The 57,671-nt window shown below is 69.1% G+C and carries 34 protein-coding genes (2 of these 34 cut by a window edge); 27 read left to right on the top strand and 7 right to left on the bottom strand.

The features are described 5' to 3' along the window. The 9 genes from HUA75_RS08875 to HUA75_RS08835 form a co-directional block, all read left to right on the top strand. Window positions 1–17, top strand: partial view of a non-ribosomal peptide synthetase gene (locus HUA75_RS08875; protein WP_174486120.1) — the 3' portion only. 5,287 nt of this gene lie to the left of the window's left edge; 17 of the gene's 5,304 nt are visible here — the last part of the coding sequence; its start codon lies off the left edge, out of view; the stop codon is at window positions 15–17. 22 nt (window positions 18–39) lie between these two features. Further along, the gene (locus tag HUA75_RS08870; RefSeq protein WP_174486119.1) at window positions 40–3,339 is read left to right on the top strand and encodes a non-ribosomal peptide synthetase; all 3,300 of its coding nucleotides are present in this window, start codon (window positions 40–42) and stop codon (window positions 3,337–3,339) included. Continuing rightward, complete coding sequence (locus HUA75_RS08865) at window positions 3,339–7,811, top strand: non-ribosomal peptide synthetase (protein ID WP_174486118.1); 4,473 nt, start codon at window positions 3,339–3,341, stop codon at window positions 7,809–7,811. Before HUA75_RS08870 ends, HUA75_RS08865 begins: the two co-directional genes overlap by 1 nt. Window positions 7,812–7,855: 44 nt before the next feature. Next, window positions 7,856–8,515 (top strand): class I SAM-dependent methyltransferase, encoded by a 660-nt coding sequence (locus HUA75_RS08860; protein WP_141645739.1) that lies wholly within the window; start codon window positions 7,856–7,858, stop codon window positions 8,513–8,515. 16 nt (window positions 8,516–8,531) lie between these two features. Continuing rightward, window positions 8,532–10,967, top strand: a complete 2,436-nt coding sequence (locus tag HUA75_RS08855) for a M20/M25/M40 family metallo-hydrolase (RefSeq protein WP_174486117.1) — start codon at window positions 8,532–8,534, stop codon at window positions 10,965–10,967. 74 nt (window positions 10,968–11,041) lie between these two features. Beyond that, a complete protein-coding gene (locus HUA75_RS08850; RefSeq protein WP_174486116.1) occupies window positions 11,042–12,499 on the top strand; it encodes a DUF1585 domain-containing protein in 1,458 nt (485 codons plus the stop codon). After that, window positions 12,496–13,296 (top strand): hypothetical protein, encoded by an 801-nt coding sequence (locus HUA75_RS08845; protein WP_174486115.1) that lies wholly within the window; start codon window positions 12,496–12,498, stop codon window positions 13,294–13,296. The genes HUA75_RS08850 and HUA75_RS08845 overlap by 4 nt, the downstream gene beginning before the upstream one ends. Before the next feature lie 5 nt (window positions 13,297–13,301). After that, window positions 13,302–14,642, top strand: coding sequence for a DUF1501 domain-containing protein (locus tag HUA75_RS08840; protein ID WP_174486114.1), 1,341 nt, complete (start codon window positions 13,302–13,304; stop codon window positions 14,640–14,642). A gap of 116 nt (window positions 14,643–14,758) precedes the next feature. Next, window positions 14,759–15,676, top strand: coding sequence for an SDR family NAD(P)-dependent oxidoreductase (locus tag HUA75_RS08835; RefSeq protein ID WP_174486113.1), 918 nt, complete (start codon window positions 14,759–14,761; stop codon window positions 15,674–15,676). A gap of 54 nt (window positions 15,677–15,730) precedes the next feature. Here the strand turns inward: HUA75_RS08835 and HUA75_RS08830 are convergent, their stop codons facing one another. After that, on the bottom strand, window positions 15,731–16,900 hold the full coding sequence (locus HUA75_RS08830) for an acyl-CoA dehydrogenase family protein (protein ID WP_174486112.1): 1,170 nt from the start codon (window positions 16,898–16,900) through the stop codon (window positions 15,731–15,733). Between the two features lie 648 nt (window positions 16,901–17,548). Further along, on the bottom strand, window positions 17,549–21,016 hold the full coding sequence (locus HUA75_RS08825) for a MopE-related protein (RefSeq protein ID WP_174486111.1): 3,468 nt from the start codon (window positions 21,014–21,016) through the stop codon (window positions 17,549–17,551). Between the two features lie 342 nt (window positions 21,017–21,358). Here HUA75_RS08825 and HUA75_RS08820 point away from each other — a divergent pair, with 342 nt between their 5' ends. Further along, window positions 21,359–24,502 (top strand): S8 family serine peptidase, encoded by a 3,144-nt coding sequence (locus HUA75_RS08820; protein ID WP_217445998.1) that lies wholly within the window; start codon window positions 21,359–21,361, stop codon window positions 24,500–24,502. A 225-nt stretch (window positions 24,503–24,727) separates the two neighbouring features. Further along, complete coding sequence (locus HUA75_RS08815; protein ID WP_174486109.1) at window positions 24,728–25,882, top strand: alkaline phosphatase PhoX; 1,155 nt, start codon at window positions 24,728–24,730, stop codon at window positions 25,880–25,882. Between the two features lie 59 nt (window positions 25,883–25,941). Here HUA75_RS08815 and HUA75_RS08810 read toward each other — a convergent pair whose 3' ends face one another. Further along, a complete protein-coding gene (locus tag HUA75_RS08810; RefSeq protein ID WP_174455646.1) occupies window positions 25,942–26,643 on the bottom strand; it encodes a hypothetical protein in 702 nt (233 codons plus the stop codon). Window positions 26,644–27,080: 437 nt separating this feature from the next. Between HUA75_RS08810 and HUA75_RS08805 the strand changes: the two genes are divergently transcribed. From HUA75_RS08805 to HUA75_RS08745, 13 genes are all read left to right on the top strand, one after another. Continuing rightward, window positions 27,081–28,799 carry a radical SAM protein gene (locus tag HUA75_RS08805; RefSeq protein WP_141644973.1) on the top strand — a complete coding sequence of 573 codons (1,719 nt, stop codon included), beginning with the start codon at window positions 27,081–27,083 and terminating at the stop codon, window positions 28,797–28,799. An 80-nt stretch (window positions 28,800–28,879) separates the two neighbouring features. Further along, complete coding sequence (gene folD / locus HUA75_RS08800; RefSeq protein ID WP_174486108.1) at window positions 28,880–29,770, top strand: bifunctional methylenetetrahydrofolate dehydrogenase/methenyltetrahydrofolate cyclohydrolase FolD; 891 nt, start codon at window positions 28,880–28,882, stop codon at window positions 29,768–29,770. Window positions 29,771–29,947: 177 nt separating this feature from the next. Continuing rightward, window positions 29,948–30,463: a hypothetical protein gene (locus tag HUA75_RS08795; RefSeq protein WP_141644971.1), complete on the top strand. Its 516-nt coding sequence runs from the start codon at window positions 29,948–29,950 to the stop codon at window positions 30,461–30,463. 202 nt (window positions 30,464–30,665) lie between these two features. Further along, a complete protein-coding gene (locus HUA75_RS08790) occupies window positions 30,666–31,082 on the top strand; it encodes a peptidase inhibitor family I36 protein (RefSeq protein ID WP_174486107.1) in 417 nt (138 codons plus the stop codon). Between the two features lie 419 nt (window positions 31,083–31,501). After that, the gene (locus HUA75_RS08785; protein WP_141644969.1) at window positions 31,502–32,344 is read left to right on the top strand and encodes an enoyl-CoA hydratase-related protein; all 843 of its coding nucleotides are present in this window, start codon (window positions 31,502–31,504) and stop codon (window positions 32,342–32,344) included. Further along, window positions 32,341–33,027: a TetR/AcrR family transcriptional regulator gene (locus HUA75_RS08780; RefSeq protein WP_174463601.1), complete on the top strand. Its 687-nt coding sequence runs from the start codon at window positions 32,341–32,343 to the stop codon at window positions 33,025–33,027. Before HUA75_RS08785 ends, HUA75_RS08780 begins: the two co-directional genes overlap by 4 nt. Further along, window positions 33,024–33,851, top strand: a complete 828-nt coding sequence (locus HUA75_RS08775; RefSeq protein ID WP_141644967.1) for an NAD(P)-dependent oxidoreductase — start codon at window positions 33,024–33,026, stop codon at window positions 33,849–33,851. Before HUA75_RS08780 ends, HUA75_RS08775 begins: the two co-directional genes overlap by 4 nt. A gap of 49 nt (window positions 33,852–33,900) precedes the next feature. Further along, a complete protein-coding gene (locus tag HUA75_RS08770) occupies window positions 33,901–35,739 on the top strand; it encodes a long-chain fatty acid--CoA ligase (protein WP_174486106.1) in 1,839 nt (612 codons plus the stop codon). Between the two features lie 32 nt (window positions 35,740–35,771). Beyond that, window positions 35,772–36,911 carry an acyl-CoA dehydrogenase family protein gene (locus HUA75_RS08765; RefSeq protein ID WP_174455652.1) on the top strand — a complete coding sequence of 380 codons (1,140 nt, stop codon included), beginning with the start codon at window positions 35,772–35,774 and terminating at the stop codon, window positions 36,909–36,911. A 29-nt stretch (window positions 36,912–36,940) separates the two neighbouring features. After that, window positions 36,941–38,089 carry an acyl-CoA dehydrogenase family protein gene (locus HUA75_RS08760; RefSeq protein ID WP_174455653.1) on the top strand — a complete coding sequence of 383 codons (1,149 nt, stop codon included), beginning with the start codon at window positions 36,941–36,943 and terminating at the stop codon, window positions 38,087–38,089. A gap of 34 nt (window positions 38,090–38,123) precedes the next feature. After that, entirely contained in the window at window positions 38,124–39,335 is a 1,212-nt protein-coding gene (locus tag HUA75_RS08755; protein WP_141644963.1) for an acetyl-CoA C-acetyltransferase, read from the top strand. 41 nt (window positions 39,336–39,376) lie between these two features. Next, window positions 39,377–41,554 (top strand): 3-hydroxyacyl-CoA dehydrogenase NAD-binding domain-containing protein, encoded by a 2,178-nt coding sequence (locus HUA75_RS08750; RefSeq protein ID WP_141644962.1) that lies wholly within the window; start codon window positions 39,377–39,379, stop codon window positions 41,552–41,554. Window positions 41,555–41,584: 30 nt separating this feature from the next. Then, a complete protein-coding gene (locus HUA75_RS08745) occupies window positions 41,585–42,991 on the top strand; it encodes an aldehyde dehydrogenase family protein (RefSeq protein WP_174486105.1) in 1,407 nt (468 codons plus the stop codon). 92 nt (window positions 42,992–43,083) lie between these two features. Here HUA75_RS08745 and HUA75_RS08740 read toward each other — a convergent pair whose 3' ends face one another. Then, window positions 43,084–45,105, bottom strand: coding sequence for a hypothetical protein (locus tag HUA75_RS08740; RefSeq protein ID WP_141644960.1), 2,022 nt, complete (start codon window positions 45,103–45,105; stop codon window positions 43,084–43,086). Window positions 45,106–45,365: 260 nt separating this feature from the next. On the opposite strand from HUA75_RS08740, the gene HUA75_RS08735 reads away from it, so the two are divergent. Together HUA75_RS08735 and HUA75_RS08730 are read left to right on the top strand one after the other, a co-directional pair. Continuing rightward, entirely contained in the window at window positions 45,366–46,490 is a 1,125-nt protein-coding gene (locus HUA75_RS08735; protein WP_371746081.1) for a hypothetical protein, read from the top strand. 135 nt (window positions 46,491–46,625) lie between these two features. Next, on the top strand, window positions 46,626–47,594 hold the full coding sequence (locus HUA75_RS08730; protein WP_141644959.1) for a cyclopropane-fatty-acyl-phospholipid synthase family protein: 969 nt from the start codon (window positions 46,626–46,628) through the stop codon (window positions 47,592–47,594). A gap of 75 nt (window positions 47,595–47,669) precedes the next feature. Here HUA75_RS08730 and HUA75_RS08725 read toward each other — a convergent pair whose 3' ends face one another. Further along, a complete protein-coding gene (locus tag HUA75_RS08725) occupies window positions 47,670–48,533 on the bottom strand; it encodes a family 3 encapsulin nanocompartment shell protein (protein ID WP_141644958.1) in 864 nt (287 codons plus the stop codon). A gap of 13 nt (window positions 48,534–48,546) precedes the next feature. Next, entirely contained in the window at window positions 48,547–48,744 is a 198-nt protein-coding gene (gene lysW / locus HUA75_RS08720; RefSeq protein WP_141644957.1) for a lysine biosynthesis protein LysW, read from the bottom strand. 212 nt (window positions 48,745–48,956) lie between these two features. Here lysW and HUA75_RS08715 point away from each other — a divergent pair, with 212 nt between their 5' ends. Next, the gene (locus HUA75_RS08715; RefSeq protein WP_174486104.1) at window positions 48,957–50,213 is read left to right on the top strand and encodes an MFS transporter; all 1,257 of its coding nucleotides are present in this window, start codon (window positions 48,957–48,959) and stop codon (window positions 50,211–50,213) included. Between the two features lie 7 nt (window positions 50,214–50,220). Here the strand turns inward: HUA75_RS08715 and HUA75_RS08710 are convergent, their stop codons facing one another. After that, window positions 50,221–57,671, bottom strand: the 3' portion of a protein-coding gene (locus tag HUA75_RS08710) for a non-ribosomal peptide synthetase (RefSeq protein WP_174486103.1). Its footprint extends 2,896 nt past the window's final position; 7,451 of the gene's 10,347 nt are visible here — the last part of the coding sequence; the start codon falls outside the window, past its right edge; the stop codon is at window positions 50,221–50,223.

The raw sequence follows: 57,671 nt of genomic DNA, 5'->3' as shown, positions 1-57,671 counted from the left end.
CGTATCGCGGCGGCTAGTGCCCGCGAGGAGAGAACCCCCATGTCCACCGTGGATACGAACGCCCGTCCCCCACCGACCGACGCCGCCCTCCAGGGCTGCTTCGTCTTCCCCGCGTCCGCGAGCCAGCAGCGGCTCTGGTTCCTCCACGAGCTGGACGCTCAATGGAGCGTGGCCTACCACCTGCCCGTGGCCTTCCGCGTCGCCGGCGCTGTCGACCGCGTCGCGCTGCAACGCGCCCTCAACCTCGTGGTGGCCCGCCACGAGGCGCTGAGGACCCGCCTCGCGTACCTGGACGGCGAGCTGGTGCAGGTCATCCATCCCGACGCGAGGGTCACCCTCTCCTTCACCGACCTGGGGCACATCCCCGCGGCCGAGCGAGATGAAGAGGCGCGGCGACTGCTCGCGGGAGAGGCCCGGCGCCCCTTCCGGTTCACCGAGGACAGCCTCCTGCGGGTGAACCTGTTGCGCCTGGGCGCCGCGGAGCACGCCCTGCTCGTCACGGTGCACCACCTCGTCGCGGATGGGAGCTCCGTGGAGCTGCTCGTGCGCGAGCTGGCGGACAGCTACGACGCCTGCCTCAAGGGCACGGAGCCGGCCCTTCCGGCCCTCCCCATCCAATACGCCGACTACGTGGCCTGGCAGCGGCAGTGGCTCGGCACCGAGGCGCACGCGGCCCAGAGCACCTACTGGAAGCGGAAGCTGGCCGGCGCGCCCCAGGTCATGGAGCTGCCGGTGGACCACCCGCGCCCCTCGGTCCAGACGTTCCGCGGCGCCACCACGGAGTTCACCCTCTCCCCGGAGCTGGGCGCGGCCGTCCGCCGCCACACCCGCGTAAGCGGCGTCACGCCGTACATGCTCCTGCTCCAGGCGTTCGCCATCGTGCTGCGGCGGTACACGGGGCAGGACGACCTCCTCATCGGAACACCCGTGGCGAACCGGGAGCGGCCCGAGTTGGAGCCCCTCATCGGGTTCCTCGCCAACACGCTCGTGGTGCGCGTGGACCTCTCCGGGGACCCGCGCGTGGACGCCCTCGGCGCGCGCATCCGGGAGACCGTCCTGGAGGCGCTCACGCACCAGCAGCTCCCCTTCGAGCTGCTCGTCGAGGCGCTCCAGCCCCAGCGCACGCTGAGCCACAACCCCCTCTTCCAGGTGATGTTCGCGATGCAGGAGGCGCCCCTCTCCCGCCTCTCGATGGGAGGGCACGCGCTGGAGCGGCTGCCCGTGGACCCGGGCACCTCCCGCTTCGACCTGTCCTTCTTCCTCATCGACGACGGAGACCGCATCCAAGGCATCGTCGAGTACGGCTCGGACCTGTTCGAGGCCGACACCATCGCCCACCTCGTCCAGCACTTCACGCGGGCAGTCGAGGGGCTCCTGGATGAAACCCGTCCGCGCCTCTCGCGGCTCGCCTTGGACAGCGAGGCCGACCGGCGGGAGCAGCTCGCGCGGGCCTTCCACGCGGAGCCCCACGCCTTCGTCCCCATCCACGAGGCAGTCGCCGCGCAGGCCGCGCGGACGCCGGAGCGCGTGGCCGTGGAGTGCGGCGCCCTCCGCCTCACCTACCGCGAGCTGATGACCCGCGTGGGCCAGCTCGCGGGTGCCTTGCGCGCGCGCGGCGTGGGCACCGAGGACCGGGTCGCCGTCCATCTGGAGCGCTCGCCGGACCTCATCGTGGCCCTGCTCGCGGTGCTCCAGGTCGGCGGGGCCTACGTCCCCGTGGACCCGCAGTACCCGCGTGAGCGGATCCGCGCCATGCTCCAGGATGCGCGTCCCCAGGCCCTCGTGACGACGCCCCAGCTCGCGTCCCTGGGCGTGGACATTCCCCACGTCCTGACCCCGGACGCGGTCGCGGAGGCCGGCGGGGACGCCCCTCCAGGCCCGAGGGCGGGTGAGCACACCCTCGCCTATGTGCTCTACACGTCGGGCTCCACCGGTCACCCCAAGGGGGTGATGGTGACACACGGAGCGCTCGCCAACTTCCTGCACACCATGGCGCGCGAGCCCGGGCTGCGAGGCGAGGACGTCCTCGCCGCGGTGACCACGTTCTCGTTCGACATCGCCGCGCTGGAGCTCTACCTGCCGCTGCTCGTGGGTGCGCGCGTGGTGCTCGTCACCCGGGAACAGGCGGCGGATGCCCGGGAGCTGGCGGCGCTGCTCGACACCCACCACGTGACGGTGATGCAGGCCACGCCCGCCACCTGGCGGCTCTTGACGGATACCGGCTGGAGACCCTCCAGCAGCTTCACCGCGCTCTGCGGAGGCGAGGCGCTTCCCCAGGACCTCGCCGACCTCCTCACGTATCGCGGCGCCACGCTGTGGAACCTCTACGGACCCACCGAGACGACGGTGTGGTCATGCCGCAAGCGGCTGCATCCCGGGGAGCGCGTCACGCTCGGCCGGCCCGTGGGCAACACGAGCACCTATGTGCTGGATGAGGACCTGATGCCGGTGCCCCCCGGCGTGAGCGGCGAGCTGTTCATCGGCGGAGAGGGCGTGGCCCGTGGCTACTGGGGGCTGCCCGGACGCACGTCCGAACGCTTCGTGCCCGACCCCTTCTCCGCGAGCCCGGGCGCGCGCCTCTATCGCACCGGGGATCTGGTGCGCCCGCGGCCTGACGGCGACCTCGTGTACCTGGGACGCGCGGACCACCAGGTGAAGCTCCGGGGCTTCCGCATCGAACTGGAGGAGGTGGAAACCGTCCTGCGACGCCACCCGGAGGTGCGCGCTGTGGCGGTCCATCTGTGGGGGACGGACGAGGCCCGACGGCGGCTCGTCGCCCACGTCGTTCCCGCCACGCGCCCCCCTTCCGAGGAGTTCGCCCGGCGCCTTCGGGAGCACGCCCGTGCCCACCTCCCCGAGTACATGGTGCCCGCCACCATCGCCCTGCTGGACGCGCTCCCGCTGACACCCAACGGCAAGGTGGACCGTCGCGCCCTGCCCTCTCCGGACGCCGTCTCCGCCTCCAGCGAGCGGCTCCTCGTCGCGCCCCGCACCGACACCGAACGCCAGGTCGGCGCCGTCTGGACCCGGCTGCTCGAGCGCGAGCAGGTGGGCGTGGATGACGACTTCTTCGAGCTGGGCGGCAACTCGCTGCTCGCCGGGCGGCTCGTGCAACTGCTCGACCAGGAGTTCGGCGTGAGGGTGCCCATGCGCGACCTCTTCATCAACGCCACCATCGCCCACCTCGCGACCGTCATCGACACGCGACGCCGACAAGCGCCCTCGGTGCTGAAGCCCGCGTCCGACACGCCGCTGGACGGGTTGAGCGACGCCGACGTGGAAGCCCTGCTGAACGATCCGCTGCTGAGCCACGCCCTCTCCCAGGAGATTCGCAGGTGATGCCCTCCCAGAACGACTCCGTCCGAAGGCCCCTCGAGGACCGGCGCGCCACGCTCACCCGCTGGCTCCGGGAGCGCGGGGCCGACCCCGCCAACCTGACGCCCACGCAGCGACGACTGTGGATGCTGCTCCAGTTGGACGGCACGCTGCCGGCCCAGGTGTTGACGGCGCGCGAGCTGCGGGGCGCGCTGGAGCTGGCCCCGCTCCAGCAGGCCATCGCCGAGGTCGGCCGCCGCCACGACCTGCTTCGCAGCACCTTCAAGGACGTGGGGGGAACGCCGCTGCGACTCGTCCACCCCATCGCGGCGCTGTCCCTGCGGGTGACGGACGTGACCGACGCGGACGCCGCGGAGCGCCTCTCCGACATCGCCCGGGAGATGCTCGCCCGGCGCGCCGACGTCGCCTCCGCGCCACTGTTGGACTTGCGGCTCGTGCGGCTCGCCGCCGACAGCCACGTGTTGTTCGCGACGGGCCACGAGCTGGTCGTGGCGACCTCCTCCCTGGAGTCCTTCGTCCAGGAGCTCCTCGCGACGTATGCCGCCCTCCACCGAGGCGAGCCCCTCGGTGAGGGCGCCGTGCCCTCCCACGCGGAGCACGCCACCCGCGAGCACGCGTGGCTCGCCAGTCCAGAGGGGACGGCGGCGGTGGAGCACTGGCGTCGACGCCTCGCGGACGTTCCCGTGCTCCAACTCCCCACGGACCGGCCGCGTCCCGCCGTGAAGACCCACCGATCCGCGTCCGTCCACCAGCGCCTGCCGCGGGAGCTCCTGGGGCAGTTGTCCGCGCTCGCCACACGCACGGACGAGGAGCTGGGGACGGTGCTCTTGACCGGCCTCCAGACCCTGCTGGCCCGCTACTCGCTCCAGGTGGATGTGACGGTGGGGGTACGCGACGAGCCTCCTGGCAGCGCGGAGTCCGAGCCGCCAGGTCCCGGCCGTGGCCCCCTCGTCTTGCGAGTCGGCCTGGGCGGAGACCCCTCATTCGAGGACGCGCTCCGACGAACCGGCCGCGCCCTTCGGGAGGCGCGCAAGTTCGGGCGCGTGCCATTCGCCACCCTCGTGGAGGCGCTCCAGCCACCGAGAGACCTCAGCCGCACGCCCTTCTTCCAGACCCTGTTCCAGTTCCGTGACGCGCGCGAGGCGCTCGACCTGGTCCCCGGCCTGCGAGTCACCCCACACGTGCCGCGCGTGGGGACCACCCCCGTGGACCTGACGCTCGCCGCGACCGCGACCCAGGAGGGACTCCACCTGCGCGTGGACTACAACACCGACCTGTTCGACGCGAGCACCGCGCGGCGGATGCTCGACCACCTGCGCACGCTGCTCGACGGGGCGCTGACCACTCCGACCGCCACCCTCTCCGCGCTGCGGCTGCTGCCGGCCGAGGAGTGGGGGCAGGTCCTCCATGGCTGGAACAAGACGGCCCACGCCGCTCCCTCGGAGAAGTGCCTGCACGAGCTGGTGGAGGCGCAGGCGGCGCGAACCCCGGGGGCCTGGGCCGTCACCGGTCCTGGCGGGGAGCGCACCTACGCGATGCTCGACGAGCAGGCGAACCAGCTCGCGCATCACCTGCGGGGGCTCGGGCTGGCGCGCGAGGACCGCGTGGCGCTGTGCCTGGAGCGCTCGGTGGAGATGGTCGTCGCCATGCTCGCGGTCCTCAAGGCCGGAGGCGCCTACGTTCCGCTGGATCCGGAGTACCCCACGGAGCGGCTCACGCACCTGCTCACGGACAGCGGCGCGCGGGTGCTCATCACCCAGCGGTCGCTCACGGCGCGGCTGGGAACCTCCCCGGCGAAGCGGCTCCTCGTGGACGAGGACTGGCCCGCCATCGCGGCGAACCCGCGCTCGGCCCCGCCCCGGACGACGACGCCCGCGCACCTCGCGTACCTCATCTACACCTCCGGCTCCACGGGGACGCCCAAGGCGGTGATGCTCACGCACCGGGGCATCGTCAACAACCTCACCTGGCGACAGGCGACGTGGCCGCTGAACCCAGAGGACCGCGTCCTGCAGAACCACTCGTTCAGCTTCGACCCCTCCGTCTGGGCGACGTTCTGGCCGCTGCTCGTGGGCGCGCGCACGGTCGTCACCGCCGCGGGCCAGGCCACCGACAGCCGGTCGCTGGTGGAGCTGATGCGCTCCCAGGGCATCACCGTCTACGGCGCGGTGCCGTCCCTCAACTCGGTGTTGATGGAGGAGCCGGATATCGGCCGGTGCACCCGCCTGCGCTACGTGCTGAGCGGGGCCGAGGCCCTCACCGGCTCGCTCCAGCGCAGCATCTTCTCGCGCGTGTCAGCCACGGTGGCGAACCTGTACGGCCCCACCGAGACGACCATCGACGCCACGAGCTGGACGTGCCCTCGCGTGGATGAGCCCGAGGCGGCCCCCATCGGTCGGCCCATCGGCAACACGCGGACCTACGTCGTCGACGCGCACCTCCAACCGGTGCCCGTCGGCGTGCCCGGGGAGATCTGCATCGGCGGCGCGGGACTGGCCCGCGGCTACCACGGGAGGCCCGGCCTGACGGCGGAGCGGTTCGTGCCAGACCCCTTCTCCAGCGAGACTGGCGCGCGGCTGTACCGGACGGGTGACCTGGGCCGATACCGGGCGGACGGCGCCATCATGTTCCTCGGTCGCGTGGACGACCAGGTCAAGGTCAGCGGCTACCGCGTGGAGCTGGGCGAGGTCGAAGCCGCGCTTGGCCAGCACCCCGACGTGCGCGAAGTCGTGGTCGTGGCCCACGCCAGTGGCCCGGACATGAAGCGGCTCGTCGCCTACATCGTGCCCGCGGAGAACGCCGCGCCCCAGGCGCGCGCCCTGTCGACGTACCTGGAGGGACACCTGCCGACGTACATGGTGCCCACCCTGTTCGTCATCGTCAGTGAGCTGCCCCGGACGGCCAACGGCAAGGTGAACCGGCAGGCCCTGCCCGCTCCCCAGGTCGAACGAGCGGAGCCGCTGGCGGACTCCGCCATGCCCCGCTCGCCGCTGGAGGAGGAGATCGCCGCGGCCTTTGGGAATGTGCTCGGCACGACGAGCGTGGGCATCCACGACGACTTCTTCGGCGTCGGCGGCACGTCGCTCATGCTGGCGAAGCTTGCGTCGCGGCTGCTCAACCGCTTCGAAATCGCCATCCCCGTCCACCAGTTCTTCAAGGTGCCCACCGTGGCGGGCGTCGCGAACGTGGTGGAGACCTTCCAACGCGAGGGGCTCGAGGCGGTGCTGATGAATCAGCACGCCACGCGCCTGGACACGGACGCCACCCTGCCCCCCGACATCTCGCCCGTGGGGCTGCCCGAGGCGGACTTCCTCGACCCCTCCGCCGTTCTGCTCACGGGCGCCACGGGCTACCTCGGTGCGTTCCTGTTGGAGCAGCTCCTGAAGTGCACCCGCGCCACGGTCTACTGCCTGGTCCGCGCGGACACGCCCGCCCAGGCGATGAAGCGCGTCCGGACGACGATGGAGCAGTACCTCGTCTGGGACGAAGCCCACGCGGCGCGCATCCGTCCACTCGTCGGAGACCTGGCCAAGCCCCGCCTCGGCCTGGACGAGGCGGAGTGGGACGCGATGGCCGGGAAGCTCGACGCCATCTACCACAACGGCGCGTTGGTCAACTTCGTCTACCCCTACTCCGCGCTGCGGGGACCGAACGTGCAGGGCACCCAGGAGGTGCTGCGGTTGGCCTGCCTGCGAAGGCTCAAGGCCGTGCACTACGTCTCCACCATCGACGTGCTGCTGGCCACTCACATGCCGCGGCCGTTCCTGGAGGACGACTCGCCGCTGCACAGCCCGGTGGAGGTGCCCGGCGGCTACACCGGGAGCAAGTGGGTCGCGGAGAAGGTCGTCGACATCGCCCGGCAGCGCGGCATCCCCGTCGGCATCTACCGGCCCGGCCTCATCCTGAGTCACGAGGAGACAGGCGCGACGCAGACCAACGACTACCTGCTGGTCGCGTTCCGGGGCTACGTCCCCATGGGCATCCTCCCGGAGTACCCGCGCATCTTCGACACCATCCCCGTGGACTACGCCGCGAAGGCCATCGTCCACATCTCCCTGAAGCGGGAGGCGTTCGGGCGCTTCTTCCACCTGTTCAACCCGGCGCCCGTCTCCCTGCACCAGTTCTGCGAGTGGATCCGCTCGTACGGGTACGAATTCGACATCGTCCCCTTCGACGAGGCGCGACGACGGGCCCTGGAGGTCGACACATCCCACCCGCTCTATCCGCTGGTGCCGCTCATCCGCGACGCGGAGGCGGAACCCACGCCGGCGCTCGACCCATCCGTCATCGGTGAACTCCAGCCCGAGATGGAGTGCGCCAACGCGCTGGAGGTGCTGGCGGGAAGCGGCATCCGCTGCCCCCCCATGACCGAGGCCCTGGCGCACCGCTGCATCCAGTACCTGGTCGACGTCGGCTTCCTCCCACCCCCCGAAGCGCTGCGCACCGCCCGCTCGCGACAGGTCGCCGGAACCTGAGCGGCCACGCCCCATCCCTCTCACCGCAAGAGACGAGTCCCAGAATGATCCACCACGTCGAACTGACCCAGCCTGTCCTCCAGTACGTCCGTGACAACTCCCTGCGCGACAACCCCATCCTGCGCGACCTGCGCGAGGAGACGTCGCGCCTGCCGCTGCGCACGATGCAGGTCCCGCCCGAGCAGGGGCAGTTGCTCCACCTGCTGACGCGACTGCTGGGCGCGCGCAAGACGCTGGAGGTGGGCGTCTTCACCGGCTACAGCACCCTGTGCACCGCGCTCGCGCTGCCCGCGGACGGCCGGGTCGTCGCGTGCGACCTGAGCGAGGAGTGGATCTCCGTGGCTCGGCGCTACTGGAAGCTCGCGGGCGTGGAGGAGCGCATCGACGTGCGTCTCGGGGATGCCCACCACACCCTGGAGGCGCTGGTGTCCAGCCCCGAGCGGGGGACGTTCGACCTGGCGTTCATCGACGCGGACAAGGAGAGCTACGAGCACTACTACGAATTCGCGCTCCGGCTGCTGCGCCCGGGCGGACTGGTGGTGCTCGACAACACGCTCTGGTCCGGCAAGGTCGCCGACCCCGCCGTCTCGGACCCAGAGACGGACTCGCTGCGTCGCATCAACGCGAAGCTCCTGCACGACGAGCGTGTGGACCTGAGCATGCTTCCCTTCGCGGATGGGCTGACCCTCGCGAGGAAGCGCTGAGCCCACGGCCCGTCCCATGACCCCGCCTTCCCGCCCCATCGCGAAACGCTCCCCGGAGCCCTCCGTCATCCCCGGCGGGCCTGGCGTCGTGCTCGCGTTGGTCCTGCTGGTCGGCGGCAGCTGGGCGGCCCTGGCGCCCTACCAACCGCCCGCGCCTGTTCCCGCCTCCGCGTCGGCCGAGGACTTCTCCGCGGAGCGGGCGTTCGCCCACGTCCAGCGCATCGCTCGCGAACCTCATCCAGTGGGCTCGGCGGAGCATGCGCGTGTGCGCGAGTACCTGCTCGCGGAGCTGGCGGGGCTGGGCCTTTCGCCCGAAGTCCAGCGGGCCCCGAGCGTGGCGGAGTTTCCCACCCCCTTCGGGGTGACCTACCGGTCCGCGGCCGTCGTCCAGAACGTGCTCGCCCGTGTGCCAGGACGCTCCAGCGAGCGGGCCCTCCTGCTGATGGCGCACTACGACTCCGTGCCGGCGGGCCCGGGCGCCAACGACAACACCGCCGCGGTGGCGACCCTCCTGGAGACGGCGCGCGCGCTGACCGCGTCCCCCCAGAAGCCCGGCCATGATGTCTTCTTCCTGTTCACCGACGCGGAGGAGGTCGGGTTGCTCGGCGCGCAGGCCTTCTTCGCCCAGCATCCCCGGCGCCACGCCGTGGCCACGGTGCTCAACTTCGAGGCCCGTGGCAGTCATGGCCCGGTCCTGATGTTCGAGACGGGGCCGGACAGCGGCTGGCTCGTCGACGCGCTCGGTTTGACGGTGCCCACGGCGCTCGCAAGCTCGCTGTTCGACACAGCCTACCGGTACCTGCCGAACATGACCGAGTTCACCCTGTCCAAGGCCGCCGGCATCCCCGGCCTCAACTTCGCGTACATCGACGGCCTCACGGCCTACCACGGAGCGCTGGACCGTCCGGAGAACGTGGACGCGCGCACCTTGCAGCATCAGGGGGAGTACGCGCTGCGACTCACCCGGCGGCTGACGGACGGCACACTGTCGCCCCAGGGGACCTCCAGCCTGGTCTTCTTCAACGTCGCGGGGCTGGGACTCATCAGGTACCCGGAAGGGTGGAGTCCCTTCTTCGCCCTGGGCGCGACGCTCTTCTGGGCGGCCCTCGTCGCGCGAGGACTCCGGGAGAAGACGCTGTCGGCGAGGCAGCTCGCGCGCGGACTGGGCACCTTCCTGCTCGTCTGCGGGGGTGTCCTCGCCATCGCGCTCGCCATCAGCCTCCTGGCTGGCGCGACCCATCCCGAGTCCCGCCGCGCCGGCGACACCTACGGCAGCGGACTCTACCTGGGGGGACTGCTCGCGGTGACGGCCGCCGTGGCCGCGCTGTTCGTCGTGAGGACGGGCCCCCGCGTCGGCGTGCGGGCCCTCACCCTGGCGGCCTGCGCGCCCTGGGCGCTGCTCGCGGTGCTGACCGCGTTCCTCGCGCCCGGCCTCGGCTTCCTGTTCACCTGGCCCCTGGCGAGCACGGCGCTCGGGCTGGCGCTCCTCCCCTCCGCTCCCGGCTCCGCGAGCTGGCGATGGCCGTCCGCGTTGACGTTGTGCGCCATCCCGCCGCTGCTCATCGTGGCGCCCCTCCTCGTCCTCACCTTCGTGGGGCTCACGCCGCGGCTCGCCGTCGTGACGGCACTGCTCGCCGCCCTCCTCTGCGGACTGCTCGTCCCACTCCTCCACGCGCTGACGGCGCTCCGAACCTGGCCGCTGCCGGTGACAACCCTCGCCACGGGGCTTGGACTCGTGGTCCTGGCGAGCCTTCCACGGGCGCCCACCCCCGAGCGCCCCCGGGCGAACAACGTCGTCTATGCGTGGGACGCGGACAGCGGGCAGGCCCTCTGGTTCAGCAGCGACGAGCAGTTGGACGACTGGACGCGGCAGTTCTTCCTCCAGGACGCGACGCGAGAAGGGCAGCTCCCCGCCTTCATGCCGCGCTGGGGCCAGGACTTCCGGTTCGCGCCCGCTCCGGTGCTCGACGCGCCTGCGCCCCTCGTGGAGGCGCTCGAGGACACCGTCACGGCGGACCGGAGGAGGCTGCGCCTGCGAATCACCTCCCCCCGGGGAGCGCGCAGCGCGTTGGTGTCACTCCATGGCGCGCCCGTGCTCGCCTATGTCGTGGACGGCGCTCCTGGCCCCACCAGTCCCGCCCTCGCGGGCGACGCGGCGTGGACCCTGTGGCTCGAAACCCTGCTCCCCGAGGGCAATCTCCTGGAGGCCACCTTCCCGGCGTCCCAACCCCTCACCATTCGCGTCATGGACCGCACCGACGGCCTGCCTTCGCTGTCAGGCTTCACGCCAACGCGAAGACCCCCGTACATGATTCCCGCACCCTCCCTGGACGTGGAGAACTGGGGCAATGCCACCTACGTCAGCCACGCCCTCCATATTTCCGCCCACCCGGTCGGTTCCACGGCACGGCAATCATTGCCGACCGCCGCGCAGCCCCCAGGGAATGATTGACATTAACGCCTGGATTTACAGGAAAGACCCGAGTAGGTTTTCGAGCAATGCCTCTCACCACGCGTTCGAACAGGATGACGTTGGGAGCAGCCTTCCTGACGCTGACGCTGACGCTCTCGCCAGCGCAGGCGTCGGACGACGCCGCGTCCACGCCCGTGGTGGAGCTGGTGCAGGTGCTCTCCCTTCGCCTTCGGCTGAAGCGGCTGGAGCCACAGGAGCGGCGCGACCTGGAGGAGCGACTCGCGCGCGGAGAGACTCCTTCCCGCATCTACGAGGAGGTCCTGGACCGCTGGTTGACGCGGGACTTCTACCGGAAGCTCTCGAGCGCGTTGGCGTTCACTCCGGCGGCGACGAACTTCTTCGTCGGGACGCTGTCACGCTTCCGTGAAGACGGGCAGTGGGTCTACTACCTGCCCCACACCGTGGGCGCCTCGCGTCCGGAGGGGACCGCGCCTTGTGTGCCCGCCGAACGCAAGTCAGCGCCAGCCTGGTGGGGGCGCGGACAACGCATCTCCATCTGTCAGGACAGCTACCGCCCGGAGAACGCCTTCGACGCGGTCGGCTACTGCGGTGGACAGCCCGAGCCCACCATCCCCACGCCGCCCAGGCCGGGCTGCGGTTGCGGTCCCCTGCTGTTGGGTTGCCTCCCTCCGGACGAGGAAGCGCCGCGCATGGACCAGCGCTTCGTGGAGGCGATGATGAGCGAGGTGACCGAGACCGGCGCTGAGCTCATGTCGAAGGGGCGCCCCTTCGACGAGTTGATGACGACCTCCTCCACCTGGCAGTCCGGCCTGACGCGCTTCCTGTACCTGCGGCGGGAGATGCTGGCGAAGGTGTCCCAGAAGCCCTTCTCCCCCGCGCGGGAGCAGGAGCTGGTGCGGATGCTGGCCACGGTGGACCTGGAGGCCCCGGGCCAGTTCGTCGAGCGCAAGGGCGAATACCAGGGCAGTGGCCTGTTCCTGAACACGCCCGTCATGGCCGCGTTCGTGGGGACGTCCCGCGCGACGATGCAGTTGATGTTGTCGCAGTTCCTCTGCGTGGACTTCCCGGCGAACACCGTGGACAGCGAGACGCTCCTCACCGTCACCGGCGGGCAGCACGAGGGCGTGCGCTTCGAGGTGTACGAGTCCCCTATGCGCAACCAGGGCGCCTGCAGCGGATGCCACGCGCCCATGGACTCGGGGTCGGGCTTCCTGGTGGGCTTGCGTCCGCCCATCTTCGGCTCCATCCCCACCGGCAGACAGGTGGAGGGGGCGCTGTACGTCCACGGCGCCGAGGACTTCCGGGGCAAGGGCAAGGGCACCGCCGCGCTGGCCCGGCTCCTCACCCAGCAGCCCGAGTTCCCCCGCTGCGCCACCTCCCGCATGTTCACCTTCCTCGTGGGGCGACCGCCCCGGAAGACGGCCGAGGAGCGGCGGCTGCTGGAGGAGCTGACCCGGACCTTCGAGCAGAACGGACGGCGGGTCGATGTCCTCATCCGCGCCATCCTGTGGAGCAAGCCGCAGACGGAACCGATGGTGCTCGCGCAATGACCTCCCTCGGTCTGCTGTTCCTCGTCCTGGCGGCGGCGCCGGCGCGTGACGCCGCCGAGGTGCCTCCCAACGTGGCGGTCCTCCTCCAACGCCACTGCTCCGGCTGCCACGACGAGGACAGCTCGCTCGACCTGCGTCAGGTGCCCGGCCCGAGCGACCTGGAGACGTGGCGGGACATCCACAAGGCCGTCGAGACCGGCCGCATGCCTCCCTCCGCGAAGGACGCGGAGGGGCTGTGGAAGGGCCCTGGGACTTCACCCGTCCCACTGGGCCCCGGATACCGACAGGAGCTCGCCAGCTCCATCGCCGCGCTGCTGGAGGCCCAACAGCACCCCGCCCCGCCGCGCACGGCCATGCAATTGTCCCTGGACGACTGGCTGCTCATCGTCCGCGAGGTGGCGCATCCGTACATGAGCGCGGGCGCGCTCGAGGCCCTCGTCGCTCCTCGGCTGGAGCTGGAGCCCTCCGCACGCCATCCGCTCATCGCCATGGACGTCTGCACCCGGGTCATCGACACGGACCTGGGGCGCCCCGCCGGAAAGCGGACCCTGGTGGACGTCGCGGAGGGACCTGCCTCGGAGAAGGCGACGGAGGCCATCACGCAGCGCCTGTTCCGGCTCGTGTACCAGCAGGAGCCCAGCGCCGCGGACACGAAGGATGGACAGGCACGCTTCCGCCGCTTCCAGCGCATCGCACCGGCGACACGCGACGCGGCGGCGGCGCTGTGCACCAGCTATCTGGCCGGCATCCGGGTGCTGCGGCTGGAGCTCGCCCCCGCCCCCACGACAGCGAGATGACGACCATGGCCCGCTCCTCACGACGCGAAGTCCTCCAGGCCCTGGCTGGCGTCAGCGGACTGGCCCTGCTCCCGGCCTGTGGCCTCCATCGCGCGGGCGCGCCCGACGTGAAGTCGACCTCCACGCCACCGGTCGCACTCCCGCCGCCGTCCACCGCGCGGCCCCACTACTTCGTCCGCATCACCCTCGACGGTGGCTTCGACAGCGTGATGACCGTGGACGCGAAGGACCCCGCCACGGCCGGAGAGGTCGACACCGGATACCGGGCGGCCGAGCGCCTCCAGGGCACGCGCCGCCTGTTCGGGCCGCTCATCGGTGGTCTGCTGCGCCACGACGACGCGCTGTGCCTGGTCCACGGCGTCCGCTACGACACCGTCGCGCACGAGACGGGCGAGGCCATCCTGCGCGCGGGCCACCAGCGACATGGCGCCAGCACCCCGCCCTTCGGCGACGTGCTCGGAGGCCTGTTGCCGGGCAGCGCCCCCATCCCGCACCTCCACATCCAGACCGGCTTCCCGCGGCCACCGCGCCCCCTGGACGCGCTGCCGCTGCCCGGCAACCCGGAGGGCCGCGCCATTCCCCTCGCGGGAGGATTGAGCATCGACCCCGCGACGGTGGAGCTGCTCACCGGCGAGCCTCGGCGGGGCCTGTTCGACACGCCCTCCTGGTTCGAGGAGATGCAGACCCTGCGGCACGAGGAGGCCCGCCAGTGGCTCGGCGGGAGACCGGAGGAGCTCGCCGCACACGAGCAGACGCTCCAACAGGGCCAGCACCTCCAGCGCCTGCTATCCACCGCGGACCGACACACGGCGCTTCGTGGAAGTCCGCTGGGGCCCGGCCTCCAGCTCGCCTTCCATGCCGTGCGTGGCAATCACGCGCGCTTCGTCACCGTGCGCTCGCCCCGCGTCTGGTTGGACACGCACACCGACAACGTGGCGCTCCAGTCAGCGCGCACGCGCCCCATCTTCGACGACATCGCCGGCTTCCTGGACCTGCTCCAGCGCGAGCGCAACGCGTTCGGCACGCTCCTGGAGCAGACCACCATCGTGATCGCCTCCGAGCTGGGCCGCTTCCCCAAGCTGAACATGGTGCGGGGCAAGGACCACTGGCCCGAGAACAGTTGGATTCTCCTGGGGCGTGGCATCCGCGCGGGCGCGACGGTAGGCCAGACGGACGCGAGGTTCCGCGGCGTCTCCATCGACTATCGCAGCGGCAGCGCCACCGAGGGGCAACGGCGCCCGCTCGAAATCGACGCGCTCTTCGCCACCCTGCTGCACCTGGCCGGAGGAGATCCGCTCCGCCACGACTACGGGCGGGACATGCTGCTGCACGGCATCCTCGCCTGACGAAGACGACGAACCCCGACAGCTCGCTCGCCCTCCCCGGTGGGTCTCGTCTTGCCTGACGTTCGCTGAACAGAGCCCGAAGTCCACCCGCTGCCCCAACCTATCCGGAGACGTTCATGCAAGGAGCCAAGCAGCCCATCGCGAAACACCTGAAGACCCTGACCGGCCGTGTCGCCGTGGTGACCGGCGCCAGCCGCGGCGCGGGGCGCGCCATCGCCCTGGTGCTCGCCGAAGCCGGCGCCACTGTCTATGTCACCGGTCGAAGCGCCTCTGCCGGACAGACCACCGAAGGGCTCCCCGGCACGGTGGAGAACGCCGCCGAGGAGGTGACGCAGCGAGGGGGGAAGGGAATCGCCGCGCGGGTGGACCACACGAACGAGCAGGACGTGGCCGCGTTCTTCGAGCGCGTCAAGCGCGAGTCCGGGCGGCTGGACCTGCTCGTCAACAACGTCTGGGGAGGTTACGAGCAGTATGACGGCCCCGACTTCGACCTGCCGTTCTGGGAGCAGCCCACGGAGAAGCGCTGGCAGGGCATGTATGTCGCCGGCCTGCGCGCGCACTTCCTGTCGAGCCGGTTCGCGGCGCCGCTGCTCATCGCGCGCAAGGCCGACGCGCCTCCGGGCCTCATCGTCAACACGGTGGGCTGGGCCTACGGCGAGTACCTGCGCAACCTGTACTACGACGTCGCCAAGTCCGCGATCATCCGCATGAGCTTTGGCATGGGGCTGGAGTTGAAGAAGCACCACGTCGCAGCGGTGGCCCTGGCACCGGGCTTCATGCGCACCGAGCGAGTGATGGCCGAGCACGCCAAGGGTCCCTTCGACCTGAGCGGCACCGAGTCGCCCGAGTACGGAGGCAGGGCCGTGGCCGCGCTGGCCGGGGATCCGCGCATCATGGAGCGCAGCGGGAAGCTGTTCACCTCCGGCGACCTGGCGCGCGAGTACGGCTTCACGGACGTGGATGGCAAGCAGCCCGAGGGCTTCCGCATCCCGCCCTACGGGGAGGACGAGGCCCCCCAGAGCACGGGGACCTGAGCACTTGCTCCGTGGGCCCGCCCCGCCATGACGGGACGGGCCCGCCTCCGAGCCTCAGGACTCCAACGCGAAGTCGAACCCCAGCAAGGTGCTGCCCGCCTGCGCGAACCATCCATCCGTGGCGGAGGCGTGCTGGGTGAGCACATGGATGTCGCGGAAGCGCCGCTGGAGGGTGGAGCCGTCCCGGACGGGGCTGGTGCCGCTGGCGCGATAACAGGCGCTCACCACCTCGGCGGCGGTGTCCACGAGCCACGCGGTGGTGCTTAGAATCTCCGGCGCGAAGCCGGAGGCGGAGTCCGGCGCCTCGACGCAGGTGGTCCAGAAGCGCCCCGAGAGTTCCTGGAGCAGGGCGCGCGCCGCGCGCAGGTCGGATTGGGCGCGCCCCAGCCGGTGCTGGAACTGGGGTGACTCGCGCAGGGTGTGGCGCGCATACAGGCGCTTCTTCCCCGCCTTCGCCAGGGCGACCACGTCGTCGAGCGCCGCCTGCGCGATTCCGACCGCCACCGCGCCGATGTGCAGGCTGATCTGGAGCGGAGGGGCCACGAAGTGGGGGCTGGGGTGGCAGGGGCGGGCCGCGGCGACGTCAAAGGCATACGCCTCCGGCACGAAGACATCCTCGACGGAGATGTCGTGACTGCCACTGCCACGCATCCCGAGGACCTGCCAGTTGTCGAGGATGCGCGCGGAGGATGCGGGCACCAGCACGGTGCGCAGCGCCGGCTTGCCATCCGTGCCCATGACAGGCTTTCCCGATTCGTCCTTCAGGGCGCAGCTTCCGTAGAACCAATCACTGTGATGGCACCCGGTGGCGAAGTTCCACCGCCCCGTGACGCGATAGCCTCCCGCCACGGTCCGCGCCTCCCCCTGCGCCGCCATGGCGCCCGCCGCGACGATGTCCGGGCTCGCCGCGTGGATGGCATCGAACTCCGAGCGTGGCAACACCGCGAACAGATGGGGGCTGCCCACGCCAATCATGGTCGTCCAACCGAGGGAGCCGTCGATTCGACCCAGCTCCTCCAGCACTTCCAGCCCCTCCAGGAGCGCCAGGTCGAGTCCGCCATGACTGCGCGGCACGAACATCCGGAACACCCCCGCTGACTTGAGCAGGCCAATCACATCGGCGGGAATCCTCCTCGCCAACTCGATTTCCGCGCCCCGCGCGGAGAGGGATGGTGCGAGTTCGCGTACCGCCTGGAGGACCGCGGACCGACTGTTCGTCTTCACGTGCGACTCCCGGGAACGAGGGACACGAGGCCTTCCACGCAGCGCTCACCAGGGACATCTCCACACCCGGCGCGTGCCTCTGACGCAACTCCTATCATAAACTAGACTAACGAGTAATTCCAACAAAACAGCCAGCGGCAGCAAAACATTGCCATGGGGGCATATCGCTACCCGAGGAGGGGGACCGTCGCATGAGCTGGTGCGAGGGCAGTCGCGGAATGCAGTCCTCCACGCTCGCCGCGGGGCGAACCCAGGTCGCTGAAGACCACGCCACGCGATGCCCTCCCCGCTAGGAGTTGCCGATGGCTTCCGCCGGGAGGCGCCAACACTGAACAGCGCCGCGCAGACGGGTCCGTGAAGGCACGGCGCTCCTGAAGCAGCACGGGGACGACCCGCTCCTCGACGCGTCCGACGCCGCGATGAAGGCGCCTCCCCGCGAGGCGGGGACCACGGCCGACTTCCCGAGCCGACCTGGGTCCTCGGGCCCCAAGAAGGCCCACGCACACGCAAACCCAGTCCAGACAGGGCGCGGCACGGGATGAGGTCCACGGGGGTACTGGCAGCAGCCAGGACACCTGGATAACGGTGGGCCCTCGCGCAACGGAGGGCCCACCGTGTCTCAAGAGGAACGGACGTCAGTCCCCTCGACTATCGCGAGCCCAGGGATGGGGGCAACGGCCCGCATTGCTCGCCCGACTCAGCGACTTGCGTCGTGGCGGGGGGTGACGGTAGGGGACCCATGAGGCAGGAGCTGACGCCGCATCCGTCATCAGCCCTGCCGTCGCAGTCGTTATCCACGCAATCGAAGCATTTCTCCGCCACGCCAGGGGACACGGAAGCGGTCGAGTCATCGCAATCCCAGTTGTTCAAGACGTATCCAGCCGGCCTGGTGCAGGCCTTTACCGATGCGCCTCCACTGCCGCCATAGCCGTCACCATCCAGGTCGCGGTACCAGTCCTGACTCACGCCCTCATCCGTGGCGCCGTTGCAGTTGTTGTCAATGGAGTCACACACCTCCGCCACTCCGGGCCGGATGGACGCATTGGCATCGTTGCAGTCGGAGGCGTTCGACACGTACCCGCCTGGACTGGTGCAGGCCTGGCGTAGCTGACTCGTACTGCCGTACCCGTCGGAGTCCCCATCGACGTACCACGTCGACAGCACACCCTCGTCGGTGGCGCCGTTGCAGTTGTTGTCCGCGCCGTCGCAGACCTCGCTAGCTCCGGGATTGACACCGCCGTTGCCGTCATTGCAGTCCGAGGCGTTCGCCACGTAGCCCGACGGCTGTGAGCACTTCTGCGTCGGCAGTCCCGCGTTGCCGTAACCGTCACTATCCGCGTCGCGGTAGAACGTCGACGTCACTCCTTCATCGACGGAGCCATTGCAGTTGTTGTCCAGGCCGTCGCAAGCCTCGTTGGCGCCAGGACGAATACTGGCGCTTGCGTCGTTGCAATCCGTGGCGTTCACGACGTAGCCCGCGGGCGTCGAGCAGGCCTGTGTCGACATCCCCGCGTTGCCGTAACCGTCACCGTCCGCGTCGCGGTAGAACGTCGACCTCACTCCTTCATCGACGGAGCCGTTGCAGTTGTTGTCCAGGCCGTCACAAGCCTCGTTGGCGCCAGGACGGACGCTGGCGCTGGCGTCGTTGCAATCCGTGGCATTCACGACGTAGCCCGCGGGTGCTGAGCAAGCCTGTGTCGGCAGCCCCGCGTTGCCGTAACCGTCACCGTCCGCATCGCGGTAGAAGGTCGAGGTCGTCCCCTCGTCCGTGGCGCCGTTGCAGTTGTTGTCCACGGAGTCACACACCTCCGCCACCCCGGGCCGGATGGAGGCGTTGGCATCGTTGCAATCTCCAGCGGTGGACACGTAGCCACTGGGCTGGCCGCACTTCTGCTGGGAGTTGGACGCGGTTCCGTAGCCATCACCGTCCGCGTCGCGGTACCAGGCCTGGGTGGTCAGGCCCTCGTCCACCGAGCCGCTGCAGTTGTTGTCCACCGAGTCGCAGACCTCCGTCGCGCCCGGCTTGATGCTCGCATTGGCGTCGTTGCAGTCACCCGCCGTGGACACGTAGCCGTTGGGCCGCGCGCAGGCATGGGTCGACTGCGTCGCGTCACCGTGCCCGTCGCCATCGGCGTCGCGGTACCACGCCCCCACCAGCCCTTCATCCACCTGGCTGTCGCAGTCGTTGTCCAGGGAGTCGCACACCTCCGTGGCGCCCGGGTAGCGGCTCGGTTGGCTGTCGTCGCAGTCGTCCCCGAGCGAGGCATGGCCCGAAGGCCGGGCACAGGCCCGCACCGACTGGGACGCCAGGCCATGGTTGTCGCTGTCCTGGTCCAGGTACCAGGTCTGGAAGTCCAGCTCCTCGTCCGACACGCCGTCGCAGTCGTTGTCCTTGCCGTCGCAGGTCTCCGACGAGGCCGCATGCTTCTGCACACAGTCGATGGCGCCGTGGGTGCAATACGTCACACCCTCGCTACAGACGCCCAGGGCACCCGTCGTACACGCCACGAGTCCTCCGGGATTGCCCTCGTCGGCCTCGCCATCACAGTCATTGTCCAGGCTGTCGCATGCCTCGCTCGAAGCAGCCTGGGTCTGGGCACAAACGATGCTGCCTCCGGTGCAGGCCGTGGTTCCAGCAGCACAGACGCCGAGCTTGCCGGTGGAACAGCCCGCTCCGCCGCTCGGATTGCCCTCGTCGGTCGCGCCATCGCAACTGTCATCCACGCCGTTGCACTGCTCCGGAGCCCCCGGATAGGTGGTCGGCATGAAGTCGTCGCAGTCGACTTCCTCCACGAAGCCGGGCGACGGCGCACACGCGGACTCGGTCATGTACTCGTCCCCAAAGCCATCCATGTCCCCGTCGAAGTAGAAGGTATTGATGAGCAGGGTGGACACGGGCGCCGTCGTCGGCGAAGTCGACGTGCTCGAGCTGATGCCGAGCTGCCCCTGGCCGTGGTTGCCCCAGGCCCACACCGGACACCCCGGTCGCACGGCCAGCGAATGCTGGGCACCGGCGGAGATGAACGTCGCGTCCGAGAGGCCTGTCACGTCCACCGGAGCGGCGCTGTTCACCGTGCTGCTGTTGCCGAGCTGACCGGAGGCATTGAAGCCCCAGGACTTCACGAAGCCATTGCCCATGATGACCAGGGACATGTTGTGGCCCGCGGCGATGGCCGTGGCCGCGAACACGCCTCCCACCGCGACGGGCGCCAGCACGGGCGTGGAGGAGACACTGCCGGTGCCCACCTGTCCGAAGGTGTTCTGACCCCAGGCCCACACATTGCCGAACTGCTCGTCGATGATGAGCGAGTGACCCGCACCGGCCGCAATCGCCTTGGCGCGGGGCAGCCCCGCCACCTGGATGGGCCGCAGCACGGGCGTGGAGGAGACGCTCCCGGTGCCCACTTGTCCCATCGTGTTGAAGCCCCAGGCCCAGACCCTGCCATCCGCGTCCAGGGCCAGCGCGTGGTTCACGCCGGCCGCGATGGCCCGGAGGGTGGGCAGCCAGGGGATGACCCCGGGCGTGGGCACCGCGGCGCTGGTGCTCCCGGTGCCCACCTGCCCCGACGTGTTCTGTCCCCAGGCCCAAATCTGCCCATCCGTGGACAGCGCCAGGGAGAAGCTCCCGTTGGCCGCGATGGCCTGGATGGCGGGGAGCGTCGTCACCTGGGTGGGCACCAGCACCGTGCCTCCCGCGGCGCCGAGCCCCACCTGACCCGAGGCATTCTGCCCCCAGGCCCACACCCGGCCGCTCACATCCAGCGCGAGCGAGTGGGCCGTCCCCGCCGCGAGGGCCTTGATGGCGGGAAGCCCATGGATTCTCGCGGGCTGGGGCTGGGGCGTGCCGCTGACACTGCCAGAGCCCAACTGTCCGAAGGTGTTCTGCCCCCAGGCCCAGACCTCACCGTCCTTCTTCAGGAACAGGGAGTGGTAGGCGCCCGCGGCCACCACCTGCGGCACGCGCACCGAGGAGAGTCCTTGCGGCTTCGTGGCGAGGGGGTCCTCGGACACGTCGGAGACGGGCTCTGACTCATTCCCACAACTCAAGGACACGAGGAGGACGAGGGCCGCGCACAGCACGCGGCCCCATGGCACGTCATAACAGGGTCTTCTCAAGGCACGACTCCTGATGGCCATCCCTGTCCCGGCCTCCCTCGGGACATGGATGTCGTGGCTTGGCGCGGCGCCCTTCACGAGTGTCGGCTGGAGGTGGACCCGCCCTCCAGGTGTCTGAGCGACCCCGGATGTTGAAACCCGTGTGGAGCATGGCGCGAGAGGCAGAGCCTTCGTCGCTCGAGCCGGGTTTCCTGGGACATTTGGAACGCCATGTCCTGGGCCCGTCGCGGTTGGAAATTCATCAACCAACTCGCCGCCATCGACCGTAACGGCTCTCGGACGCCGCACGCTCTTCCACCCGTTGCCTCACCACCTCCACCGCCGTCCTCCCAGGAAACATCTGTGCCCTCATCCCGACTCTTGCGCTGCCTTCAAGCCTGTCTATTCCTGGCCCTCGGGGCCCATTGCGGCGAACCGCCCGCGTCCCCGACAGAGGCCTCCCCTCCGCCCGCGTCCCTTTCGAAGCTGGAGGAGGAGCCCACCACCCGCCCCCGCTTCGTCCCGGGCCGCGTCCTCGTGAAGTTCCGGCCAGCCCCCCAGGGCAAGGCCTCTTCCGTCAGCGCGCCCATGACGCTCCATGGCCTGACGTTCCAGCAGGCGGACGTCCTTTCCGGGGGCACGGAGCTCTGGACGCTCGCGTCCAACGAAGCGCTGACGAACAAGTCCGTGGCCGAGCAGGAGTCCCTCACCACGGCCGCCGTGGAGGAGCTCCGCCTGCGCTCCGACGTGGAATACGCGCACGTGGACCCCTACATGGACTACCTGTCCGAGCCCGTTGACCCGTACTACGGGCTGCAATGGCACTACCCCGCCATTCACCTGCCAGAGGCCTGGCAGACCGTCACCGGCAACGTGAAGATCGCCGTCCTGGACTCCGGGCGGCTCGCGCACCCGGACCTCGATGATCGCTGGGGGCCAGGCCACGACTTCGGCTACGAGCAGCCAAATGTCTCCGACCCGGACCCGACCTCCGACGGCCGATGGCACCACGGCCTGGCGGTGGCCGGAATTCTGGGCGCGAAGTGGGACAACTACGGCGTCGCGGGAGTCTGCAGGGATTGCCCTCTCATGCCCGTGAAGATCTCCTCGACCGCCGACCGCCCCATCATGAGTAACGTGACCAAGGCCATCAACTGGGCCGTCCTGAACGGGGCCAAGGTCATCAACATGAGCTTCGGCACCCTGGAGCCCACTGAAGAGCGCTGCGTCGACTTTCCGTTGTTGCAGCAAGCCGTCACCAATGCCATCCAGGCCGGCGTGGTGGTGGTCGCCGCGGCGGGCAATGACAATCGCGACCCCAGCGTGGTGATACCCGCGTCCTGTCAGGGGGTCATCACCGTGGCCGCGACCATGCCGAACGGGCACCTGGCCCCCTACAGCAACAGGGGCCCCCGAGTGACCATCACCGCGCCCGGCGGAGGCCCGGATGTCTATGGCAATGGGCTGCTCTGCGACGACCCCACTCCGATGGGGCCCTATAATGGGCTGGGTGGAAGCGTGACCGCCTGGGCCGTGTCCAAGCCCGGCCCCACGGTGTTCGGGGCGGACTTCTGCCACCGCTACATCTCCGGCACGTCCTTCGCCGCGCCCCACGTCGCGGGGGTCGCCGCGCTCATCATGACCCAGCGCCCCCACTGGACCGTCGCCCAGGTGACCCAGCGGCTCCTCCAGTCCGTGAATGCCGTCCCCGGATGCCCGGCGAACACGTGCGGCGCCGGCATGCTGGATGCCTCCAAGGCGGTCATCACGCCCCTCCTGATTTCCTCCCCCACGTGTGAGTCGATTCCCGGCACGGCGACGAACACGAGCACCTTCTCCTGCACCGTCCCCTGGCCCTTTGGAGGAGTCACGCCCTACACCCAGTCCTGGTCCAGCATCGCCAACCTCACCATCGAGAACTCCACCTCCATCTCGGTGGCGGGCACGTGCACGCCGGGCACTGACGCGACGGTGAGATTCACCGTCAGCGACAGTGAGGCAACCACCCTCTCACGAGATGTCAGCTTCCGGTGCGCCACGCCCGCCCTGGACGCGAGGATTGTGTTCCAGCGGGTCGACTCCAACATGCAGGCTGACCGCATCTACAACATCACCGTGATGATGCAGAACACGGGGACCGAACCCTGGACCGCCGCGACAGGATTCAGGCTCCAGGCCGTCGAGCCCGTCAACAACACGTCGTTCTGGGGACTGGACCGCGTCCAGTTGGAGCCCGGTGAGGTCATCAGGCGCTTCGAGACCAAGACCTTCCTGTTCGCCATCAGGACGCCGTACGAGTTGGGCACCTATCCCTTCCAGTGGCGGATGATGAAGGAGGGACATGGCCTGTTCGGTGCGCCCTCGTTCTTGACTCAAATCAACGTCACGGTGCCGTTCCGGGACTCGGCCTTCGTCCGTCAGTCCGTGCCCACCTCGGTGGTGGCGGGGAGCACCTTCCACGCCACCTTCACGATGAAGAACACGGGCAGCGACATCTGGACCATGGCCACGTTCTATCGGCTGGGCTCCCAGCCGGCGACGAGCAGCGTGTGGGGACACCAGCGCATCTACCTCAACCCGACGGACTCGGCGGCTCGCGGTCAGGATCTGACCTTCTCCACGATGCTCACCGCGCCCACCACGCCCGGTCCCTACACGATGTACTGGCGGATGGTTCAGGATGGGTTCGACACCCCGGTCTACTTCGGCGCATTCACCGAACCCATCACCATCAACGTCACGCTGCCGCCGCGGGACGCGGTCGTCGTCAGCCAGTCCGGCCCCACCACCGTGATGGCGGGCACCTCCTTCGTCTACGACGTCACGTTGCGCAACACGGGCACCCTGCCCTGGCGCGCCGACACCGGCTTCTCCCTCCGCAACCTGTTCCCTGAATGGAGCAACTCCAACGGAGCCCTGGCCCCCGGCGAAGAGGTGGCGCCCGGCGCGGAGAAGACCTTCCACGTCACCGTCAACGCGCCCACGCAGGTCCGCTCCTACGCGCTGCGGTGGCAGATGTGGCAGACCCAGGCCGGAGGCTTCGGGCAGTCCTCGCCGCTGACCTTCATCCAGGTCATTCCTCGCACCGACGCGACGTTCGTCGGGCAGACGGTCCCCGCTCGCGTGGAGCCTGGGCAGAGCTTCCCCGTCACCGTCACGATGAAGAACTCGGGCGACACGACCTGGGGTGACAGCGCCATCGTCCACCTGGCCCCGCTCCCCAATCTCCAGGGCAACAACTGGGGGCACGTGTCCGTCACCCTGGAGCCGGGGGACCGCGTCAAACCCGGCGACGAGCGGACCTTCAGCTTCACGGCCACCGCGCCCACCACGACCCAGGGCCCTCACGCCTTCCAGTGGCGGATGCGCATGCAGACCGCACCGGGGACCTTCAGTCACATGGGTGAGTCCTCGGCCCTGGTGAACATCCTCGTGGCGGACCGCTGCTACTGCCCGCCCGGTGATGTCTGCCAGGACGTCAACTGCACGCCGCCGGTGAAGATGTAGCCCCGAGCGTTCAAGCGAAGCCCGAAGAACCCCGCCGCGCGCGCCCTTTCACACAGGGACGCGCGCGGCGCGGCGCGAGAGGCACTCCGCTCAGGGGGCTCTCCCGGAGCCACGCGGTCGGAGTCGGGCGTCGTGAGGTGGACAGGACCACGCCCTCGGGGCGCGATGGGCGCCGTGCCTCGCACGCACCAGTCTCCTGGGCCTGTCCACGAATGGAGCAGGCCCATGCAGCGCAGGAATTTCCTTCGACTCACCGCGATGAGCAGCGGACTGCTCGTCCTCGGGCCCGGCTTCTGGCGTGCGGCCTATGCGGCCCCCTCGCGGCCCGGCCCCGGTCCCTATGGCGCCCTCTCCGAGACACCAGATGCACAGGGCCTGCGACTTCCCGCGGGCTTCACGTCTCGCATCGTCGCTCGCACGAACGAGGTCGTCCCTGGCACGGACTACACCTGGCATGGCAGCCCCGATGGTGGCACCTGCTTTCCCACCGGTGACGGGGGCTGGGTCTACACCTCCAACAGCGAATTGCCCCTGCTCGGCGGTGCCTCCGCGCTCCGCTTCGACGGCGGCGGTGGCGTGGTGGGCGCGTACCGCATCCTCGGTGGGACGATCGCCAACTGCGCGGGAGGGCCAACGCCTTGGAGCACGTGGCTGTCCTGTGAGGAATGGGATGGCGGACACGTGTGGGAATGCGACCCGCTGAATCCCTCGCAGGGCCAGCGTCGCGCCGCGCTGGGCACCTTCGCGCATGAGGCCGTGGCGGTGGACCCCGTGGGACGCCGGCTGTACCTGACGGAGGACCGCCCCCATGGGCGCTTCTACCGCTTCACGCCGTCCCAGTGGCCGTCGCTCGCGGCGGGCACGCTCGAGGCCGCGCGGTTGTCCGGCAACGCGCTGGAAGGCACCGCGTCCTTCAGTTGGACGAAGGTCTCCGCGTCGAGCCCCGCGTGGCTCCAGACCGCGCGGTTCTGGACCACCGCGTTCGATGGCGGCGAGGGCTGCTGGTACGACAGCGGCACCGTCTACTTTACCACCAAGGGCGACAACCGCGTATGGGCCCACACGCCCTCCACCGGACAGGTGGAGATCCTCTACGACGACAACCTCTTCCCGGACTCACCCCTGCACGGCGTGGACAACGTCACCGTGTCTCGCTCGGGGGACCTCTACGTGGCCGAGGACGGGGATGACCTCCAGCTCTGCCTCATCACCCCTCAGCCGGAGCGCGTGGTCTCGCCCTTTCTCCAGCTCGAAGGCCATGGAGGCTCGGAGCTCACCGGTCCCGCGTTCAGTCCGGATGGGCACCGGCTGTACTTCAGCTCGCAGCGCGGCACGAACGGCCAGGGCGTCACCTTCGAGGTGCGTGGGCCCTTCCGCTGAAGACACACCCGCGCGGCGCGGTCATTCCTCGCCGCGCGGGGCCGTCACGACGGGGTTCGTCAGGGCGAGTAGTAGAACGCCGAGCCCCAGAAGAAGCCCGACTTCCCACTGGGAGGCGTGCCGAGGTAGCAGTTGGCGCCGTCGAACCAGCCCGCCTCACACACGTTGTTCGGGCCGCGCGTCATGTAATAGTTGTTGGCGTGCATGAAGGGCGAGCCGTCACCCGCCGGCATCGAAGCCACGTAGCAGTTGGCGCCATCGAAGGTCGCGTCGACAGTGGTCCCGTTCCAGACAACGTCGCCCGGGCACGCGTCCCCGGCCACGAACACCACGAAGCTGGACGAGCAGACCGTCTGGCCCGCGGTGTTGGCGACATTCATGGTGACGGTCGACCAGCGGCCCGGGAGCGCCCCGGGGGCCATGATGAAGCTCATATACATCGTCGTCGAGGAGCCGATGAAGCCCTTCGTGCCATTGCTCCAGCTCACGCCAGGCACCGCGCTGAACGCCATGTTGATGAGTCCCGCGCTCCCCGAGAAGGACGCGGTGATGATGTACGTCCCGTAGGCCAGCCCCGAGACATTGATGGTGTCGGAGTACGCCGCGCCAGGGGTGACGGTGGTGTTGGTCGGCCAGCTCGTACACTGGGCGTCCGCGCGACCGGGGGTAGCTACGACGAGCGCCATGGCCACGGCGGCCCCGAACAGCCAACCGCGAGACACACCACTGCGCGAGAGCAACGCTGAGGATGCAACGGACATACGGCCTCCTGGTGAAGTGAGACCCGCACTCTGCTGTGATTGAGCCGCCAAAGACAAGCCTGAATACAAATCATTCACGATGAGCCATCCAGGCCCTGTGACATGCCATGCTACAAGTCTGGCGTCGGCGTCGGGAATGAACAACAAAGACACTGTCTCTGTAGCACCCGACGCTACAACCAAGACATGTCCGTCAGACGGCGTGCGTCCCAGGCTCGCGAGAAGGTGTCGACGACACGGAGCTGACACACGCAAGCCCCGGCCGCCGCGAGAGACCGTCCTCGAGACTTCCCGGGAGGAGGTAGGGCCGGGCCTTCACGTACGGGCGGCCCCCGCGACGCTCGGACGCCCGCTCGGCGGGTGCCCACCATTCCCGAGCCGACGGCGGCCTGGATCGTCTACTCTGCCCCTTCCTCGGAAAGGTCGGTGCTTGTCGCATGGGTGGTGGTCGTGAGCTCTCGCCAGTTCTCCTCGTGGGCGCCGGAACCGGCGAAGCCACGTGCGGCATCCTCTACCTGGCAAGCTACCTGCGACGCGGCGGCATCGAGGCCTTCGTGCGGCTGTACGACGGCGATGAGACGGACGCGGAGGTGGTGGCCTCGTTCGAGCGCCTCGTCGCCCGGGTCCGCCCACGACTGGTCGGCATCAGCCTCAAGTGGTTCCACCACGTGGACCGCGCGCTGCTCATCGCCCGGACGCTCCGGAAGATAGACCCCGGGATTCGCATCGTCGTGGGCGGCAACTCCGCGTCGTACTGGTGGAGGGAGCTGCACGCGTTCGACTTCATCGACCATGTCGTCCTGGGCGATGGCGAGGTGCCGCTGCTGGCCATCTGCCAGGGCGAGCCCTCCCCGCCCAACTGCGTGACGCGCTCCCCCTCGGGAACGTCTCGCAGACTGCCCCTGTCGTACATCCAGGGGGCCACCAACACCGAGGACATCTACTACTCGCACTTCAACGAGCTCTTCCTGAGCCAGTTGGACCGCAACTCGTTCTCCGGTTGGGTCGCGCCGGGCAAGGGCTGCGGAGAGAACTGCCTCTACTGCGGCGGGGCCCGAGGCAACCAGAAGGCGGCCTTCGGGCGCGCGAAGCCGTTCCTGCGCTCCGAGCAGAGCGTGCGTCGGGACCACCAGGAGATCGCCCCCCAGACGTGGCAGATGCGCTACGACTTCGCGGGCAGCACCGCGGAGTTCCTGGGGAGCACCTGGGCGGGCGTGGACCTCTCCAAGCACTGCTGCACGTACTTCCTGTGGGGCGTGCCTCGCCTGGAGCTCGTCGCCGAGCTGGCCCGGACCTTCAAGCGCGTCTACATGGTCATCGACATCGGCTGCTTCTCCGAACAACAGCGCCTGGAGCAGATGGGCAAGGGCCTGCTCAAGCCGTGCGCGAAGGACCGGGAGCTGCTCGACGTCATCGACGCCTGTCACCGCCATCCGAACCTGGACATGGAGATCTCCGGCATCGGAGGCCTGCCCTTCACCAGCAAGGCCGCGCTGGCGGAGGAGCTGCGACTGGTGGAGCGCGTCATCAGCCTCGACTGCGTGGTGGGCTATCAACGGCTCGAGGCGCAGCCCGGCGCCCTGGTCACCGAACATCCCGCGCGCTTCGACATGGTGACCGAAGCGAAGACGTTCACGGAGTTCCTCGACTACTTCGAGCAGCGCGAGCCCGGCGACGTGTCCGTGCCGATGATTCGCTTCCGGGACGCGGAGCTGGAGGCCGCCGTGCAGCGCAACTCCGACCAGGTGGACGCGCTCGCCTGGAAACACCGCGACACGCGGCGCAGCGTCGCCGTCAATGGACGGACGCGGCTGCTGAACACCTCGCCTTCGACTCAGCGATTCACGCTGGGGGACTGGCTGGGACACCACCGTGCTCCCGCCAAGGTGGCCCAGGAGCCCGTGACGGTCCTCCGCTCGGTCGACGGCATCACCCTGACGTGCGCGCCGACGGTGAGCCCTCGCAAGTTCTCCGACCCGACACTCGTCCAGGGACAGGACGGGGCCATCCTGCTCGCCGCCCTGGCCGCCTTCGAGCAGCCCGCGACGGTCTCCAGCGCCGTGACACAACTGGGGACGAAGGCGCGGCTGGACCCGCACTCCGCGCGCGAAGTGATTGACCACCTGGTGGACGGCCGCTTCCTCCAGCCGGCGTAGCCGCGACGGGTCAACATCCGAGCCGCCCACGCCCCAGAAAGGGCGCGTCGACGCCAGGAATCTGGCGTATGGAGCCACCCATGGCGCGGAACATCGATGGAACCGAGATCAGCCGGGTGATGCGGGCCGAGATGGCCCAGCAAGTCGCGGAGCTCCAGGCCGCGGGAGTCACCCCTGGCCTCTCCGTGGTGCTGGTGGGCAACAACCCCGCGAGCCAGGCCTATGTCGCGAGCAAGACGCGCGCCTGTGAGACGCTCGGGATGAAGGGCCAGACGCTGAACCTGCCCGAGGACGTCTCCAAGGAAGAGCTGTTCGCGGTCATCGACCGGCTGAACTCGGACGCGACGGTCCACGGCATCCTCGTCCAGCTCCCCCTCCCCGCGCACCTCCCCTACAAGGCCGTCCTGGAGCACATCCACCCGGACAAGGACGTGGATGGCTTCCATCCCCAGAACGCCGGGCTGGCCTTCGTGGGCGACCCGCGCGCCTTCATCCCCTGCACCCCCGCGGGCATCCTGGAGATGCTGCGTCGCGAGAACATCCCGACCCGGGGCAAGCACGTGGTCATCGTGGGACGCAGCCTCATCGTCAGCAAGCCGCTGGCCTCGCTCCTGATGGCCCCCGGCCCGGACGCCACCGTCACCATCACCCACCGGCACACCCCCGACCTCGCCGCGTTCACCCGGCAGGCCGACATCCTCATCGTCGCGGTGGGCAAGCAGAACCTCATCACCGCGGACATGGTGAAGCCCGGCGTGGTGGTCATCGACGTGGGGCAGAACCGCGTCCCCGATGCCAGCTCGGCGCGAGGCTTCAAGATGGTCGGCGACGTGGACTTCGACACCGTCAGCCAGGTCGCCGAGGCCATCACCCCCGTGCCGGGGGGCGTCGGCCCGATGACCATCACCATGCTGCTCGCGAACACCCTCCAGGCCGCGCGGGCCCGCGTGACGCGAAGCCAGCCGTCGTAGGGCGGGAGTCCGCGACCGGGAGCCAGCAGGAGACACGGGGGCGCGCCACGTCCTCGGAGGCCACGGAAGAAACCCGGTCTCCGGGTGAATATCCGCCCGCGCATTTCGTCGGGAAGCGCACAAAAGCTCGCTCCCTGGCACGCCGGGCCGGCCTGTGCCTCCTCGTGAAACTCCCCCATGAAGAACCCTGTCCTCGCCGCTGTCGGGCTGTGCCTCTGGCTTGTCACTCCTGGCACCGTCCTCGCCGCACCCCGCGCCTTCGACTTCTCCTCCCGTGGACGTTCCACCCGAGTGACGGAGTCCCGGCCCTTCTTCGGGCAGCGCCTCATGGCGGAGGGCAACCGCCTGCGCGCCCTCTCCGTCGATGGACACACGTCGAGCAGCGATGTGATTCCCACGCATGTCTGGCTGGTGCCCTTGATTCTCACCGGCGCGGGGCTCGCCGCCGGCATCGCTGTCTGCGCCGCACACGACGCGGGCGGTGAGGGCTGTGGGACCAGCCTGCTGACGGGCATCATGTTGGGGCTGTCGCTCGGAGCGGGCTATCTCAGACTCGTCACCGGGTCCGACTGGGATTGGGAGGACGACGAAGCCGCCGCCACCCGCACCCGGCTCAGCCTCCCCATGAAGCTCACGCCTTCGCTGGGCGTCGTCAATGACCGGGCGGTGCTCGGCCTGGGGGGACACTTCTGACGCGCTCGCGCGGCGCCTTCTCCCGAGCGTCCAATCAAAGACACTCATTCCAGGCGCACGGAACTTCTCCCGACATGTGAACGCAAACAGTCCGCCAGCGGATGGACCGCCTCTGGGGAATCCGTCTCCAGGGCACCTCTCCCGTCGCAATGCCACCATTCCCACGCCACATGCGCCCGGGACGGGCAGAGGAGACAATCCCATGCAATCGCACACGTTCGGCCGGAATCCCCGTCGTTTCATCCGCTCAGGTCTGCTGGGCCTGGGCTCCTTCCTGTTGCTCGGGCTCGCGGCGGCGACGGTGCTGCTGACCCCCTCCGAGGCCTCGGCCGAGGACACCGCCGCGTGTCCCTGGTCGGGTGTCCTCTGCCTGTTCGACGGGCCTGACTTCACCGGCGCCGTCTGGAATGTCATGGCCTGGCCGCCGGGTGGGGCGGGGACGTGCGTGGGCCTGCCCGAGCACGGCTGGGAGGACCGGGCCGTCTCCGCCATCAACACGAACGACGAGGCCGCGGCGCTGTTCCCCCACGAGAACTGCGAGGGCTATCCCCAGATGATTGAACCGGGCGCGCAGGTCAGCCCGCTCGACTTCGCGCCCAAGAGCGTCTGGGTCTACTGAGTCACCCGGCGCGCCGCGAGCCACGCCCTCGGCTCGCGGCGCGCCCGCCCTTCGTGGGCTCCAGCTTTCCAGTGCCAGTCCTCCCGCGCCAGGTCTCGAAATCGAGCCGGCCGGCCCCACACGCCAGGATGCGAGGGGCGCGCACGGAGCCTTCCGTCACGTCGCGCTCCCGTCCGAACCTCCGGAATAGACAGACACCCCGCGAGGCGCCGTCCTTCGCCGCGAGTCTCCGCGGAGGTGCATCGGCCCCCGCCCGGCTCTAGGCTCGGTCCCACGTGACTCCTCTTCGCACCCCAAGGACAGCCTCCCGGATGACGCAACACGTCGAAAGGCATGCAGGACTTCGCAGGCCTCTTGTTGTTGACACTCCGCCAACAAGTTCCCATCATCACCGTCACAGGAGCAATGAGGCCCCAGCCATGAGCTACCAACACATCCGGTTCTCGGTCGCGGATCGGATCGCCACCCTCGAGCTGAACCGACCCGAAGCGCGCAATGGCTTCACGGTGACCATGGCGGACGAGCTGGCGGACGCGCTGTCCCAGGCGGACGCCAATGAAGCCGTGCGCGTCGTCGTCCTCACGGGGGCCGGCAAGGACTTCTGTGTGGGGGCGGACCTGAGCGGGCTGTCGTTCGAGGTCGCCAACAGCGCCCCTCCAGAGAACGGCTGGGTGGAGCCGGCGACGCGCGTGACGCGCCAGCTGTTCGCGCTGCGAAAGCCGGTCATCGCCGCCGTGCGGGGCGCCGCGGTGGGCGTGGGCTCCACCATGTTGCTGCCGGCGGACTTCCGCCTCGCCTCCAAGGACAGCCGCTTCGGCTTCGTGTTCAGCCGGCGGGGCATCTATCCGGAGGCGGGCTCCAGTTGGTTCCTGCCTCGGCTGGTGGGCATGGGCCGCGCGCTCGACTGGATGGTGAGCGGCCGGCTCATCCCCGCCGAGGAGGCGCTGAGCGCGGGGCTGGTGCGCTCGCTCCATGAGCCCGACGCGGTGCTGGACGCCGCGTACACGCTGGCGCGCGAGCTGGTGGAAACCACCGCGCCCGTGTCCGTGGCCGTCATCCGTCAATCCCTCTACCGGATGAGCGCCCTGCCCTCCCCCGAGCAGGCCTTCGCGCTGGACAGCCAGCTCATCGCGACGCTGGGCCAGAGCCCGGATGCCATGGAGGGCGTCATGGCCTTCCTCCAGAAGCGGCCGCCGTCCTTCGCCCGCACCGTGGAGGAGGACCTGCCCACGTTCCTTCCGTGGCGGGAGCGTGAGTCATGAGCCCCGCGCCCGCGCCTCGCTGGAAGCGACTGGAACCGGACGCGCGCAGGGAGCAGATCCTCGAGTGCGCGATGCGCCTGTTCGGCGAGCGGCCCTACGCGGACGTCTCCACCACGGACATCGCCAAGGAAGCCGGCGTCGCCCGGGGGCTGCTCAACCACTACTTCGGGCAGAAGCGGGACCTCTACCTGAAGGTCGTGAAGAGGATGCTGCTCATGCCCGGCCTCGAAGAGAAAGTCAGCCCGACGGGAACCCTGCGCCAACGCGTGGAGCGCAGCGTCGAGTGGTACCTGGACACGGTGGCGACGCACGGAAAGACGTACGTCGCCGTCACCGGCGCGGGCAGCATCGCGGACCCGGAGGTCGAACGCATCATCTCCGCGGCGGACGACGTGGCCGCGGCGAAGACGCTCGAGTTCCTCGGCATGAAGGTGGAGGTCGGCAGCGACGTCCGGCATCGCGCGATGATGCGCTCCTACGCAGGCATGGTGAAGGCCACCATCCGCGAGTGGATTCGCGGTGGCACCCTTTCTCGCGAAGAGGCGCACCTGCTCCTGAGCGAGTCGCTCATCACCATCGTCCGCGACGTCCTCCCCGAACTCACCTCACCCCCAGGTCGCGCCGAGCGGGGTGACGCTCCCGCCGTCAAGCCGGGAGCCCCGCGCGAAAAGGACGAAGGATGACCCAGAAACCACTCGCGGGACGCACGCTGCTGATGTCCGGAGGAAGCCGTGGAATCGGGCTGGCCATCGGCATCGCCGCGGGCCGGCTGGGCGCCAATGTCGTGCTCCTGGCGAAGACCGACACGCCGGACCCTCGGCTGCCGGGCACCGTGCACACGGCCGCGGACGAAATCCGCGCCGCGGGTGGCCATGCGCTCGCCGTGGTGGGCGACGTGCGTGAAGAGGCCGACGTGCAGCGCGCCGTCGACGAAGCCGTGGCGCGCTTCGGTGGCATCGACTTCTGCGTGAACAACGCGAGCGCGCTCGCGCCGCTGAAGACAGACGAGTTGCCGCTCAAGCGCTTCGACCTGATGCAACAGATTCAGGTCCGGGGCACGTTCCTCCTGACGCGCACCGCGCTGCCGCACCTGCGCCGCTCCCCTCACCCGCACATCCTCTCGCTGTCGCCCCCCGTCAACCTGGCGCCGCACTGGCTGGGCAAGCACCCGGCGTACACCATGGCCAAGTACGGCATGACGCTGCTCACGCTCGGGTGGGCGGCGGAGTTCGCCGAGGCCGGCATCGCCGCCAACGCGCTCTGGCCCCGGACGCTCATCGCCACCGCCGCCGTGAAGAACCTGCTTGGGGGCGACTCGTCCATGCAGCGGGCCCGCGCGCCGGAAATCATGGCGGACGCGGCCGTGGCCATCCTCCAGCGCCGGCCCCGTGACTGCACCGGGCACACGTTCATCGACGAGGACGTCCTGCGCGCCGAAGGCATCACCGACTTCAGCCGCTACGGCGGCGGCCCCGACGTGATGCTGGACCTGTACGTCGACCCTTGAAGTGGAAGCCCGCTGAGAGTCGTTGGCCATCGCAGTGCTGGAGGTGCCCATGGGTACGTCGCTCGCAGACCTGGAGGCGCAGTGCCAATCCCTGGCGAACAAGCTCACCCTGCCGCTGTTGCTCAAGCGCAACGCGGAGGAGTTCGCGGACGCCCCCGCCCTCAGCGCCGGTGATTCCACGCACACGTGGGTCCAGTTGCGTGCGCGCACCGCCGCGCTGTCTCGCGGGCTGGGCGCGCTCGGCCTCCAGCGCGGCGAGCGGATGATGATCATGATGTCGAGCCGGCCCGAGCACTGGCTCATCGACTATGCCGCCGTCCACCTGGGCGCCATCCCCTGTACCGCGTACCAGACGCTGAGCAGCGAGCAGGTAGGCTACGTCGCCCAACACAGCGCGGCCACCGTCGTGGTGCTGGAGGGCGCGGAGGAGGTCGCCCGCTGGCGGCCCATCCTCAAGTCGCTCTTCGCGCTCAAGCGCGTCATCGTCATCGACGCGGCGGCGGTGCCCGCGGGCGACGCCCGCTACGTCTCCTTCGCGCAACTGGAGGCCGACGGAGGACGGCTGCATCAGGAGGACCCCAGGGTCTTCGAGGAGAGCTGGCAGAGCATCCGCCCCGAGGACCCCATCGCGATGATGTACACCTCCGGCACCACCGGAGACCCCAAGGGCGTGGTGCTCAGCCACCGCAACGCCTTCTATGAAGCCGTCGCCGTGGACGTCGTGGTGCCCACGCCGATGCAGGTGCCGTCCATCGCCTACCTGCCGCTGGCGCACATCGCCGAGCGCGAGCTGGGCCTGTACCGCCTGCTCTACAAGGCGATGCACGTACACATCTGCGCGGACCCCGCGGGCGTGGTGCCGCTGATGGCCAAGGTGCGGCCCCCCGCGTTCTTCGGCGTGCCGCGCGTCTGGGAGAAGCTCGCCGGCGGCCTCAAGGCGAAGCTGTCCACGCTGGAGGCGCCCCGACGCGACGCCATCCTCGCCGCGCACGCGACGGCGCTGGAGGCCTTCCGGCTGGAGGGCTCCGGCAAGAGCGTGCCGCCGGAGCTGGCGCAGAAGGTCGCGCTGATGGAAGAGAAGGTCCTCAAGCCCCTGCGCGCGACGCTGGGCCTGGACGCGCTGACGTGGGCGAGCAGCGGCTCGGCGCCCATCCCCGTGGAGGTGCTGGAGTACCTGGGCGGCTTCGGCATCAAGGTGCTGGAGGTCTGGGGCATGAGCGAGACGACGGGCTGCGCCACCATCAACACGCCCTCGGAGTTCCGCGTGGGCGCGGTGGGCCGCCCCATCCCCGGGCTTCAAGTCCGGCTGGCGGCGGACGGGGAAATCTTCGTGCGAGGGCCCGTGCTGTTCCTGGGCTACCTGAGCGCGGACGGGCGGATTGAGAGCCCGGCGGACGCGGACGGCTGGCTCGCCACGGGCGACATCGGCACCGTCGATGACGAGGGCTACCTCACCATCACCGACCGCAAGAAGGAGCTCATCATCACCTCCAGCGGGAAGAACATCGCCCCGTCCCGCATCGAGGGAATGCTGCGCGCCCACCCGCTTGTCGGTCAGGCCATCGCCATTGGCGACGGCTGGCCGTTTGTGACGGCGCTCATCTGCCTGGACGCGGACGTCGCGCCCACGTGGGCCAAGGCGCGGGGCCTGCCGCCCCAGTCGCTCCTGGAGCTCACCCGCGAGCCGGCGGTCCGCTCCGAACTGGAAGCGCTCGTGGCCTCCATCAATGGCCGGCTCTCCCGCGCCGAACAGATCAAGCGCTTCGAGGTCGTCACGGAGGCCTGGGGTCCCGCGACGGGCGAACTCACCCCGACGCTGAAGCTCAAGCGCCGCGTGATTCTCAAGCAGTACGCGGAGCGCATCGCCACGTTCTACGTGAACGCCTGACACACCACCCGCCGCCTCCCTCACGAGTCCCCATGCATGCGAGAACTCCGGAGCAAGCGTCCTTCGCTGCTTCCATCGACGCGTTTTGTCGCGCCAGGACGGGCACCCGCGCGCAGCGCGACGCGCTGACCCAGCACGGCGTCGAGGCTCACAATCCCCGGCTGTATGCCGAGATGGCCGAACTGGGCTGGCTCGGCGTGGGCATCTCCCCGAAGTACGGCGGCTCCGACGGCGGCATGGCCGAGATGTGCCTGTTCGCCGAGCGCACCTCGTACGGACTCGCCCCCGTCGGCGGCTACATCACCACGGCCGTCGCCGCGAGCCCCTACGCGAAGTTCGGCAGCGAGGCGCAGAAGGAGAAGGTGCTCACCGGCATCACCCGGGGCCGCGTGGAGGCCATCTCAATCTCCGAGCCCGACGCGGGCTCGGACGCCGCCGCCATCACCTGCCGCGCGACGCGCACGAGCGGAGGCTTCCTCATCAACGGGCAGAAGACGTGGTGCTCCAACGCGCACTTCGCCGACCACCTGCTGCTCGTCGCGCGCACGCAGTCGTCGGGCTCGCGGCACGAGGGGCTCACCATGTTCTGCGTCCCCACGGGCACCCCGGGCGTGGAGATTCGCGGCATCCCCACGCTCAACGGCAAGGAGGTCAACGACGTCTTCTTCACCGACTGCTTCCTGCCGGAGGACTCCGTCGTGGGCAGGCTGGACCAGGCCTGGCCCCAGCTCATGTCGGGCCTCAACAGCGAGCGGCTCCTGCTCGCCGCGTCCATGCTGGGCCGGGGCCGGCGCGCGTTCGACGACGCCGTCACGTACGTCAAGGAGCGCAAGCAGTTCGGCAAGCCCATCGGCTCTTTTCAAGCGCTCAAGCACCGCATCGCCGACCTGGCCACGGAGCTGGAGTGCTGCGAGCTGCTCATCTACCGCGTGGCGCAGATGGCGGACGAAGCGCCCGACCGGATGCTTCCCCGCGAGGCGTCCATGGCCAAGCTGAAGACGACGGAGACGGCCAAGCGCGTGGCCATCGAGGGTGTTCAGATGATGGGCGGCTACGGCTACGCGACCGAGTACGACATGGAGTCGCACCTGCGCGCCACGGTCATCTCCACCGTCTTCGGCGGCACCAGCGAAATCCAGCGCGACATCATCGGCAAGACGTTCGGACTGTAAGAGCGACTCACGACGGAGCGAGACAGACAATGACGGCACGTCCTCGATGGAGCTCTGACGAGCTCGAGCAGGTGCGTGGCCTGGCGGCCACCTATTTCACCAAGGAAGTCCTCCCCAACGTCCCCAAGCACGTGGCCCAGGGCCACCCGGACAAGGCGCTCTACCGCCGGGCGGGCGAGCTGGGCCTCTTGTGCATGTCCATCCCCGAGGCGTACGGCGGCGGTGGTGGCACGTTCGCCCACGAGGCGGTGCTCACCGAGGAGCAGGTGCGCGCCGGAGACCCGACCATGGGCTTCGCCGTGCACTGCTCCATCGTCGCGCACTACGTGCTCGCCTACGCGTCCGAAGCCCAGAAGCAGAAGTGGCTGCCCAGGCTCGCCAGCGGCGAGTGGGTGGGCGCCATCGCGATGACGGAGCCCGGCGCCGGCTCCGACTTGCAGGCCATCTCCACCCGCGCCGTGCGTGAGGGAGACTTCTACCGCGTGAGCGGCTCCAAGACGTTCATCTCCAACGGCCGCGTGTGTGACTTCCTCATCATCGCGGTGCGCACCAGCGACGTGAAGGGCCATGCGGGCATCTCCCTGGTGTGCGCCGAGGTCTCCGACACCACGCCCGGCTTCGGGCGGGGCCGCATCCTCGAGAAGCTCGGCGGCCATGGCCAGGACACCACGGAGCTGTTCTTCGACGACCTGCGCGTACCCGCCGTCAACCTGCTCGGAGACGAGGAGGGCAAGGGCTTCGCGCAGCTCATGTCGCAGCTTCCCCAGGAGCGGCTGAGCACCGCCATCCTCGCGCAGGCGAGCATCGACCGGGCCGTGGACCTCACCGTCGAGTACACCAAGCAGCGCCAGGTGTTCGGTAAGCCGCTTTTCGCTCTGCAGAACACGCGCTTCGAACTGGCGGAATGCGCGACGTTGCGGAGGGTTGGCCGGGCATTCCTCGACGAGTGCATCGAGCGGCACCTGGCGGGCGAACTGGACGTGGCGTCCGCGGCCATGGCCAAGTACTGGCTCACGGACCAGGCGTGTATCGTCGCTGACCGTTGCCTTCAGCTTTTCGGAGGGTATGGGTACATGAAGGAATACCCCATCGCCCACCTGTTCGCGGATACTCGCGTCATGCGCATCTTCGCCGGCGCCAACGAGGTCATGAAAGAGCTCGTCGCCCGTTCGCTGTAGCCCACTCCCACACCAAATCCCAAGGAGGCTCCCGGTGAGCCAGGAAGCATTCATCTTCGACGCGGTCCGTACTCCTCGCGGCAAGGGCAAGAAAGGCGCGCTGCACGGCACCAAGCCGCTGTCGCTGCTCGTCGGGCTGGTGGACGCGCTCAAGAAGCGCCACCCGAACCTGGACCCCAAGCGCATCGACGACGTGGTGCTCGGCATCGTCTCGCCCGTGGGAGACCAGGGCGCGGACATCGCCCGCACGCTGGTGCTCGCGGCGGGCCTGCCGGAGACAGTGGGCGGCGTGCAGCTCAACCGCTTCTGTGCCTCCGGCCTGACGGCGGTGAACATGGCCGCGCAGCAGGTGCGCTCGGGCTGGGAGCAGCTCGTCATCGCCGGCGGCGTGGAGAGCATGTCGCGCGTGCCCATGGGCTCCGACGGCGGCGCCTGGGCCATGGACCCCGCCACCAACTACGACACGTACTTCGTGCCGCAGGGCATCTCCGCGGACCTCATCGCGACGATTGAAGGCTTCACCCGCGAGGACGTGGACCGCTACGCCGCGCAGTCGCAGGAGCGCGCCGCCAAGGCCTGGGCCGGCGGCTACTTCAAGAACTCCGTCATCCCCGTCACGGACCAGAACGGCCTCACCATCCTGGACCGCGACGAGCACATGCGGCCGGAGTCCACGGTGGCCTCGCTCGGCCAGCTCAACGCGTCCTTCGTCGGCATCGGTGAGATGGGCGGCTTCGACGCGGTGGCGCTGCAGAAGTACCACGAGGTGGAGCGCATCGAGCACGTGCACACCCCGGGCAACTCCTCCGGAATCGTCGACGGCGCGGCCCTGGTGCTCATCGGCTCGGAGAAGGTGGGCAAGGAGCTGGGCCTGACGCCGCGCGCGCGCATCGCCTCCGTGGCGACGTCCGGCGCGGACCCGACCATCATGCTCACCGGCCCCCTGCCGGCCACGCGCAAGCTGCTCGACCTGGCGGGCCTGTCCGTGAAGGACATCGACCTGTTCGAGCTCAACGAGGCGTTCGCCTCCGTCGTGCTCAAGTACCAGAAGGATTTGGGCATCCCGAGCGACAAGCTCAACGTCAACGGTGGCTCCATCGCCATGGGCCACCCGCTGGGCGCCACGGGCGCGATGATCCTCGGCACCATGGTGGACGAGCTGGAGCGCCGCAAGGCGCGCCGCGCGGTCATCACCCTGTGCGTCGGCGGTGGCATGGGCGTGGCCACCCTCATCGAGCGCGTCTGAACCCCTTTGACTCACCTTTCGACAAGATTCGAGCGAACCCCATGAGCGAGCAGAACACCATCCGCTGGGACAAGGATGCCGACGGCATCGTCATCTTGACGCTGGATGACCCCAACCAGTCCGCCAACACCATGAACGCCGCGTACATGAAGTCCATGCGCGCGACGGTGGACCGGCTGGCCAGGGAGAAGGCCGACATCACCGGCGTCATCCTCACCTCCGCCAAGAAGACCTTCTTCGCCGGCGGCGACCTGAACGACCTGCAGCGCATCCGCAAGGAGGACGCGAAGCAGGCGTTCGAGTTCGGCCAGGAAATCAAGGCGCACCTGCGCACGCTGGAGACCCTGGGCAAGCCCGTGGTCGCCGCCATCAACGGCGCGGCGCTGGGCGGAGGGCTGGAGATTGCCCTGGCCTGTCACCGCCGCATCGTCGCGGACGTGAAGGGCGCGCAGGTGGGCCTGCCGGAAGTCACGCTGGGCCTGTTGCCCGGTGGCGGCGGCGTGGTGCGCACGGTGCGCATGCTGGGCATCGTGGACGCGCTGATGAAGGTGCTGCTCCAGGGCCAGCGCTACCGCCCGCAGGAGGCCAAGGAGGTGGGCCTGGTGCACGAGGTGGTGGACTCCGTGGAGGCGCTCCTGCCCGCGGCCAAGGCGTGGATCAAGGCGAACCCGACGGCGCAGCAGCCGTGGGACGCGAAGGGCTACAAGATTCCGGGCGGCACGCCGTCCAACCCCGGCCTCGCGGCGAACCTGCCCGCCTTCCCCGCCAACCTGCGCAAGCAGATCAAGGGCGCGAACATGCCCGCGCCGCGCGCCATCATGGCCGTGGCCGTCGAAGGCACGCAGGTGGACATCGACACCGCGTTCACCATCGAGTCGCGCTACTTCACCGAGCTGGCCACCGGCCAGGTCGCGAAGAACATGATTCAGGCGTTCTTCTTCGACATGCAGCACATCAACTCCGGTGGCGGCCGGCCCAAGGGCTACCCGCAGCACACGGCGAAGAAGGTCGGCATCCTGGGCGCCGGGATGATGGGCGCGGGCATCGCCTACGTCTGCGCCAAGGCGGGCATCGACGTGGTGCTCAAGGACGTGAGCCAGGAGTCCGCGGAGAAGGGCAAGCAGTACTCCGTGAAGCTCGTGGAGAAGGCCGTCCAGAAGGGCAAGTCCACGAAGGAGAAAGGCGACGCGCTCCTGGCGCGAATCACCCCGACGGCGGACCCCGCCGCGCTCAAGGGCTGCGACCTGGTCATCGAGGCCGTGTTCGAGGGCGTGGAGTTGAAGCACAAGGTGTTCCAGGAGGTGCAGGACGTCGTCGCTCCGGACGCGGTGCTGGCGTCCAACACGTCCACGCTCCCCATCACCCTGCTGGCGGAGGGCGTGAAGCGCACGGAGGACTTCGTGGGCATGCACTTCTTCTCCCCCGTGGACAAGATGCCGCTGTTGGAGCTCATCGCGGGCAAGAAGACGAGCGACGCGACGCTGGCGAAGGCCATCGACATCGCGGTGCAGATTGGCAAGACGCCCATCGTCGTCAACGACAGCCGGGGCTTCTTCACCAGCCGCGTCATCGGCACGTTCCTCAACGAGGCCATCGCCATGGTGGGCGAGGGCATCTCCCCGGCGTCGATTGAACAGGCGGGCCTGCAGGCGGGCTACCCCGCGGCGCCCCTGGCGCTGATGGACGAGCTCACGCTGACCCTGCCGCGCAAGATCCGCCTGGAGACGAAGGCGGCCGCGGAGGCCGCGGGCCAGACGTGGGTGGAGCACGGCAGCTACGCCGTGGTGGACGCGCTCATCGACAAGCACGGGCGCAAGGGCCGCTCCACCGGGTCGGGCTTCTACGACTACGTGGACGGCAAGCGCGCGAACCTGTGGCCGGGGCTCGCCCAGCACTACACGAAGGCGGGCCACACCATCCCCTTCGAGGACATGAAGGAGCGCATGCTGTTCGCGGAGGCCATCGACACGGTGCGCTGCTTCGATGAAGGCGTGCTGCGCTCGGCGGCGGACGCCAACATCGGCTCCATCCTGGGCATCGGCTTCCCGGCCTGGACGGGCGGCGTGGCCCAGTTCATCAACGGCTACGAGGGCCCCGCTGGCACGGGTCCGCGTGGCTTCGTCACCCGCGCTCGCGAGCTCGCGCAGCGCTACGGGAAGCACTTCCTGCCGCCCGCGTCGCTCGTCGAAAAGGCCGAGCGGGGCGAGTTCCTGAAGTAGCCGCGCGAATCTCACGCAAGGAGAAGTCCCATGGCCCAGGGTTCCACCCGCCTCGCCGCTGTCCCGTCTTCGTTCGATGCGAAGGCGCTCGTCGAAAAGCAGCGTGCCTACTTTGAATCCCGCGTCACGCTCCCGCTCGCGTGGCGGCGGGCGCAGTTGGAGACCCTGGGCCAGACGGTGCGCAAGTACGAGGCGGAGATTCTCTCCGCCCTCAAGTCGGACCTGAACAAGAGCGCGGAGGAGGCGTATCTCACCGAGGTCGGCAGCATCTACGGGGAGATCAAGAGCGCGCTCAAGCACGTGAAGTCGTGGATGAAGCCCCGCCGGGGCTCGGCACCCATCGTCATCCAGCCGGCGCGGGCCTATCAGTACTCGGACCCGCTCGGCGTGACGCTGGTCATCGCGCCCTGGAACTACCCCTATCAGCTGTCGATAGCGCCGCTCATCGGGGCGCTCGCCGCGGGCTGCACCGCCGTGCTCAAGCCCAGCGAGCTGGCCCCTGCCACGTCGAGCGTGCTCTCCCGGCTGCTGTCGGAGGCGTTTCCGGAAGAAGTCGTCGCCGTCGTGGAGGGGGACGCGGAGATCAGCCGCGCCCTGCTCGCGGAGCGGTGGGACCTCATCTTCTTCACCGGCGGCACCCAGGTGGGCCGCGTGGTGGCCGAAGCCGCGGCCAAACACCTGACGCCCACCGTGCTGGAGCTGGGCGGCAAGAGCCCCTGCATCGTGGACCGGAGCGCGGACCTGGAGGTCACCGCGCGCCGCATCGCCTGGGGCAAGTACCTCAACGCGGGCCAGACGTGCATCGCTCCGGACTACGTGCTCATCCCGCCCGAGCTCAAGGAGCGCTTCACCGCGCTGGTCCAGAAGGCCGTCACCGGCTTCTACGGCGCCGACGCGCGCACCAGCAATGACTACGGCCGCATCATCAACCCCCGGCACTTCGAGCGGGTCTCCGCGCTCGCGGGGCACGGGAAGGTGGTCTTCGGCGGCGAGCGCGAGGCGTCCTCCCGCTTCTTCGCGCCCACCGTCATCACCGACGTCCCCCTGTCCAGTCCGCTGATGCAGGACGAGATTTTTGGTCCCCTCCTCCCGCTGGTGGACTGCCCGAGCATCGACGAGGCCATCCGCTTCGTGCGCTCGCGACCCAAGCCGCTCGCCCTCTACAGCTTCGCCAAGGACTCGGCCGTCAACGAGCGGGTCCTCACGGAGACGTCGAGCGGCGGCGCCGTGGTCAACGACGTCTGCGTCCACTTCGCGGCGGAGGGCCTGCCCTTCGGCGGCGTGGGAGAGTCCGGCGTGGGCGGCTACCACGGCCAGTCGAGCTTCGATGCCTTCAGCCACAAGAAGAGCGTCGTGAAGCGGCCCTTCCTGCTGGACCTGGCCATGCGCTACCCGCCGTACGTGGGCAAGCTCGGCCTCTTCAAGCGCCTGATGTAGCCACGGCCCCCCGGGGGTGTCCTCCCGGAGGGCCGCCGTGCTTCACCGCCCACCCGTGACAGGCTGAAAGGCCCGTCACGGGTGAGTCGTTTTCAGAGCGTCTTCATGTACTCGATGAGGGCCCAGCGCTCGCTGTCGGTGAGCGACTGGGTGAAGTCGTGGCCCTCGTTGCCGAGCCCGTACAGGTGCGAGTTGAAGATCATCCGGGAGCGAATCTGCTTCTGGGTGATGGGCGGCGGCGACTGGTACGCCAGCGAGTTGTAGTTGGCGACGACGTTCGCGATGTTGGCGAACAGCACGTCCAGCGTGGCCATCTCATGGCTGCACGGGATGAAGGGGTCATTGGCCGGGCGATCTCCACAGGCCAGCGCCGTCACCTTCCAGCCGAGCTTGTTGAAGTCGTAGGAGGCGTGGCTCGGGTCGAAGCCCGCGTTGGTGCCCAGGTTGTTGGTGGAGGTCTGCTGGCGCTTCCACACCTTGGGACGGTCCGACGGCTTCAGCACGTCCCAGAGCGTGGGCACGCTGGAGTTGTGGAAGTACGGGGCGGAGGCCCACGCGCCGTAGAGCGGCGTGGCCACGTAGCCGAACGGCTTGATCCACGCGTTGGGCCCCTCGGGCGAGTACACGGGCCCCATGCCGTTGTCATACGCGGCGCGCGGCACCCGGCGCAGGGCGCTGCTGATGGGGTCGTCGTAGAACGGGCCGTGGTTGGGGTGCTCGTCGTTGTAGGCGAGGAAGGACGTGTTCCACGCCTTGCGCTTGCGCTCGTCCGCCATCAAATCCTTGCGGGCCGGGTCCGTGCGGATGGTTTCAATGGGGGTGATGACGCCGGAGATGCCCTTGAGGCGCGGGTCGGGCAGGTACGCGGGGTTGACCGCGTAGCGCGGCGAGTAGACGCCGTGGCAGCTCGCACAGGAGCCGTTGCCCGGAGTCTTTGGAATGGTGGCGTTGGCGCCATTGGCCCACAAGTCACGCTCGTGGAAGAGGACCGCGCCCTGCTCGGCCAGCGCGGTGTTGATGGCCTTCGGGTAGGCGGGGGGCGACATCGAGACGAAGAAGTTGTCGTTGTCCTCGAACTCGGCGGTCAGCGCGCGGCGCTCGGCCGCGTTGCGCCCCAGGTTGGCGACGGCGAACGCCATCTCCGAGCGGACGTTGTCGGACGTCAGCGCGCCATCCCAGAACTGGCGCGTCTTGAACGCGCGGTACCACCAGTTGGGAGCGCGGGACATGCCACCGGCATGGGTGGGGAAGTACTCGAGCAGGCTGGGCACCATCGCCAGCGAGTCCATGTCGAAGAGCGCGGGCAGCAGGTCGACGATGCCAATGGCGTCGCTCATGCCTCGGCCCACGCTCCAGGGCACGGGGGCAATCTGGAAGATGTTGCCCACCACGGTGGAGCGGAACATGTCGGACTGGATGAGGCCCGCGTCCAGGGCGTCGTTGGAGCGGCCCCACACGAAGCCGGCTTCCGACTCGGTGCCCAGCCGCGAGTCATGGCAGCCCGAGCAGGTGGAGGCGATGGCGCCCGTCCAGCGGCCGTTGGAGTCGCGCTCCTGCACCAGGCCGAGCGGGAGCTGACCGCTGCCGCCGTTGGTGAGGTTGGGGTTCTCCCAGGGCATCGGATAGGGATTGCGGAACGGGGCCTTCGACATCCCGTAGCGCTTGATGACCTGCTCGTCGAAGTCCGAGGGGCGGAACAGATATCCCCACAGCGTGTACATGCCGTAGTACGCGGTCGCCGTCGAGAAGGGCTGGAAGTACGCCCGCGTCTCGATGTTCTTCTTTCCGCGGGCGACGCTCGCGCGGAACTCTCCACAGTTCGTCGGGTTTGGCGCCAGCGTCGTCACGAACGGCGGCGGCGGGTTGTGCAGGTCCACCCAGTACGCGTTGAACTGCACCGCGGCCCCCGGCTTGTTGATGCCCGGGACAACGAGGGTTCGGGGGTCCACCGGCAACGGCGTGGAATCCGGCTGACCCTGGCACGCCGACCCGAACGGAGAGCGGTTGGCCGTCACATCCAACAACGGCGGGTCCGCGGCCTCCGCCCGGGTGACGACCAGGGCCAGGAGCAAGGAACTCGAAAAAGCCCACTGACGACTTCGGTGCAGTCGCATGCGCGCAGCCCTCCACTACTTATTGGCACTCTGACAACAGCGCGATACTTAGGCCCCGGAGTGAAGGCGCACAATACGCAGCGCGTCAGCGAATCCGGGATTGGGGGGTTTTTGACGACCTGTCGCCTCAAGGCAGGGCCGCCCCACTTCAGCCTCAATCACAAACTCATCATCCGCCAGTGAGATATTCTGTGTTGCGGAATATCCGAAGTCCGTCGTATCAAGGAGGTCACACCGCCCCCTCACCGGGGAAGACCTCCGTGCACCTCGACGCTCGCTCCTCGCCCCCTGTCCTCCCCTCGCTGGAAACCGGGTCCTCCCGGAGCGCCGACGCCGCGAGGCCTCCTTCCACCGGGAGCATCCCGTCGTGGCGGCGCTGGGTCTGGCTGCTCATCCTGCTGGGCCTGACGCCGGGAGCGGAGGCGAGCTCACGCTTCGAACTGGACGCGCCGTTCAACGTCGGGCTGGACCGCTCCTACGTCTTCTTCTCGCCCAATCGGATTCGCCGGGTGGGAGACCCGGAGCCCTCGCACCTGGTGTTCGAGGCCCAGGTCGCACCCAATCTCTTCCTGCCTCAGCTCCACATCGGCCACGCCACCCCCACGCTGGGTGAGTACATCCTGAGCGCGGTGGTGACGCCGAACATCCGGCTGCGCATGCTGGCGCAGGAGTCCAGCCCCGTCATTCCGCCGTCCTTCATGCCCAAGCTGACGCTCCAGGCGGCGCACTTGTGGAAGCCCTGGCTGGATGACCAGGGCAAACCCAGGCGAATGGCCTTGTCGTTCATCAACGTCTCGGTGGGGCATTACTCCAATGGCCAGGCGGGGTGCTTCTACGCCAACCAGAGCGAGGCCGAGGGAGGCTGCGCGTCCGTCGAGGGCGAGCTGCCACTCAATGAGACCAGCGGCGACTTCTCCACCAACCTCATCCGGCTGGAAGCCCAGTTCCGGCTCATCGAGAACATCGACCTGGCCCGTCGCTCCGCCTGGAGCTTCGGCGTGGGGGCCTTCATCGAACGCAATTCCTCACTCGCCTTCGGCGGCATCACCCCGGAGATGCGCGAAGTGTATGGCGATGGCCATGTCGGCTTTGGCCTCCTGGTGGAGCGGCTGTGGTTCGAGCACCGCTTCCGCGTGGAGGGCAACGTCAACGGCCCCTTTGGAGAGACACCTGGCCAGCGGTGGACCTTCAACGTGGAAGCCGCCGCCCTCCCCCGCTGGGGCGCGGGCTTCGGCGCGTTCGTCCGGTACGTGCACGGACAGGACTACCTCAACATCCTCTTCCTGGAGCCGGTGAGCCTGGTCCAGTTCGGCCTCATCTTCGAGCTGGGCCCTGGCCTGCGCGCCAGGAGCGGCCCGTCCGGAGACCCGCTGGGTCCGACATGAGCACGCGGGGCGTCAATTCCTCCCACCTTGCCAGACCTACCCCCACGCTTGCCTTTGGCATTTATGTGTCCTGACAGCTCCTCAATCCCTGCATTCCGCGCCATGATGCCAACATCGCTGTCGGGGAGGCTCGCGATGTTCAACGTCATGCAGGTCGCAAGGCAACTCAAGAGCGCGGTGCTGGCGGACCCTGAGCGCTTCTATACGAACGAGACGGGCGCCTGGGTGACGGGGCTTCCAACGCCACAAGAGATTCGCGTCAGCACCGGACGGGAGCCGTTTTGGATCAACCTGGGCTACTGGCGTGACGTGGAGCGGGTGGACGAGACGAACTGCGAGCGCGTGGGAGAGCTGTTCATGGCGGCCCAGGCGCAGATGGCGCACCTGCTCGCCCGCACGGCGCGGCTGGGCGAGCGCGACTCGGTGCTGGACTGCGGCTTCGGCTATGCGGACCAGGACATCCTCTGGGCGGAGACGTATCGCCCCGCGCGCATCGTCGGCGTCAACGTCACGCCCAAGCAGGTCGACATCGGCCGGGAGCGCCTCAGGCTCACGGGGCTGGACGGCGTCGTGAAGCTGGAATTGGGCTCGGCGACGCAGCTGCCCTTCGGCGCGGGCGAGTTCGACGTCGTCTTCGCCCTGGAGTCCGCGATGCACTTCCGGACGCGCGGCGACTTCCTGCGCGAGGCATTCCGGGTGCTGCGCCCGGGAGGCCGGTTGGTCATGGCGGACATGTGTCAGAAGACGGACCGCGAGTCGGGCGCGGGGCTGCGTCGCCGCCTGCGTCACCGCTACTGGCGGGGCCGGATTGCCTTTCCCGAGGCCAACGTCTGGACGACGCAGCGCTATGTCTCCGAGCTGCGACACGCGGGCTTCCAGCTGGCCCGGTTGGACTCCATCGCGTCGGATGTCTACCCGGCGGTCAACACCGCGCTGGCCGCGCTGCGAGGGATGACGGCAGCCGAGCGACAGCCCGGCAGTGTCACCGTCGCCAAGGTCCGCGAGGACGTGCGACGCGCGCGGCAGATGGAGTTCGAGCAACTCCAATGGCTCACGCTGTTCAACTGCGACGAGTACGCGGTGGTCTACGCGGAGAAGCCCTGAGCCGAGCGCGTCGGCCGCCGCCGTCCGGAATCGAGTGACTCCGGACGGTGTGGCCGCGCTCCCGCCCGACGTCCGTCAGACGAACGAGGCGACGTAGAAGTGCGTCGGCAGGTGGACGACGAGCGCGGTGTGAATCTCGCCGCAAACCGCCAGGCCCTCTCGCGGGAAGATTCCCGGGGGCGCCTCCGCGAAGCGGATGGAGGAGCGACCGCTGTCGAAGATGGTGGCCGCCGCGGTGAAGTCCCCGACGATGACCTGCCCAGGGTCCACCATGCGTGCCCGAGCGATGCGCACGCCCATGCTCGTCAGGTCCGCCAGCAGTCCGCCGCGTCCCACGAAGTACCGGTAGTAGTCCGCGGGGTTGACGAGGATGCCGTCGGCGCTGCCACCCATCTGCTCCACCCTGTCACACGCGGCCAGCAGTGAGGAGACAGGGTCCGAGCGTGCGGGGAGGCGGGCAATCCCCGGCGTCTCCAGGAGTCCGCGCACGCGGTCTCCTCCGCGTCCGCGAGCGAGGGCCTGGTTCTCCGCCGTGCACAGCCGCACCAGCAGCCGGAAGTCGATGAAGGTCGCCAGCGTCTCCGGGTCGTCGAGCAGCGCCGGGGGCACTTGAATCCAGGCCGTCGTCGGCTTGAGCGTCGCCAGGTCCGTGTGGAACTCGAAGGCGGCCTCGGGGCGCAGGCCCACGTCCTCCACCGCGACCGTCGGCGCCGTCTGGGGAGGCGTCTCGTGCCAGTATTTCACCTTGGCGCCGTCCGCCTTCGCGACCTTGAACAGGGCACGCACCGCGATGCGCGGCCGTCGCTTGAAGCCCGGGAAGGCCTCGGTGATGGTGTGAGAGAAATCCACCGAGGCCTTCGCACCCTGCGTGGCGACCGCCTGGGCGAAGAGCTTTCCGGGGGAGAGAACGGGCTGCTCCACTGTCTCGTTCGCGCTCATGTCGACCTCGGGCCTACTCGCCCCAGTCCTCCTCTACCTCGGGTGCCTCTTCGAGCCGCAGTGGGTTGAGGCCCACCACCTCCAGCTCGCCGTCACACCCCGAGCACGTGAGGACTTCGCCCTGCACACGGCCCTCACCATCGATGGGCTGAGAACACGTGGGACACAGAGCCTGCCCGGTCGCTTCCGACTGCTTCGTCAGTGCATGCATGCCCTTGCTCCTTCTTCAACCGCCGTCACTGACGGCAACGGGTTCATGGGGCGCGATGTTTCACACCCTCCCTGAGTCCCAGGCGCGTGCAGTCTGGGAGCCTTCTCCGCCCTCGTCAAGACAAGCCAGGAATGGGGCGCGCGTGCAGCAAGGCGGCATTTCTCAGCTGTCTCGGCACGAAGGATTTCTGTGCTCCACTGTCGCCACGTCCCATGTCCATTCGGCGACTTTCGAGTCATCCGTCGTTTCGAGCCTTCAGCCACCCGGCCTACGTGAAGGTCTGGTGGGGTGGGCTCATCTCCACGTTGGGGACGTGGATGGAGCTGGTCGCGCTGGGCATCTACGTGACGGAGACGACGGGGCGCGCGGAGTGGATGGGCCGCATCACCGCGCTGGCGTTCCTGCCGTCCATCGTCCTCGTCCCGCTCGCGGGAACGCTGGCGGACCGGTTTGACCGGCGCGCGTATCTGGCGGTGTGCACGCTGGGTCAGGCGCTGATAGCCGGGGCGCTCGCGGCGCTGGCCGCCATGGGGCAGCTCACGCTCACGCCCCTGGCCATCCTCTGCGTCCTGCACGGCTGCATGAGCGCGCTGACCCTCCCGGTCTTCTCGGCGATGACGGCCGTGATTCTCCCGCCCGAGCAGCTTCACAGCGGCCTCAGTCTGGACCTGGCGCAGGCCAACCTGGGGCGCATCTTCGGCCCGGCGCTCGCGGCCATCGTCCTCACCCGAGGCGGCGTGGCGTGGGCATTTCTCATCAACACGATTTCCTTTCTGGCCGTGCTGGTGGCGCTGGCGTGGATGGGGCCGGTGAGTCGAGGGAGAGCGAGGCCCGGAGAGGGCCTGTGGAGTGGCGTGAAGCGCGGGCTGCTCGCTGCGCGTGAGGACGTGGGCATCGCCGCGGCGCTGGGTGGAACGCTGGGGGTGGCCGCACTCATCTCTCCCTTCATCGCGCTGGTGCCGGTGCTCGCGCTGCGGGTGCTCCATGGAAACGCGGCCACGGCGTCGCTGCTCACCACCGTGCAGGGCGTGGGAGCGGTCACCGCCGCCGTACTCGCGGGGACACTGGCCGAGCGTTGGGGACGCGGTCCTCTGCTGGAAAGGGCGCTGCTCCTGCTGGGGCCCGTGGCCGCCGCGTACTGGCTGTCGCCGACCGTGGCCTTCGCCGGTGTCTCGCTCTTCATCCTTGGCGCGTTGTATCTGCTCGCCGTGGGGGGATTGAGGACGTTGTGCCAGGGGCGCGCCAGCGCGGAGCTCCAGGTGCGCGTGAGCGGCCTGTTCAATCTGGTCCTGAACCTCGGGTACTCGGGCGGGGTGTGGTTGCAGGGAGCGCTGGGAGACCGACTGGGACTGCGCGCCGTCACCGCATGCGCGGCGCTGCTCTTCTTCGCGCTGGCCCTGGGCGTTCGCGTGCTGCTGCCGGGCCGGCTCGCGGCACTGGAGCCGCGATTGCCTCCTCCTTCTGCCTGAGCGTGGATCATGCGGACACGCTCCGAGGCTGGGTCTTCGCTTGGGCTCGCGCGAGCGCGTCGCCCAGAATCGCGGCGAGCTGCTGCACTCCCGGAAGCCGCAGCAGCGCGTAGTGGTCTCCGGGCAACGTGTGGACCTCCACGCCGCCCCTCGCCAGCAGTTCCCATTCGTGAGCACGGGGCGACTCGCCCGACTCGATGGAGAGCAACGTGCCGGTGTACGGCCGGGGCACATACCGCCAGGCAGCCCGGAGATTCGACTCGAACACCTCGCGCAGCGCACTGAGGCCCGACTCGGGCAGGGCCGCCGCCTTGCGACCGGCCTCTTCCAGGAGACGCAGCGCGTCCTCCGGAGCGAGCTGAGAGAGCGCGTCCTCTGAGCACGGAAGGTCCGCGCCCGCCGCGCGCAGCAGGTCCCTGAAGAAGAGCGCGCCCAACCTCGTGGGCTCCAGCCACTCCCGGTCCACCGCACCTCCGGGATGGGCTCGCGCATAGGTGTCGATGAGCACCAGCAGGTCCACCTGTTCGCCCTGCTCCTGAAGTTGCTGCGCCAGTTCGAACGCGAGCGTGCCGCCCAAGGACCATCCACCGAGCAGGTAGGGCCCACGAGGCTGGACAGTGCGAACGGCGCGCAGGTAGTGGGCCGCCAGGGACTCCACGCTGTCGAGGGTCGGCGCCTCTCCGTCAAGCCCCGGTGCCTGCAAGCCGTAGAAGGGCTGGTCGGGCCCCAACAGGTGCGCGAGCTCCGCGTACGCGAGGACCGTTCCGCCCACGGGGTGGATGCAGAAGAAGGGCCGCTTCGTCCTTCCGCTCCGCAGCTCCACCAGCGACGACGTCGGCCCCTGGTCCTGGTGCAACAGGCCCGCGATACGCTCCACCGTCGCGCCCTGGAACAAGGTCGCCACCGGAAGCGACCGCCCCGTCAGCCCGCGAATCCGCCCGAGCAGCCGCACGGCCAACAACGAGTGCCCACCCAGCTCGAAGAAGTCCTCGCGGATGCCCACGGGATGCAAGCCCAGCGTTTCCTCCCATGCACGGACAAGCTGAAGCTCCAGCGACGTTCGCGGCGGGACTCGCTCCACCAAGCGGGCAGCCATCTCTCCCTCCGGAGCAGGCAGCGCACGGCGGTTCACCTTGCCGCTGGGCGTGAGCGGCAGCGAGTCCAACGGCACGAAGTGGCCGGGCACCATGTACTCGGGCAGTTTTTGCTTGAGGAAGCTCCGCAGCTCAGGGGCCGCTGGCGGACCGCCCTCCCCGCCGACGACATAGGCCACCAGTCGCGTGAGGCCCGAGCCATCCGCGCGAGCCTCCACCACGCAGTCCTTCAGCGCCGGGTGGCGCGCGAGCACGGCTTCGATTTCGGCCAGTTCGATGCGGTAGCCACGCACCTTCACCTGCGCGTCGCGTCGACCGAGGAACTCGAGCGTCCCGTCCTGCCGATACCGCGCGAAGTCACCCGTGCGGTACAGCCACGCACCGGGAGAGAGGTCGAGCGGGTCCGGAACGAAGCGCTCCAGCGTCAGGTCCGGCCGGTGGAGATAGCCACGCGCCAGCGCGTCACCTCCGAGGTACATCTCCCCGGGAACACCGAGGGGAACAGGTGCCTGTCGCGCGTCCAGCAGATGGACCCGGGCGTTCGCGATGGGGCGTCCGATGGAGGGCAGGTCGGGCCATGACTCGGGGTCGCCGGCCAGCGTGTGCGCCGTCACCACGTGCGACTCCGTGGGCCCGTAGTGATTGTGCAGGACACACCCGGGCAATCTCCGCGCGAAGCGACGCAGGGCCGGTGTCACCCGAAGCTGTTCTCCCGCCGTCACGATTTCGCCGAGCCGTCGCGGCGCGAAGTCTTCGCGGTCCGCCACCTCCGCCAGGTTCTGGAGCGCGACGAAGGGCAGGAAGAGGCGCTCGACTTCACACCGGTCCATCAGCTCCAGCAGGGCATGCGCATCCAGGCGCAGGTCCTCGGTGATGAGCACCAGCTCCCCTCCCGCGGCCCAGGTGGAGAACAGCTCCTGGAAGCTCACGTCGAAGCTCAGCGGGGAGAACTGGAGCGTCCTCCCCCTGGGAAGCGTGGACGCGCCGAGCTGCCACTGCACGAGATTGAGCAGAGGCCCGTGAGGCATGGCCACACCCTTGGGCGTACCGGTGGAGCCCGAGGTGTAGATGACGTAGGCGAGCGACTCCGGGCCCGCCAGCGGCTCCAGGTCCGCCGAGCGCTCCTCCGCGAAGCGCGCCGCCTCCGTGTCAAGGTCGAGCCTGCGCGCCACGCCGTCCGGCAACACGTCGGAGAGCGTGGACTGCGTGAGCAACCATGTGGCACCCGAGGAGCGGAGCATCCACTCCAGGCGCTCCCGTGGATAGGAGGGGTCCAGCGGGACATACGCGCCGCCCGCCTTGAGGACTCCGAGCACTCCCACAGCCAGGTCGAGCGAACGTCGGACACACAGGGCCACCGGAACGTCAGCGCCCACACCACCCCGGCGGAGGAGTCGCGCGAGTCGGTTCGCCTGCCGGTTCAGCTCGCCATAGGTGAGCGAGTGTTCGCCAAAGCGGACAGCGACCGCATCGGGCGTGCGCGCGGCGTGCGCCTCGAAGAGCGCATTCACACAGGACGCCGAGGACCGAGGCGCCTCGGTGGCGTTCCACTCGACGAGCAAGCGGCGTCGCTCGGCCTCCCCCAGCAACGGCAGCGCCTCCACGTCCTGTCCAGGCTGGGAGAGCGCGGCCTGGAGCAGTCGCGTGTAGTGGCCAGCCATGCGCGACACCGTCTCCTCGTCGAAGAGGTCCGTGTTGTATTCCCAGTACGTCACGAGCGACTGAGGGAGCTCGCGCACGAAGAGCGTGAGGTCGAACTTCGCCATGCCCGGCTCGAAGCTCAGCTCCTCCACGGCGAGGCCGGACAGGGCCAGCGGAGCCGTGGGCCCAGGCATGACGAACATGACCTGGAAGAGTGGCGAGCGACTCAAGTCCCGACTCGGCTGGAGCGCGTCCACCAACTGCTCGAACGGAAGGTCCTGATGCGCGAACGCTCCCAGACATGCGCGCCTCACCCTCCTCAACAGCTCCCGGAAGCCCGCCCCTTGCGTCTGCGTCCTCAGCACCAGCGTGTTCACGAAGAACCCCACCAGCGCCTCCACCTGCCTCCAGTTCCTCCCGGAGATGGGCGTCCCCACCACCACGTCCGTCTGTCCGCTGTAGCGCGAGAGCAACGCCTGGAATCCCGCCAGCAGCGTCATGTACAGCGTCACCCCTTCCTTCCGGCTCAGCTCGCGCAGCGCCCCCGCCAGCTCCGGGGGCAGTCGCACCGCGAGATGGCCCCCGTTGAATGACTGCATGGCGGGCCGTGGCCTGTCGGTGGGCAGCTCCAACACGGGCGGCGCGCCGGCGAGCTGCTGCTTCCACCACGTCAACTGCTTCTCCAGCACCTCCCCCTTCAGCCACTCTCGCTGCCACCTCGCGTAGTCCGCGTACCGCACCTCCGGACGCCGTTCGTCGACGGCCGTCCCTCTCATCTTGGCCTCGTACGCTTCGCTCAGCTCCCGCTCCAGCACTCCCACCGACCACCCGTCGAACACGATGTGATGCACCACCCACACCAACACGTGCTCCGCCTCCCCCACCTTCAGCACCTTCGCCCTCAGCAACGGCCCTCGCTCCAGGTCGAACGGCCCGCGCGCCTCCTCCTCCACTCGCGCCAGCACGTCCCCTTCCTCCACCTCCTCCACGCGCAGCTCCAGTTCCGCCGCCTCCTGGATTCGCTGCACCGGCCGGCCGTCCACTTCGCCGAATGTCGTCCGCAGTGACTCGTGCCGCCTCGCCACTTCGTGGAACGCTTCTTCCAGCGCCTTCACGTGCAGAGGCCCCGTCAGCCTCGCCGCGAAAGGCATGTTGTAGGAGAACCCCTCGGCATCGAGCTGGGAGAGGAACCACAACCGCTGCTGCGCGAAGGACTGCTCCGCCACGGCACTCGGAGGCCCTCGCACCAATGGCGGCGGTGCCGCGCCCCTCGCATCCTCCAGCACGTCTTCCAGATACTCCGCGAGCTGGGCCACCGTGGGGGACTCGAACAGCACCCGGACAGGGAGTTCGCGACCGATGACTTCCTTCAGGCGTGACACCGCCTGCGTCGCGAGCAGCGAGTGTCCTCCCAGCTCGAAGAAGTGGGCCTCGACGCCCACACGCTCCAGTCCGAGCAACGGGCCGAAGACCTCCGCGACCACACGCTCCATCGCGGTGCGCGGCGCCATGTAGCCACCCCGAGCCTCCTCCGCACGCGTCACGGGCAGGGCCTTGCGGTCCACCTTTCCCGTCGGCGCCAGCGGAAGCGTGGGCAGCGACACGAAGGCCGACGGCACCATGTACTCGGGCAGCTTCGCCTGCAGGTGCGTGCGCAGCTCGGAGGGCTCGAGCCGCTGGCCTTCCTGGAAGACGATGTAGCCCACGAGGCGGCGATCTCCCGGCACGTCCTCGCGGACGACAGCCACCGCGTCTCGCACACCGGGGAGGGCTCGCAACACCACCTCCACTTCGCCCAGCTCGATGCGGAACCCGCGCAGCTTCACCTGGCCGTCCAGGCGGCCGAGGAACTCCAGGTTCCCATCCGCGAGCCAGCGGGCCCTGTCCCCCGTACGGTAATAGCGCTCGCCCGATGCGGCGCCGAGCGTGTCCGGAAGGAAGCGGTCCGCGGTCAGGTCCGGACGGCCGTGGTAGCCATGCGCGAGGCTGGCACCGGCGACGCCCACTTCCCCGGGGACACCGAGGGGACAGGGCTCGCCCTTCGCGTCCAGCACATAGAGCCGCACGTTGGTGATGGGCTCCCCCACGGGAGGCAGCGCGGGCCACGACGACGGTGGGCCCGATGCCCTCCAGGCCGTCACGACGTGCGCCTCGGAGGGCCCGTACTGATTCTCCAGCACGCAGCCAGGGAGCCGCTCGAAGAAGGCCACCAGCGCGGGCGTCACCTGGAGCTGCTCGCCCGCCGTCACCACCTCCGTCAGCGGCGGCAACACATCCTCCGCACCGGCCGCGTCACACACAGCCTGGAGCGCGACGAAGGGCAGGAACAGTCGCTCCACCCGGTGACGCACCATGTACCGCAGCATCGCGCTGGGGTCCCGGCGCAACTCGGGGGTGATGAGCAGGACGCGCCCGCCCAAGCACCAGGTGCCGAACAACTCCTGGAAGGAGACATCGAAGTTGAGCGAAGCGAACTGGAGCGTGGTGGCGTCCGGCTTCACCGTGCGCCGCAGCAACCACCAGAGCATGTTGCCCACCGCGCGGTGGGACATGACGATGCCTTTCGGTCGCCCCGTGCTGCCCGAGGTGTAGACGAAGTAGCAGTGTGTCTCCGGCGAGACGTCGACACGCGGAGCCATCGTGGGACGACGGGCGATGGCGGGGCCTTCGTCTTCCAGGCAGACAATGCGAGCGCCGGTGTTCGGCGGCAGCGCGGCGACAAGGTGCGACTGTGCCAGCACCACGGGCGCACGCGTATCCTCCAGCATGAGCGCCAGTCGCTCGACGGGCCAGGTCGGGTCCAATGGAAGGAACGCCGCGCCCGCCTTCAAGGTGGCGAGCACCGCCACCGGCATCTCCAGTCCACTCCGGTCCAGACACAAACCCACCGAGCCATTGGGAGGAACCCCGAGCGCCACCAGGTGGTGCGCGAGCTGGTTCGCGCGCGCGTCCAGCTCCGCATAGGTCAGCGAGCGTGTGCCGTCCGTGACGGCCTCCGCATCAGGCGTTCGCGAGACCTGGGCCTCCACCCATTGGTGCATCAGCCCCGGCACATAGGTGGAGTCCTGGCGCGAGCCCCAGTCGACCAGCAAGCGCTGTCGCTCGGAGTCTCCGAGCAGCGGGAGCTCCGAGGCCTGTCGTTCCGAGGTCTCCACCGCCGCGCTCAGCAGCCGGCCGTAGTGGCCCGCCATGCGCGACACCGTCTCAGCGTCGAAGAGGTCCGTGTTGTATTCCCAGTACGTCACCAACCCGCGAGGCGTCTCCCACGCGAACAACGTCAGGTCGAACTTCGACACGCCGGGCTCGAAGTCGAGGTCCTCCACCTGAACGCCGTCCAGGTCGAGTGGCGACAAGGTGCCAGGCATGACGAACATGACCTGGAAGAGTGGCGAGCGACTCAAGTCCCGGCTCGGCTGGAGCGCGTCCACCAGCTGCTCGAACGGAAGGTCCTGGTGCGCGAACGCTCCCAGGCATGCGCGCCTCACCCTCCTCAACAGCTCCCGGAAGCTCGCCCCTTGCGTCTGCGTCCTCACCACCAGCGTGTTCACGAAGAACCCCACCAGCGCCTCCACCTGCCTCCAGTTCCTCCCGGAGATCGGCGTCCCCACCACCACATCCGTCTGTCCGCTGTAGCGCGAGAGCAACGCCTGGAACCCCGCCAGCAACGTCATGTACAGCGTCACCCCCTCCTTCCGGCTCAGCTCGCGCAGCGCCCCTTCCAGCCCCGCTGGCAGCGCGACCCGCTTCAGTGCGCCTTGGTAGGTCCGCACCGCGGGCCTCGGGCGGTCCGTCGGCAGCTCCAGCACCAGCGGCGCTCCCGCGAGCTCCTCCTTCCACCACGCCAACTGCTTTTCCAGTACCTCCCCCTTCAGCCACTCCCGCTGCCACCTCGCGTAGTCCGCGTACTGCACCTCCAAGCCTCGCTCCGCCCCCGTCTCCCCTCTCACCCTCGCCCCGTACGCTTCGCTCAACTCCCGCTCCAGCACTCCCACCGACCATCCGTCGAACACGATGTGATGCACCACCCACACCAACACGTGCTCCGCCTCCCCCACCCTCAGCACCTTCGCCCTCAGCAGCGGCCCCCGCTCCAGGTCGAACAGATGGCGCGCCTCCTCCTCCACTCGCGCCAGCACGCCCCCTTCCTCCACCTCCTCCACTCGCAGGCTGAACTCCACCGCCTCGTGGATTCGCTGCACCGGCCGGCCGTCCACTTCTCCGAACGTCGTCCGCAGTGACTCGTGTCGCCTCACCACCTCGCGGAACGCGTCCTCCAGTGCCTGCACATCCAGCCGGCCGCTCAGCCGTCGCGCGAAGGGGACGTTGTAGGAAATCCCTCCCGCGTCGAGCTGCGAGGTGAGCCAGAGCCGCTGCTGCGCGAAGGACTGCTCCACCACGCCACCATGCGGCTGGTGCGTCAGGGGTGGCGGCTGCGCGCCATGGTTTTCCTCCAGTCGCTCCGCGAGCCGCGTCACGGAGGGAGACTCGAACAGGACTCGCACGGGCAGCTCGCGGCCAAGCACCTCGCGCAACCGCGACACAGCCCGTGTCGCCAGCAGGGAGTGTCCCCCCAGTTCGAAGAAGTGGTCCTCCACGCCCATCCGAGAGAGGCCCAACAACGGCGCCAGCACATCGGCCACCACCTGCTCCATCGCCGTGCGCGGTGCCACGTACTCACCTCGCGCGTCCTCCGCTCGCGGTGATGGCAGCGCCGTCCTGTCCA

Origin of the sequence: Myxococcus sp. CA040A, from assembly GCF_013336725.1 — a bacterium.
Classification (GTDB): domain Bacteria; phylum Myxococcota; class Myxococcia; order Myxococcales; family Myxococcaceae; genus Myxococcus; species Myxococcus llanfairpwllgwyngyllgogerychwyrndrobwllllantysiliogogogochensis.
This window is presented reverse-complemented; position numbering and strand designations above follow the sequence as displayed.

Coding starts and splice junctions, on each gene's coding strand:
- HUA75_RS08725 (WP_141644958.1), bottom strand. CDS start 48,533: ATGAGCGCGAACGAGACAGTGGAGCAGCCCGTTCTCTCCCCCGGAAAG.
- HUA75_RS08865 (WP_174486118.1), top strand. CDS start 3,339: ATGCCCTCCCAGAACGACTCCGTCCGAAGGCCCCTCGAGGACCGGCGC.
- HUA75_RS08850 (WP_174486116.1), top strand. CDS start 11,042: ATGACGTTGGGAGCAGCCTTCCTGACGCTGACGCTGACGCTCTCGCCA.
- HUA75_RS08855 (WP_174486117.1), top strand. CDS start 8,532: ATGACCCCGCCTTCCCGCCCCATCGCGAAACGCTCCCCGGAGCCCTCC.
- HUA75_RS08730 (WP_141644959.1), top strand. CDS start 46,626: ATGTTCAACGTCATGCAGGTCGCAAGGCAACTCAAGAGCGCGGTGCTG.
- HUA75_RS08815 (WP_174486109.1), top strand. CDS start 24,728: ATGCAGCGCAGGAATTTCCTTCGACTCACCGCGATGAGCAGCGGACTG.
- HUA75_RS08860 (WP_141645739.1), top strand. CDS start 7,856: ATGATCCACCACGTCGAACTGACCCAGCCTGTCCTCCAGTACGTCCGT.
- HUA75_RS08770 (WP_174486106.1), top strand. CDS start 33,901: ATGGGTACGTCGCTCGCAGACCTGGAGGCGCAGTGCCAATCCCTGGCG.
- HUA75_RS08780 (WP_174463601.1), top strand. CDS start 32,341: ATGAGCCCCGCGCCCGCGCCTCGCTGGAAGCGACTGGAACCGGACGCG.
- HUA75_RS08790 (WP_174486107.1), top strand. CDS start 30,666: ATGCAATCGCACACGTTCGGCCGGAATCCCCGTCGTTTCATCCGCTCA.
- HUA75_RS08715 (WP_174486104.1), top strand. CDS start 48,957: ATGTCCATTCGGCGACTTTCGAGTCATCCGTCGTTTCGAGCCTTCAGC.
- HUA75_RS08740 (WP_141644960.1), bottom strand. CDS start 45,105: ATGCGACTGCACCGAAGTCGTCAGTGGGCTTTTTCGAGTTCCTTGCTC.
- HUA75_RS08765 (WP_174455652.1), top strand. CDS start 35,772: ATGCATGCGAGAACTCCGGAGCAAGCGTCCTTCGCTGCTTCCATCGAC.
- lysW (WP_141644957.1), bottom strand. CDS start 48,744: ATGCATGCACTGACGAAGCAGTCGGAAGCGACCGGGCAGGCTCTGTGT.
- HUA75_RS08745 (WP_174486105.1), top strand. CDS start 41,585: ATGGCCCAGGGTTCCACCCGCCTCGCCGCTGTCCCGTCTTCGTTCGAT.
- HUA75_RS08835 (WP_174486113.1), top strand. CDS start 14,759: ATGCAAGGAGCCAAGCAGCCCATCGCGAAACACCTGAAGACCCTGACC.
- HUA75_RS08870 (WP_174486119.1), top strand. CDS start 40: ATGTCCACCGTGGATACGAACGCCCGTCCCCCACCGACCGACGCCGCC.
- HUA75_RS08750 (WP_141644962.1), top strand. CDS start 39,377: ATGAGCGAGCAGAACACCATCCGCTGGGACAAGGATGCCGACGGCATC.
- HUA75_RS08810 (WP_174455646.1), bottom strand. CDS start 26,643: ATGTCCGTTGCATCCTCAGCGTTGCTCTCGCGCAGTGGTGTGTCTCGC.
- HUA75_RS08785 (WP_141644969.1), top strand. CDS start 31,502: ATGAGCTACCAACACATCCGGTTCTCGGTCGCGGATCGGATCGCCACC.
- HUA75_RS08845 (WP_174486115.1), top strand. CDS start 12,496: ATGACCTCCCTCGGTCTGCTGTTCCTCGTCCTGGCGGCGGCGCCGGCG.
- HUA75_RS08775 (WP_141644967.1), top strand. CDS start 33,024: ATGACCCAGAAACCACTCGCGGGACGCACGCTGCTGATGTCCGGAGGA.
- HUA75_RS08805 (WP_141644973.1), top strand. CDS start 27,081: ATGGGTGGTGGTCGTGAGCTCTCGCCAGTTCTCCTCGTGGGCGCCGGA.
- HUA75_RS08760 (WP_174455653.1), top strand. CDS start 36,941: ATGACGGCACGTCCTCGATGGAGCTCTGACGAGCTCGAGCAGGTGCGT.
- folD (WP_174486108.1), top strand. CDS start 28,880: ATGGCGCGGAACATCGATGGAACCGAGATCAGCCGGGTGATGCGGGCC.
- HUA75_RS08840 (WP_174486114.1), top strand. CDS start 13,302: ATGGCCCGCTCCTCACGACGCGAAGTCCTCCAGGCCCTGGCTGGCGTC.
- HUA75_RS08795 (WP_141644971.1), top strand. CDS start 29,948: ATGAAGAACCCTGTCCTCGCCGCTGTCGGGCTGTGCCTCTGGCTTGTC.